Raw genomic sequence first — 55,538 nt, forward strand, 5'->3', positions numbered from 1 at the left:
GGCGAGGCGCCGCTTGCCCAGACCGTGGCGGCGGCCGCCGCCATGCGGCGCCTGAGTTCGCTGCTGGTATCCCTCGAGCACCCACACCGCGCGGTGGACGCCATGCTGGAGATGTTCGCCGAATGGGAAGTCGAGCTGGCGGCCGCGGCGCCGACGGACAACGCGCCGCGCATCGGCGAGCTGCCCGACGATCCCCGCCGTGTCTATCTCAACCACGCGACGGACATCGGGGCGTACAACCCGTGCTTTCCCGAGTACCGGTTCGACCGACTCGACGCCGAAACCGCCACGGGCAGTGTCGAATTCCCGCTGGTGTACGAAGGGCCGCCGGGACTGGTGCACGGCGGCTTCCTGGGCGTCTTCTTCGACTGCGTCATCCAGCACCACAATTGCGTCACCGGCCTGTCCGGCAAGACACGATCCTTGGTCGTGACCTTCCGACGGCCGACCCCGGTGTTGACCGAGCTGCGCTTCGACATTGCCCGCACCGAGGGCGAACGCGGCATCACGTCGACCGGGCGGCTGTCGCTCGACGACGAAGTCCTATGTACCGGCGAGGTCGACACGTTGGCGTCACGGCCGGAGAAGCTTGCCGGATCGCGATTCGGCAAGCGCCGAAAGGAGTCCGACACATGACCGCCACGAGCAGCTCTGACGATCGCGTGCTCTTCGACGTCGATCCCGATCGGCGCATCGCGACCATCACGCTGAACAATCCCAAGCAGCGCAACTCCTACGACGCGGCCATGCGTGAGGCCGTCGCCCGATGCCTGGATCGGGTGGCCGAGGACGACGACCTGACGGTGGTGCTGCTGCGCGGTGCCGAGGGTGTGTTTTCCACCGGGGCCGACATGAACAACGCCTACGGGTGGTACGGCTCGTCCACGGCACCGGGCCAGGCGGCCGAAGACGGCCGCGCCGCCAACCGTCGACCCAGTCAGCGGCGGCGACTTACGGTGGACCGCAAGTCGTTTGGCTTCTACCACAATTTCATGGGTTTCCCGAAGGTGACGGTGGGGGAGATCGCCGGTTACGCGCTCGGCGGCGGTTTCGAGATGGCGTTGATGACCGACATCTCGGTCATCGCGCGTGACACCAAGATCGGCATGCCGGCGACCCGATTCCTGGGCCCAGCGCTTGGCAGCTTGCACATGTTCTTTCACCGGCTCGGGCCGGTGCTGGCCCGGCGCCTGCTGTTGACCGGCGACATCATCGAGGCGGGCGAGGTCGAGCACCTGGGAATCTTCACCGACACCTGCGCACCCGGCGCGGTGACGGCCAGGGCGCGCTACTGGGCCGAGAAGGCGGCCAAGATGCCCGCCGACGGGGTCGTCATCGCCAAGGAGGCGTTCCGGCTTGTCGAGCAGAGCCAGGCCTACCAGGGCGAAGAGGTCGCCAGCTATCTGTTCCACGCGTTCGGCACCAACCTGCAGTTCGGGCCGGGCGAATTCAACTTCGTCAAGACCCGCGCGCAGCACGGCGCCAGGGAAGCGTTTCGGTTACGTGACGAGCACTTCCACGTACCGGAACCCGAGGGGTGACAATCCGTTTCGGGCGCAGCTAGCGGGCCGCCGCCGCCTTGGTGCGGCCCCGAGGGGTCGTCGATTTGGCCGGCTTGCGCGGGCGCGCCGGCGCCGCTTTGCTGCCCTTGGATTCGTTGCTCTCGTCGATCAACCGGCTGGCGTGATCGAGGATGCACGTGAGCCCGTACTCGAAATTTGTTTCGTCGGGCGCGCCGATGCGGTGGCCGATCCGGGTTACCTGCGCGAGCAGCGGGGTCTTTTCCGGGTCGATGGAAACGGCATCTTCGATGGCTCGCGGTCCGACGTCCGACGATTGGTTCTTTTCGTAGAGGCGTTGCAATACGACCGAACCGCGCACGTGTACCGAGATCGCCGAATAGGTGTCGAACGCATCCTCCGGTGACAGCCCGGCCTGCACCAGATTGGCGACCGCCTTTTCCATCTCCTGAGCTCCCATCCGCGCCGCCTTCGGAGAAAGCGCGGCGCGAATCAGAATCAGGTCGCACAGAATTGGGTTGCCCATGAACGTCTTCCGCATCAGCCGTGCGTGGTTGGCCAGTGTCTCGCGCCAGTCGCTGGCTTCCACATAGGGCGTGGCGAATACGTACTTGCTCAGCGCGCGGTCGGTCATCGCGTTGAGCAGGTCGTCCTTCTTGCGGAAGTACCAGTAGATGCTCGTCACACCGACGCCCAGATGTTTGCCGAGCAGCGGCATGCTCAGGTTGTCTATCGACACCTGCTCCGCGAGTCCGAATGCGCCGCTGATGATGTCATCGGGATTGATGGACCCGCGTTCGCGTCGTTGACGCTTATCGGCGGTTGCCTGTTTTGCCACTACGGGCACCTCCATCAAAGTCCGTTCCGTGCATGCGGTCTGCCAGCCGTGCTGCCGGTACGATTTAATTTACCGGCACTTCTCTTTTGACCTGCGTATACGCCTTCGTGTCGCATTATCCCTCTGCTACTGTAATACCTATCGTAGGCTTTTTGGTAAACCGGCTGGACAGGCGAAAATGACCGGACTGGGGCTACGGATTAGGCGATGGATCTAGGGCTGGAGAACGCCACGGCGGTGATAGTCGGTGGTAGTCGCGGCATGGGATTGGCGACCGCACGCTGCTTCGCCGACGAGGGAGCCCGCGTCGCGGTGGTCGGCCGCAGCCGCGACGCCCTGGACGCCGCGCTGAGCGATCTCACGCAACGCGGTAGCCCGGACGCGGTCGGATTGACCGCCGACATCGGGGACGACGGTGCGGTGGGCAGGGTGTTCGGCGAGCTCGCCCAGCGATGGGGCGGCGAACTCAACGCGTTGGTGGTCACGGTGGGCCCGGGCGCCGCCGGCACGTTCGAGCAGCTGAGTGACGACCAGTGGCGCCAAGCCGTCGAAGACGGCGTGCTGGGAATGGTGCGCTGCGTCCGTGCGGCGCTTCCGCTGTTGCGCAAGGCGCCGTGGGCTCGGATCGTGAACTTCTCCGCACACTCGACGCAGCGGCAAAGCGTCATGCTCCCTGCATACACCGCGGCGAAGTCGATGCTGACCAGCGTTTCGAAGAACCTGTCCCTGCTGCTGGCCAAGGACGAGATCCTGGTCAACGTGGTGTCACCGGGCAGTATCGCCTCGGAATCGCTGATCGGCTGGGCGAATTCGGTGGGGGTCGACGGCAACGACCCGTACGCCCTGATGGAGGCCATCGGCAAGCATTTCGGTCATCCCGCGCACATGCCGCGCGCGGGCTTGCCGGACGAAATCGGCCCGGTCGCCGCGTTCCTCGCCTCGAGGCGCAACTCCTACATGACCGGCGCCAACATCAACGTCGACGGCGGTTCGGACTTCACCTGACGGCGGTTGAAAAGAAATCGATTGGCAGACAAAAGGAGTCGATTGTGGCTACGGCAGCGGAGGCACGCGCGTGGGCGCCCGGCGCATTGCGGGGGATCGGCGACTCCCTCTACACCCCGTTCTGCGGCGACGACGGCGATGACATCGACTGGGACGCCTATCGAACGATGGTGCGCTATTGCGTCGGTGATCTCGGGCACCCGATGTTGTGGTGCACCAGCGGAATCGCGGAGTTCTGGTCGCTGACCCTCGATGAACGCAAGCGCCTGTTAGAGGTGGCCATCGAGGAAGCCCGCGGCATCAATCGCGACGTGGTGGTGCAGGCCTGCACCGCGGCCATGTCGGCGAAGGACTGCCTGGACCTGACGCTGCACGCGCAGGAGGCGGGGGCCGACATCGCCTACATCCAGACGCCGATGATGGAGGCGCACGGCGGTGACGGCGTGCTGCGCTTCTTCAAATACGTGGCGGCGCGGACGGATATCGCCCTGGGCATGTTCAACTCGCCGTCCTCGGGCTATGTCTTGACGCCCGCCGAGAGTGCCCGGATCTACGATGAGGTTCCCGCGGTGTGCGCCACGAAGGAGGGAGCCTTCCGCCCGGCGAGCAGCCGGATGCTGCATGAGCTGGCACCCGGCCTCGCGGTGTGGGAATGCGACAAGACCGTCTACCGGGCGGGCTGGCTGCGGGATGGGATCGTGTGTCCGGCGCAATTGGGCACTGCCGGATACCTTTTCGAGACGCCCACCCGGCGACTGTTCTCCGAATACTGGGATTTGATCCAGAGCGACAAACTCGTCGAGGCCATGGATTATGGCCGCGAGTCGGGTCTGGACCAGTTCGACCTCGACATCGGGTCCTGGTGGACGTGCTACCCGGGGCGCGCGGACTACTTCACCCACTGGGGCGGTGCATTCAAGTACGCCGCGTCGCTGCTGGGCCTGCCCATCGGGGCGTATCCGCATTCCCGCCCTCCGCAAGCCGAGCTGCCCGCCGAGGCGAAGGCCCAGATCGACGACGCCTACCGGCGGTTGGGGTTGCTGGAAACGGTATTGCAGTAGAAGGGTTTACGCAGCGAAGCGGGCCCGGTCAGTGACCGGGCCCGCTCGACTAGCTGAGCGTTACTTCTGCTCGGCCCGCTCGCGCTCCTCGTAGGCCTTGGCCTTGCCGCGGGCTTTCTCAGCGGCGGCTTCCTTCTTGCCGGCGTTGCGCTGTGCCTCCGCCTTGTCCTGCTGAGCCTTGCCCTCTTCGGCCAGGCTGTCGTTGCCGATGATGATCCCGATGACCTGCTTGGTCTTACCGAGGGCATCCTCGACGATGCCACGAACGAGTTCGATCGGGCCACTCTTGACGTCAACCATTACCTCTACCTCCCTTGTCGGCTGGCTTGTTCTGGGTTTCCCGGTCGCGCGGCCCGTGCAAACGTGACATCAACGTGTCCCACACCACAAGATCGAAGTCTTGCCACGTCGCCGACCTTTTGGCCGGGAAAAAATCAGTTCGCCGCGACGGCTTCCGCGGTTGCGCCAGCGTCAAAATCTCTGCCTGCCTGCCCCGATCCGCGGCCCGCACTGGGCGGCGCTACGGTGCGCGAAACCGCAGTTTAGTCGGGGTTTCGGGGCCAGGTCGCGGCGGTTGTGGAATGCGGTACCGATAGGTATACAGTATGGGTACAAACTCGCCAGTCGATCAGTATGAGGGGACGGTCTGATGAGCGCCGCCGACCGTGTGGTCACCGATGAGGCGGTGTTGTATGAGACCACTGAAACCGGTGTTGCGATTCTGACGTTCAATCGCCCCGATCGGCTCAACGCCTGGGGCCCCGACATCGCCGCCGGGTTCTACGCCGCGATCGATCGTGCCGAACAGGACCCGGCCGTCCGGGCCATCGTGGTGACCGGCCGGGGACGGGGGTTCTGCGCCGGCGCCTATCTGGGCGCGCCGAGTTCGGCACCCGGCTACGGCGAGACGATGGAGAAGGCCGGCCAGACGAATCTGGCCGACCTGGTTGGGGAGCGTCCGCCACACTTTGTGACGACGCTGCGCAAGCCCGTGATCGCGGCCATCAACGGCGCCTGTGTCGGCATCGGGTTGACCCAGGCGCTGATGTGCGATGTCCGGTTCGCTGCCGCCGGCGCGAAGTTCGGCGCGGTGTTCGCGCGCCGCGGCCTGATCGCGGAGTTCGGCATCTCCTGGATACTGCCGCGGTTGACCAGCTGGGGCGTCGCCCTCGATCTGTTGCTGAGCGGACGGACGTTCCTCGCCGAGGAGGCGGCCGACCTCGGTCTCGTCAAAGAGGTTGTGCCGCCGGACAATTTGATGAAGCGTGCCCTGGACTACGCCGAGGACATCGCCGCGAATTGCTCGCCGGCGTCGATGGCGGTGATCAAGAGGCAGGTATACGGCGACGCGACCCGCGACGTCGAGCAGGCCAATTCGCTCGCCGAGGTGTTGTTGCACGAGGCCATGCCGCGCCCCGACGTCATCGAGGGCATCACGAGTTTTCTCGAGAAGCGGCCGCCGCAGTTCCCGTCGCTCGATTGGACCGACGCATAGTGTTCGCCGGTAATGGCGGAAAGGATCATCATGGCTGAGTTGGGTTACCAGGCGATCGACGTCGACAATCACTACTACGAGCCGCTGGACTCGTTCACCCGCCACCTGGACAAGAAGTTCAAAGGGCGGGGCGTGCAGATGGTCAACGAGGGCAAGCGGACGTGGGCCGTGATCGGCGGCCGCATCAACCACTTCATCCCCAACCCCACCTTCGACCCGATCATCGTGCCGGGCTGCCTCGACCTGCTCTTCCGCGGCGAGATCCCCGAAGGGGTCGATCCGGCCTCGCTGATGAAGGTCGAGCGGCTGGCGGAGCACCCCGAGTATCAGAACCGCGATGCCCGCATCGCGGTGATGGACACCCAGGACATCGAGACGGTGTTCATGCTGCCGACGTTCGGATGCGGAGTGGAGGAGGCGCTCAAGCACGACATCGAGGCGACGATGGCGTCGGTGCACGCGTTCAATCTGTGGCTCGATGAGGACTGGGGTTTCGACCGGCCCGATCACCGAATCATTGCCGCGCCGATCATCTCGCTGGCCGACCCGGTCAAGGCCGTCGAAGAGGTGGAGTTCGTGCTGGCGCGCGGCGCCAAGCTGGTGCTGGTGCGTCCGGCGCCGGTGCCCGGCTTGGTCAAGCCCCGATCGCTGGGCGATCGCAGCCACGACCCGGTATGGGCGCGGCTGGCCGAGGCCGGGGTGCCGGTGGGATTCCACCTGTCCGACAGCGGATATCTGCACATCGCGGCGGCGTGGGGAGGCAAAGCGACGTTCGAGGGGTTCGGCGCCAAGGATCCGCTGGATCAGGTGCTGCTCGACGACCGCGCCATTCACGACACGATGGCCTCGATGATCGTGCACGGCGTGTTCACCCGTCACCCGAAACTCAAGGCGGTCAGCATCGAGAACGGCTCGTACTTCGTGCACCGGCTGATCAAGCGATTGAAGAAGGCGGCGAACACCCAGCCCCAATATTTCCCCGTGGACCCGGTGGAGCAGTTGCGCAACAACGTGTGGATCGCGCCCTACTACGAGGACGATCTGCCCGAGCTGGTCGGCGCTATCGGCGTCGACAAGATCCTGTTCGGTTCCGACTGGCCGCACGGGGAAGGCCTCGAATCGCCGGTATCGTTCGCCGAGGAGCTGAAGGGATTCAGCGAATCCGATGTTCGAAAGATCATGCGGGACAATGCGCTAGACCTGCTCGGCGTCCAAGTCGGCTCGACCGCTTGATCGGCGTGATTACTCAAGGCCGGCTACGCCCGTGAGCGAATGGACCATAGGGGCGGTTCTCGACGAAATCGCCCACGTCATCGGCGACCGGACGATGACCGTGTGCGGTGGCCGTCGCAGCACCTTTCGCGAGTCGGCCGAGCGCACCCGCCGGCTGGCGAATTTCTTGGCGGGCAACGGGTTAGGGGCGCACCGGGACCGCGCATCCCTGCAGAACTGGGAATGCGGCCAGGATCGGGTGGCGCTGGTCATGCACAACGACCTGTACCCGGACATGGTCATCGGCTGCCTCAAGGCCCGCACCGTACCGGTGAACATCAACTACTACTACACGCCCCGCGAGGTCGGCGAGCTGCTCGACTACGTCAAACCACGAGCGGTGATCTACCACCGCGGGCTGGGCGCAAAGTTCGCCGAGGTGTTGAAAGATGCCGGCGCCGAGCTGTTGGTGTCGGTCGACGACGCAAGCGGAGCACCCGAACTGACAGGCGCGGTGGCGTTGGATGACGCACTGGCGCAGGGGGATACCGATCGCGGCGTGACGGCGTCGCCGGACGATCTGCTAATGATCTGCACTGGCGGCACCACCGGGAGGCCCAAGGGTGTGCTGTGGCGACAGTCCGACATCTATGTGTCCTCGATGGTGGGGGCCGACCATGCCTGCGCGGAAGAGATCCACGACAAGGTGCGCGGTAACGCCGGTGCGCCCTGGTTCGCCGTCTCGCCGTTGATGCACGCGGCCGGCATGTGGACGGCCTTCTCGGCGATCATGGCGGGCACCACCGTGGTGATGTATGACACCGGCAAAAAGCTCGAACCGCGATCGGTGTGGCAGACCGCGCAGCGCGAAAAGGTCGGCCTGATGACCATGGTCGGGGACGCCTACGCCGCACCGCTGGTGGCCGAGCTGCAGCGCGGCTCCTACGAATTGTCCTCGCTGTACGCCATCGGCACCGGCGGTGCCGCAACGAATCCGAAGTACCAACAGGCGCTGCTGGAGCTGCTACCGCACATCACCCTCATCAACGGCTACGGCTCCTCAGAGACCGGGAACATGGGCTTCGGCCACAGCCGGCGCGGCTCCCAGGCCGACACCTTCACCATGCGTGAAGGCGGTCTGGTCCTTTCCGAGGACTACAGCCACTTCCTTTCCCCCGGGGAGCCGGAGGTGGGCTGGGTCGCCCGGGAAGGGCGAATTCCGTTGGGATACTTCAACGATCCCGAGGCCACCCGCAAGACCTTTCCGGTAATCGACGGCAAACGAGTGGTGATATCGGGTGACCGTGCCGCCCTGGAAGCCGACGGCGCGTTGCGGTTGTACGGCCGTGACTCGCTGGTGGTCAACACCGGAGGCGAGAAGGTCTTCGTCGAGGAAGTCGAAGAGGTGCTGCGCGCCCACCCGGCGGTCGCCGACGCGCTGGTGGTCGGCCGGCCCAGCGACCGCTGGGGCGAAGAGGTCGTCGCGCTCGTCGAACTGCGGGACCGAGCCACCGCCACCACGGAGAAGGCCGCCGAGGAGCTGCACGCGCTCTGCACGTCGCGACTGGCCCGGTTCAAGGCGCCCAAGGAGTTCCTCGTCGTCGAACGGGTTCAGCGCTTGGGCAACGGAAAGGCCGATTACCGTTGGGCGAAACGTCACGCAACAGCAAAGGCGCCGATGTCCACATGAAAGCTATCGATTGTCTGGTCAACGTGCACTTCGGCGAGACCGAGCAGCAGCCGACCTGGATGCTCAAGGTGCGAGACGATTACTTCAAGGGGCCGGAGTCCATGTTCGCGCCGGTCGAGTTGTCCACGCTGCTCGACGAGATGGACGCCCAGGGCGTGCGCAAGGCGATCTTGATGGACAACGTCGCCAAGCCGTCGGTGACCGCACGCAAATTCGTCGAGGAAAGGCCCGACCGTTTCGCCCTGGCGATGGGCGGGGTCAACCTGCTGCGCCCGATCCCGTCGCTGCGTGAACTGTCCGCCATCGTCAACGACCTGCCGGTCGCCTATGCCGCTGTGGGACCGAGCTTTTGGGGCGACGGTCAGTATCCGCCCAGCGACGCCGTCTATTACCCGTTGTACACCAAGTGCGCCGAGCTCGAGCTGCCGCTGTGCATCAACACCGGTATTCCCGGGCCGCCGATACCCGGCGAGGTGCAGAATCCGATCCATCTCGACCGGGTCTGCGTGCGATTCCCGGAGTTGAAGCTGTGCATGATTCACGGCGCCGACCCCTGGTGGGACGTCGCGATCAGGCTGTTGCTCAAGTACGCCAACCTGCGGCTGATGACATCGGCATGGTCGCCAAAGCGGTTGCCGGACAGCCTGTTGCACTACATGCGGACCCGCGGACCGGACAGGGTGATCTTCGCTTCGGATTGGCCGGTGCTGAAAATGCACCGCGTGGTTCCGGAAGCGGCGGGGTTGGACCTGCCGGCGGACGTGCTCGACAACTATCTCTACAACAACGCCCAAGAATTCTTCTTCGGTGGCCAGGAGGAAGGCTGAGGATGGACCGCTATGAATTGCGTAGGCTCGACTACAGCCTGACGTCGGATCACGAGGCGTTGCAGGCCGCCTACCGCGATTTCTTCAAGACGCATTGCTCGATCGAAACCGTGCGCGCCGCGGAGGAAACCGGGTTCGACAAGAACCTGTGGGAGCGGTTGTGCGCCATGGGGGCAACGACCATGGCGGTGCCGGAATCCGCGGGCGGAGACGGTGCGACGCTCGTCGACCTGACCCTGGTGGCCGAGGAGATCGGCCGATCTCTGGCGCCGGTACCGTGGATCGACCAGGTCTGTACCGCACGGCTGCTCGCGCGCCTCGGCGCGGCCGAACCCGACGTGGTTCACGGCAAGCGACTGGTCGCCTTCGATCCGCAGCACGACAGCGCCCCGGGGGCCCGGCTGTTGCCGACCGGGTCGATCGCCGACCAGATCATCGTCCGCGACGGCGACGACGTCGTCGCGCTGACGTTCGGCACGCGCCCGACCAAGGTGGACAACATCGGCCGGCTGCCGATGGCCTGGGTGGATCCCGCGTCCGCGGACACCCGCACCGTCCTGGCCGGCGGATCCGAGGCGCTGGCGGAATATCAACGGGCCCTGGATGAGTGGCGGGTGCTGAGCGCGGCGGCGTTGGTGGGCCTGGTCGAGGAGACGATGACGATCGCGGCCGAATTCGCCAAGACCCGCTACACCCTGGGGGTGCCGATCTCGACGCTGCAAGGCATCTCGCATCCACTGGCCAACATCGCGATCACCGTGCAGGGCGGCCGTAATCTGGCGCGGCGCGCGGCCTGGTTCCTGGACAACGAGCCGCACGAGCGCCCCGAGCTTGCACCCTCGGCGTTCGTGTTCATGGCGGAGGAGGCGGCCAAGGCCGCGACCATGGCGGTGCATATCCAAGGCGGACTTGGTGTCTCGGCGGAGGCCGCCGCGACGGCATATCTGGTGCGAGCCCGTGGTTGGTCATTGGCCGGCGGGGATCCCGGCGCCAGCGCCAAATACGTCGGCGAGCTGGTCGCCGCGCGCGAGAGTGGAAAGGGCGCCTAAGTGGATTTCTCACGGGTCACGCTGTCCGACGACGATCAGCGGTTCCTCGACGAAGCGCGCGACTTCCTGCGCACCCATGTGACGGAAGACGTCAAGCGCCGGGACCGGGAAACGGGTGACAACTTCGACGAAGGCGTGCACCTGGCGCTGGGCGCCGCCGGCTACCTTGAACGCGAATGGAAGTCGGAGGCCGACGGCGGGTTCAGCCGGTTGCGGCGGCGCATCTGGGAACTGGAGAAGCGGCGCGCGCACGTGCCGTGGGTGACCTGGGGCACCACCGCCATGGTGGCCCGCTCGGTCGCGAAGTTCGGCTCCGCCGAGTTGCGGGACGAGGTGCTGCCGGGCGTCTTCAGCGGGCATGTCCGGCTGTGCCTGGGCTACACCGAGCCCGAGGGCGGGTCCGACATCGCCACGTGCAAGACCCGGGCGGTGCGTGACGGTGACGGCTGGATTATCAACGGCTCCAAGATGTTCACCACCGGAGCGCACAACTGCCAGTACGTCTTCCTCATCACCAACACCGATCCGGGCGCCCAGAAGCACAAGAGTCTCACGATGTTCCTGGTTCCGCTGGACTCGCCGGGCATCGAGATCCAGGGCATCCGCACCGTCGACGGCGACCGCACCAACATCGTCTACTACAGCGACGTGCGCGTCGACGACAAGTATCGCCTGGGCGACGTGAACGCGGGCTGGACGGTGCTGCGCGAGCCCCTCAACACCGAGCACGGGGCGGTAGCGGCCGCGCCGGACGGGCTGCAGGACGTGTCGATCATGATGCACCAGGCCGGTTTCATGGCCGACGCCGTGGACAAGGCCGCGGCCAAAGTTGCGCAGCCAGACCCGAACGGGCGCAGGCTCATTGACGACGCCGCGGTGGCCTATCGTCTGGGGCGCAGCGTCGCGCGGATGGAAGCCTCCCTGAGCGCGCCCAGCATCTTCGGGCGCGTCGCGCTGGCCCAGACGATGCGTGACATCTCCCCGGATCTGATGGACATCCTGGGCACGGCGTCTTCGCTGCCCATCGGCACCGACGGCGCGGCCGACGACGGCGCCGCCGAGTACGTGTACCGGTTCGCCCCGCTGGTCGGGATTTACGGCGGCACCCTCGAGGTGTTCCGCAACATGATCGCTCAGTACGTGCTGGGTCTGGGCAAGCCGGCGTACGCGCCGGTCGCGCAGAAGGCCTCGTAGCCCGCGTCCAATGTGACCCGACGGTGACCGGCCTCGGCGTGTCGTCGCCGCCAGTTCACGCTCGGCGCAGGCGAACCCGTCAGGTCGTGAGGATGGTCGCCGCGGCGGTGCCCGGCGCGCCGTACAACTGCGTGAATCCCACTTTCGGGTTGCCGGGCACCTGACGATCGCCCGCCTCACCGCGGAGTTGGCGCACGACCTCGTGGATCTGCCGCAAACCGGAGGCGCCGATGGGCTCGCCGTTGGCGATCAACCCGCCGTCGGTGTTGACCGGCATCGCACCGTTGATCTCGGTGGCGCCGTCGGCCAGTAGCTTCTCCTGATCGCCGTGCTCGCAGAATCCGCACTCGGCCATGTGAATGATCTCGGCGCCGGCGTCGGTGTCCTGCAACTGGATCACGTCGACGTCGTCGGGGGAGATGCCCGCCTTCTCGAAAGCGGTGCGGGCGGCATAAACCGTTGGCGCCACGTCCTCTTCGACGGGCGCGCAGGTGGTGTTCACCTCGTAGGCGCCATAGCGGCGGGTGCGGACCTCCACCGCGCGCAGGTAGACGGGCTTGGAGGTGTACCGATGCGCGATGTCCGCGTGGCACATGACCACGGCGGCGGCGCCCTCGTCGGGCGCGCAGAACATGTACTGGGTTAGCGGGTAATTGAGCATGGTCGAGCCGAGGATGTCTTCTTCGGAGATGGGCTTGCGGCGAAAGGCGTTGGGGTTCATGGCCCCGTTGCGGAAGTTCTTGGCCGCCACCCTGGCCAAGGTCTGTTGGGAGATGCCGTGGTCGTGCAGGTAGCGGTTGGCCTTCATGCCGAAGAACTGGGTCGTCAGGTATTGCCCGTTCTCCGCGTACCAGCGCGGCATCCCGACCAGGGCGGGGTCCTCGGTGAACGCGCCGCGCGGGTGCTTGTCCAGGCCGATGGCGATCCCGATGTCGTAGTCGCCCAATCGGATTCCGTCAGCGCACGCCTTGGCGGCGCTCGCGGCGGTCGCGCAGGCGTTGAAGACGTTGGTGAACGGGATGCCGGTGAGCCCGACCATGCCGACTATCGCGTCCGGGTTGGCGACCGTCCAGCTGCCGCCGGTGGCGAACTGGACGTCCTGCCAAGCGATACCGGCGTCGGCGACGGCGGCGTGGATGGCGTCGACGCCCATCTGCATGGCCGACTTGCCCTCGAAGCGCCCGAACGGGTGTAAGCCCACGCCGATGATGGCGACATCATTCACGCGCGCCGCTCCTCACGCAATAGCTCCTGCATCCTTGAGTTCCTCGATCCGGTCCCAGTCCATGCCGAGCTCCATCAGGACCAGCTCGGTGTGCTCGCTGGCCTGCGGCGCCCGCGTCGTCGTCAGCGGCTCGTGGTTGAACTGAACGGGGCCGCGGACCACGCGGAAGGGCTTGCCGCCGCTGGCGAGCTCGACTTCAGAGATCATGTCGTTGGCGATCGCCTGCTCGTCGTCGACCAGGTCGATGAGGCTCTGGAATGGCGCCCATTGGCCCTTCATGGTCTTGAGGTGTTGCCGCCAATAGGCAAAGGGCTTGGCGGCGAAGGCCTTTGCGATCAGTTCAGCGGCGGCGTCGGCGTTTTGGATCAGCGGGAGCACGTCGGAGAACCGGGGGTCGTCGGCCGCCTCGGGGATGCCCAGGTGTTCGAACGTGTCGCGGATCAGCCCGGTCGGGCTGATGATGCACAGGTTGATGGTGCCACCGTCCGAGGTTTCGTAGTTGCCCATGAAGGGATTCACCGAGGGTGCGCCGGATCCCGGCATGGGCGTGCGCATGACCTCGCCGGTCTCCATGCCCTGCGTCACGCTTGCGCCGGCCGCCCACCAGGCCGTGCTGAGCAGTGACACGTCGAGCTCGACCGCCTCACCGGTGCGCTCGCGATGGAGCAGCGCGGCGGAGATGCCGCCGGCGATGAACATGCCGCCGATCGAATCACCGAATGCGGGAATGCCCTGTCCCAGAGCGCCGCCCAGCTCCTCGGGCGTCAGGGCATACCCGATGCCGCTGCGCGTCCAAAACGCCGTGCCGTCATAGCCGCCGGTGTCACGTTCGGCCCCTTTGTCGCCGTAGGCCGAGCCGCGGGCATACACGATGTTCGGGTTCACCGCGCGGATGTGCTCCACGTCGAATTTATGCTTCTGGCGCTGGGCGGGCATGTAGTTGGTGAGGAACACATCCGCGGTCTTGGCCAGCTCGTAGATGACCTCCTGACCGCCCGGCGTGGAGACGTCGATGCCGACGCTGCGTTTGCCGCGGTTGGGGTGTTCCATCAGCGGGTGGCGTTCCGGATCTATTTGAATGCCACCCATATTCAGGAAGCCGCGCTGGGTGTCGCCGCGTGCCGGATGTTCGACTTTGATGACGTCGGCTCCCCAGTCGGCCAGGATGGCTCCCGCCGCCGGAACGAAGGTGAACTGCGCAAGCTCCAAGACCCGAAAGCCCGTCATGACTTTGACCATTGTCGGACCCTACTTCGCGTCGAACGTGACCGGAAGCGCATTCGGTGACCGGAACGGTTGGCCGTGGATATGCGGGTCATCGTCGGTCAGCAGGGTGACGTTGGTCAGCCGGTTGAGCAGGCATTCCATCGCGACCCGTGTTTCCAGCCGCGCCAGATGCAGACCCAGGCAGGTGTGCTCACCGGCGGCGAACGAAATGTGTGGCACGTGCTTGCGGAAGATGTCGAACTCTTCGGAGCGTTCCCAGCGCCGTTCGTCGCGGTTGGCCGAACCGATGCACACCCCGATCACCGAACGGGCAGGGATCTTCACGCCTTCCACCTCGGTGTCTTCGGTCGTGAAGCGTTGCACGACGGTCAGCGGCGTCTCGTAGCGCAGGCCCTCCTCGATGGCCGGCGCCAGCAACTCGCGGTCGGCCTGCACCGCGGCGAACTGCTCGGGATGGGTGAGCAACAGATACAAGAGGTTTCCCGACGAGCGGTAGGTGGTCTCCAGACCGGCGGGCAGCAACAGCCGCAGGAACGAATAAATGGCTTCGTCGGTGAGCTTTTCGCCGTCGACCTCCGCGGTGACCAGGTCACCGATGATGTCCTCGGTGGGCGTGGACTTACGCTGCTCGATCTGTTCGAGGAAGTAGTCCTTGAGTGCGGCCGACGCCTCGAAGGCGCCTTCGTAGTTGACGTGGTAGCTGATCAACTGGACGGCGCGCTTGCGGAACATCGGCAGGTCGTCGGCCGGCAGTCCCAGCAGCTTGGCGATGACGCGGGTGGGGAATTCGAAGGTGAAGTTCCGAATCAGGTCGGCGCGACCGGTCTCGATGAACTCGTCGATCAGGGCGTTGCAGATCGGCCGCACGACGGTCGGCTCCCAGCGGGCCAGCGCCTTGGACTTGAATGCCGCGGATACCAGGCTGCGGTGTTCACGGTGCTTCTTGCCCTCCATCGCCAGAATCGTGGGTCCCATGAACAGGCCGATGGTCTTGTCGTACGGCTTGGAGCTGAACACCCGGCCGTCCCGGAACACGGTGTTGACCGCGTCGAACGACATCGCGGAGTACTCCTGCTTGGGCAGCAGGGACTCCGGCGTCTTGGAGTAGTCCATCACCGTGCCGACGAACACGCTGGCCGCCCGGCGCTTCCGGGCGAAGAACGGGTAGGGGTCGCGCAGGCTGACGGTTTCGTCGCCGGCACCGGCGGCGGTGTGCACGTTGGTCGTCACCTGATCTCCAGCATCTTGATCTCAGCACGATCGAACACTTCTTCGTAAGATCCTACTGTAATTATTACAGTAGGCAATATGGGCATGGCGGGCGAGGTCGCATGCCTTTCGGCGATGTCGGCAAGCGTGCGTCAGCTGCCCCGCCGGAGTCGATGCAGGTCGGAGAAACAGTTGGGCGCCAGCCACTTTGCGCAGACCAGGTTGACGCGGTGACGCCGTCAGCGCTGGTCCGTCTGCGGTAACGCCAGAAAATGCGAGGCGTTACCGGTCAGCCGTTGACCGCCTGCTCGCGCGCCCATCGGTAGTCGGCCTTGCCGGACGGGCTGCGCTCGATGGCGGCGCGAAAGACGATCGCTTTGGGAAGTTTGTAGCGCGCCAGCGTCTGCGCGGCGTGGGCCACCAGTTCGCCGGCTTCGGCGCTGGCACCTGGAGCGAGCGCCACCACCGCAACGACCTCCTGGCCCCACCGCTCGCTCGGCCGCCCGGCGACCACCACGTCGGCCACCGCGGGATGTGACGCGATGGCCGTCTCGACCTCCTCGACGAAGATCTTCTCGCCGCCGGAGTTGATGGTCACCGAATCGCGGCCCAGCAATTCGATGCGGCCATCGGTGCCGTGGCGCGCGCGGTCGCCGGGGACGGCGTACCGAACGCCGTCGATCACCGGGAAGGTCTTGGCCGTCTTGGCCGCGTCGCCTTTGTAGCCGAGCGGAACATAGCCCCGCTGCGCCAGCCAGCCCATCCCGTCGTGTCCGGGCGCCAGGATCGCCGAAAGATCCTCGGCGGCAACGAAAGTGTCCGGGCCGGCGTTGAACGTCCCCGTGGCCACCGCCCCCGACGTCGACATGTGGTGCATCTGCGCACCGGTCTCCGACGATCCGACGCCGTCGACCACGACGGCGTTGGGCAGCGTCTCGATCAAGCGCTGCTTGACGTATGGGGTCAGCAGGGCGCCGCCGTTGGCGACGACCGCGAGCGACGACACGTCGGCGATGCCCTTGTCGATGGCGGCGACCAGGGGGCGCGCCATCGCATCACCGACCACCGTGACCGCCATGACCTTTTCCCGCTCGATGGTGCGCACCACGTCCTCGGCGTCTAGGTGATCGACGACCGTGGGAAAGACGACGGACTGACCCGTGGTGATCGCGGTCATCACGCTCCACTGGGCCGCACCGTGGATCAGCGGGGGCAGGATCATCAGCCTGGTGCCCGGCCCGGCGGCGGCGCGTTCGACGATCTCGTCGAGGGAGCTCGACGGCTCGCCGGTCATCAGGTTCCGGCCGCCGAAGGACGTCATGAAAATGTCGTGCTGGCGCCACAACACGCCCTTCGGCATTCCCGTCGTGCCGCCGGTGTACAGGACGTACAGGTCGTCGCCGGAGTGCTGCACGGGCGGCGGTGTCGGGGAGACCGACGCCAGTGCGGCCTCGTAATCGACTGCGCCGTCGAGCAAGTCGTTGCCCGAGTCGTCGGCGATCTGGATCAGCACGCGCAGCTGTGGCAGATCCGACAGGATCTCGGCCACTCGAGGCGCGAACGCGGCGTGGTAGAGGAGCGCGGTCGCCCCGGCATCCGCCAGCAGGTATTGCAGCTCGCTCTTCACGTAGCGGAAGTTGACGTTGAACGGGGCGACGCGTGCCTCGAAGCTGCCGAGCAACGCCTCGACGAATTCGTTGCCGTTGTAGGCGTAGAGGCCCAGCAGGTCCTGGCCCACCTCGTGGCCGCCGAGCGCGGAGCGCTCGGTGTGGCAGCCCAACCCCCGCGAATGCAGGTATGCGGCCAGCCGGGTGGAGCGATCGATCACCTGCGCATAGGTGTAGCGCCGATCGCCCTGGATGATCAGTTCCCGATCGGGGATCGCGGCGGCGACGGCCTTCACGACGGCCGGAACCGTGAATGTCGTTGTGGTGTCGGACATCGTGCCTCTCACGGCTGGTGGGGGAGCAGTCGGACCATCAGGCCGTTGGCTTCGCTGAGCACGGTGCCATCGGCGGCTATCATAGTAGCGTCAATGAAAATCTTCCTCCCGTCGATGCCGGTGATGCGGCCGTGGGCCGTGAGCGGCTGGTCGATCGGGGTGATGCTGCGGAAGTCGACGTGCAGGTACGCGGTGCGCGTCGGGCGGATGTCGGCGGTGGTCACGACCATGCCGAACAGCCAGTCGTAGAACAGCGGGATCATGCCGCCGTGCACCGCCCGGTTTCCGCCGATGTGGGCGGTGCTGAAATGGCCGGCCATCCGCACGCCGTCGGGACCGGACTCCGTCACCATCCAGGGCGGTATCAGCGGATGGGCCAGCCCTGGCAGGCTCAGCACGCGGCCGGCCACCGCCTCGGTCTCGGGGACCTGGTGGCCGTCCAGCAGAGCGCAGGCGCTCTCCAGGTGCGCGGTCGCGGCGGCCCACAGCGCGGGGTCGGGCCGCGTGGACACCGTCAGGTCCTGCAGGCGGCGCAGCGCCGCGACGAACGGACCCAATTCCGCCGGGGCGTCCTCGACGGGCCTGACGTCGGGGAATCCGCCGCGAACTTCCGGCGCGGTATCGGTCATCGCGTTCCTTCGTCCCAGGCTCGCAGCAGTTCGTCGGTGCTGGTGATGGTGGCCAGCAGCGACAGGGTGTTGGCGACCATCGCTGCACCATAGTCGGCGGGGATGCCGGCGACCGCGTCGCGGGGGATGACCACTCGGTAGGCGGTGTTGACGGCGTCCATGACGAGGTTGGGGATGGCGATGTTCAGCGACACCCCCACGACGACGATGGTCGACACGCCGAGATTGCGCAGCACCGCGTCCAGGTCCGTGCCGCCCATCGGGCCCACGCCGTGCCAGCGACGCAACACCAAATCCGAAGGCTCCGGCCCCAATTCGGGTAACAATTCCGCGCCGGGCGTGCCGGGCGTGATGTCCACCCGGTTCCCGCCGCCCATCGCGAAGATCTTCGCGTTGTGGTTGGAGCCGAGCCCGTCGGGCCGGCGCTGCACGAGGCAGTGCACCACGCGTACCCCGGCCGCCCGGGCCGCGGGCAGCAGGCGCGCGATGTTGGGCAGCGCCTCGCGGCGGGCTTCGGAGGCCAGCATTGCCAGCCCGGCGTCGGGACCCATCACCGCGCCCTGGCACTCCTGGGTGACGATCGCGGTGTGCGCGGCAGCGGTCAGACCGGCCAGTCGATCCGTCATGCGGGGGTGTCCACCGGCGCGACGTCATAGAACTGCGTCGCCCATTTCCGCAGCGCCATATAGCCTTTCGCGTCGACCTTCGACAGGGCGGGGTGTTCCACGTACTTCTGGTACCGCCAGATCTGCAGGTCGTCGAAAACGGTGGACAGGAACTGCTTCTCGATGACCTCCCGCAGTTTGCCGTCGGGGACGTCCGCGGTGTCGCCGGGAAGCCGCGGCCACCAGATCGAGTAGAACAGGTCCGAGCATTCGTCGTCGACCGGCGTGCAGGTGAAGATCAGCCGATGGTTCTGCGCGCCCTCGAAGACGCTGATCGCGCCGCCGAGGCCGAACAGGTGGCTGTGGAACCGCAACGCGAGATCGTCGGCGTTGTCGCTGCGGGCGTCCGGCCAGCCGGCAACGAACTGCCATTCGTAGTCGACGATCTTCCAGTCCAGCACCCTTGGCGTCACGGTCGCGTGGTGAACGTACTCGAAATGCGCGCTGTCGGGCGCATTCTCGGCGACGATCTGCGGATGCACCGGTTCACGCTCGGCGCGCCGGGAGAACTCCGGGTACGCCCGGTAATACCGCGCCGGATCGGTCTCGAATTGCGGGAACTTACCGAAGATGTCGGGCATCTCCCACTGCGGCTCCTTGCCGTGCGGGTGGTGCCAGACGAAGACGCAGTCGTACTGCTCCCGGACGGGATACACCTTGAGCCGTAGCCCGCGGTTGGGCCGGTCCGGCTGGTAGGGGATGTACTTGTTGGTGCCGTCCGGGCCCCAGCGCCAGCCGTGGAACGGGCACTCGACGCAGTCGCCGCCCACCTTGCCGCCGTGGCCGAGGTGGGCGCCGAGGTGCTTGCAGTGCGCTTCCAAGACGTGCAGCACGCCCTGCTCATCCCGGTAGGCCACCAGGTCCTCGCCGAAATAGTGCAGCGGCCGGACCTCGCCGGCGGGAAACTCCGGGGACCAGCCGACCATGAACCAGCCGGTGACCTTCCAGGTGAATGGGACTTTCACGCGAAGCCTCTCAGTTCCGGATAGATACTAAGTCCGTTACAGTATAGATTTCAGCAGTCAGGTCCGTAAGCGGCAAGGGAGTGCGATGAGTGAGGCGGCTGACGAGCTGGAAGCCCTCCGGCAACTGAAGGCGCGCTACTGCCGTTTCCTGGACACCAAAGACCTCGCGTCCTGGCGCGCCGTGTTCACCACCGACCTGGTGGTGACGCTGGACATGGCGGTGTCCACCGCCGGTGCCGACCCCCAAACGGCCCCGCCGATCGAAGGCGTCGACAACTTCGCACCGATGGTGATGGGGGGTCTCGAGGGAGTCGCCACCAAGCATCACTGCCACACGCCCGAACTCACGCTCACCTCGGCCACCACCGCGACCGGCATCTGGGCGATGGAAGACCTGCTGATCTTCGGTGACGGCCGCGAGTTGTACGGCGCGGGCCACTACCACGAGACCTATGAGAAGCGGGACGGTGCATGGCAGATCAAGAGCCTGCACCTGACCCGAACCATCCTGAGAATGACCGGTGGTGACGATGGTAGGAGCTGACACGTCGTTCGACGTGCTGGTCATCGGCGCCGGGTTCTCCGGGTTGTACATGCTGCACCGGCTGCGGCAGCTCGGCATGCGCGCCCGGGCACTGGAGATGGCCGAAAACGTCGGTGGCACCTGGCTTTTCAACCGCTACCCGGGTGCGCGCTGCGATATCGAGAGCATCGAATACTCCTACAGCTTCTCCGATGAGATTCAGCAGGAGTGGGTCTGGACCGAGTCGATGCCGGCCCAGCCCGAGATCGAGGCCTATCTGAACTTCGTGGCCGACCGGCTCGACCTGCGCCGCGACATCCAATTCGGCACCAAGGTCGTCGCGATGGCGTTCGACGAAGGGGCCGGCCGGTGGCTGGTGCACACCGAGGCCGGCGACACCTTCCGGGTCCCGTTCGTCGTCGCCGCCTCCGGAATTCTGTCGGTGCCGCTGCAACCCGACATCCCGGGAATGGACACCTTCACCGGGACGTCAGTGTTCACCAGCCGCTGGCCAGACGGCGGCGTCGACCTCACCGGCAAGCGGGTCGGTGTGATCGGCACCGGTTCGACCGGCGTCCAGCTGATCCCCGTAGTGGCCCGAGAAGCGTTGCATCTGTCTGTGTTTCAGCGCTCACCCGCCTACACCCTGCCCTGGCGGGTGCATCGGTTCGAACCGGGCGAACTCGACGCGATGAAGGCCCGCTACGACGAAATCCGGGCGGCCCAACGCGCGCACCCGATCGGCGCGGCCCGGCTGAGCGCCTTCTCCGTCCTGCTCGAGATGCTCGGCAGGCCGCCGCTGAAATCGGCGACGCGCGAAGAACAACTGCGCGCCATCGAGGAGAACGGCGTCATGGGCGCACTGAACTGGGGCGACATCTTCTTCGACATCGACGCCAACCGGATGGCAGCCCAGCTGTACGGCGAGGCCGTGGCCCGCATCGTCAAGGACCCGGATACCGCCGCCTCCCTCGTACCGGTGCATCCCTTCGCCTGTAAGCGCCCGATCATCGACCAGGGCTACTACGAAACGTTCAACCGGGACAACGTGACCCTGGTCGACCTGCGGAAGTCACCGGTCCGCGAGATCACCCCGACCGGCATCCGCACCGAGGACCGGTTGCACGAACTCGACGTCGTCGTCTACGCCACCGGGTTCGACGCCATGACCGGCGCGCTCAGCCGCATCGACGTCCGCGGCCGCGGCGGTATCTCGCTCGGCGAATTCTGGGCCACCGAAGGTCCGTTGTCGTATCTGGGTCTCGCGGTCGCCTTCCCGAACCTGTTCACGGTTCAGGGGCCCGGCAGCCCGAGCGCCGCCACCAACTTCGTCGCGGCCCTCGAGCAGCACGTGGAGTGGATCGGCGACTGCATCGCGTATCTGCGCGCCAACGACATCCGCACCATCGAGGCGCTCGGCAGCGCACAGCAGGAATGGATCGACCACGCCACCGCGCTCGTCGCGCCGACGGTCCTGGTTCATCCGTCGTGCAACTCCTGGTACAACGGTGGCAACGTGCCCGGCAAGAAACGGATGTACATGGGTTATACCGGCGGAATACCCGAATACCGGCGTCGCTGCGACGAAGTCGCCGCCGGCGGATACACCGGGTTCAAACTGGTCTAGCTGGCGAAGGTGAGCGACATGGCGACGGCGTTGAGTGGGCTGGGCCTGGCCAAAGATGTGGCCCGCGAATTGGGAATGCTGATGCCGCGCACGGTAGCCGGCCTGCGGGAGTCGACCGGTTGGGCCCCGCTCTCACCGCGCGGTGCGCGCCAGTTCGGCGAGGCGATGCTCGATGAACTTGTGCTGAGCGGTTTTTCGCTGCTGGGCGGAACCCCCGCGGCGATGAGGCCGCCGGATGGATGTACCGCGGCGGCCGAGGAACTCTCATCCTTGGGCATCGACCGGGCGCACGCCGACCCGAAACCGTTGCGGGCGACCTCCATCCGCAAGCGCAGCATCGCCGGACTTGCCTATGAACGGATGGCCTTCGAGCACGACCCCGCGTTGCCGGCCGCGCTGGAGGCCGAGGGTCTGGGTGGTCCGGCGCGGGCGGTGGCGCACCTGTGCCGGCACGGCGACGGGCCTAGGCCGTGGTTGGTGTGGGTGCACGGCGCGGGCCAGGGTGGCACCGAAGACCTGCTGTTGTCCCGGATCGGACGCATACATCACAAGCTGGGGTACAACGTCGCCATGCCGGTGCAGCCCGGCCACGGTTGCCGGCGGCGCCAATGGCCGGTCTATCCCGACATGGATCCGCTGGGCAACGTGGCGGGGATGATGCGCGTGGTTTCCGAGGTGCGCGCCGTGCTGCGGTGGGTGCGGCCGCAGGCCACGGTCGTTGTGGTGGCAGGGATTTCGATGGGAAGCCCGGTGGCCGCGATGGTCTCCCACTTGGAGAAGCAGACCGACGCGGTCGCGCTCTACACGCCCATCCTGGGTCTCAACGCCATGATCGCGCGGCACCTACAGCGGTGGGGTGCATCGAGGGCGGGCTTCCGCGAGCTGCTGGAATCACCCGTGGTCACCAAGCTGACCTCGGTGATCGATCCCCTTGCGGTCGTTCCGTCCCCGCCGCCGGAGCGCCGGCTCATCGTCGGGGCGTGGCACGACCGGATGGCGATGCGCGAGCCCGCCGAGGAATTGCAGGAACGCTGGGGCGGCCAACTGTACTGGTACGACGGCAGCCACGTCGGGCATATCTTTTCCCGGCGCGTGCAGCGCATCACCGACCGATTCCTGGGCGAGGTGGCCGCGCTGGAAGCGGGCGACGCGGTGCCCGACTGATGGCAGCTACGTGGACCGCGCGAACCGTGGTCGAGCTCTACAACCTCGTCGTGTGGAACGAACGCAACATCGACCTGGCCGAGGAATTGTTGGCCGACACCGTGATTCGGCACGAGGTCGGTGGGGCACGCACGCTGACCCACGCCGAAGCCGTGCAGCGGGTGGTGGACATGTGGCAGCTGGCCGATTCGTTGCGCTTCGACCTCAACGTCGTCATCGAGGGCGACGACGGCGAGCACGTGGCGATCGTCTACGACTCGACGATCACCGCCAAGGACGGCACCGAGACCAACATCGCCAGCATCGAGGTGTTCCGTGTCGTCGATGGCAAGATAACCGAGGTTTGGAACTGCGGCTACCAGCAAGGGGTTTGGAATTGAGTGAGGCTGCGCTTGACGAATTGGGCTTCTACCTGCTGGCCGGGGCCGGCGGGGAGGGCCCGGCGACGTTGATGGACGAGGCCCGCCGCGGCGAGGAACTCGGTTTCGGCACCGCCTTCATCTCCGAACGCTGGAACGTCAAGGAGGCTTCCTCTCTGGTCGGGGCGGCCTGCGCGGTGACCAGCAGGATGCAAATCGCTACCGCCGCAACCAATCACAACACCCGTCATCCCTTGATCACCGGGTCGTGGGCGACCACCATGCATCGCCTGTCGGGCGGCCGGTTCACCCTAGGGGTTGGCCGCGGCATCGCCGCGATCTACGGGGCCTTCGGCATCCCCGCGGTCACGACGGCGCAGATGGAGGACTGGGCCCAGGTCATGCGGCGGCTATGGCACGGCGAGCTGATCTTCAATCACGACGGGCCGATGGGCAAGTACCCCATCTTGTTTCTCGATCCCGATTTCAACGAGGACATCCGGCTGGCGCTGGTGGCCTTCGGTCCCAACACCCTCGCGCTCGGCGGGCGCGCGTTCGACGACGTCATCCTGCACACCTATTTCACCCCGGAGACCGTGCAGCGCTGTGTCACCACCGTGAAGTCGGCCGCGGAGAAGGCCGGCCGTGACCCGGACAGCGTGCGGGTGTGGTCGTGCTTCGCCACCGTCGGCGACCATCTGCCCGAAGAACTGCGGCTGAAGAAGACCGTGGCGCGGCTGGCGACCTATCTGCAGGGCTACGGCGACCTGCTGGTCCAGACCGACGACTGGGATCCCGCTGTGCTGCAACGGTTTCGCGACGATCCGGTGGTCACGTCGGTCGCGGGCGGGATCGATCACAAAGCCACCGCCGAGCAGATCGAGCACATCGCCACGCTGATTCCCGATGAATGGCTCGAGCCCTCGGCCACCGGGTCGGCGCGGCAGTGTGTGGATCGCATCCGCAAGGAATTCGACTACGGGGCCGACGCGGTCATCATGCACGGGTCCACCCCCGACGAGCTCGAGCCGATCGTCGCCGCCTACCGCGCTTGACCGCGAAACCGTAACTGGCGACGCTCACACTCGGAAAACGCGCCGTCACTTGCAGTTTCGCGGCAGCCTCTCAAGGCATGATGACGGTCCGGGTGACCGGTTCGGCGGCGGCCTGCCTGCCGGACAGGCCGCGCTTCAACGACGCGAGCAGCGCGTCACGCGTCTCGCGGGGATCGATGAGCTCGTCGAAGCCCATGTGTTCGGCCGACCGAAACGACGCCTGCAACTCGGCCTCACGCAACTTCGCGGTGACGTCCTCGCCGGCGTGCGTCGCGCGGCCCAGCGCGGCCGCGCTCATGGCACCCATCGTCGCGCCGGGGTAGGCGAAGGTGGCGGATTGACTATCGAACCCCAGCAGGGACATGACCATGGAGCCGAACCCGTATGCCTTGCGCAGGGTCACGTGCAGCTTCACCGTGGTTGCCGTGGTTTGGGCGGCGAACATTCGTGCTCCGGCGCGCAGCACCCCGCTGCGCTCGGACCGGCTGCCGGGCAGCATGCCGGGATTGTCGGCCAGGAAGACCAGGGGCAGATGGAACGAATCGGCCACCATGATGAAGTGCGCCGCCTTGTCCGCGGCCGCGGCGTCGATGGAGCCGGCGAGCACCTGGGGCTGGTTGGCCACCACCGCGACCGGGTGGCCGCCGAGGTGTGCCAGCGCGCAGATGATCGCCTTGCCGTACTGCGGCTGCACCTCGAACCAGTCGGGCCGGTCGAAGACCACGTCGAGCACGGCGCGCATGTCGTAGACGCGGCGGTTGTCGCGGGAGACGATGTCGAGCAGTTCGGGCGTCGCCCGTGGCTCGGCGTCCTCGTCCTGCGGCAAGGAGGCCGGGTACGACCAGGCGCTCGATGGAAAGTAGGACAGGTAGCGCCGGACGTCGTCGAGGACGGCCTCGTCGTCCTCGGCGACGTTGTGGATCACCCCGCTTGGCACGGCGACATCCGGCCCACCGAGGTCCTCCTTCGAAATGTCTTCTCCGGTGGACTCTTTGACGACGGGTGGTCCGGCGGTGAAGATCGCGCCCTGCCTGCTCATGATCCGGAAGTCGCAGACCGGGGCCACCAGCGCGCCGTGACCGGCCGACGGGCCGAGCACGGCGCCGACGGTCGGGACGCGGCCCGAGCACTGCGCCTGGGCCAGTAGGTCGGTGGGCGTGCGGCCGTAGTGCCCGCCGCCGGGACGAAAGCCGGCGCCCTCGAGCAGCATCACCAGCGGGACCTTGTCCCGCAGTGCCAGTTCGGCGATGCGGTACCGCTTCGAATTGCCACCGGGGCCGATGCTGCCCGCCATGGTGGTGAAGTCCTCGGCGCCCAGCATCACCGGTGAGCCGTTGATCTCACCGGAGCCGACAACCAGGCCGTCGGCCGCGATCTCGCCACCGACCAGGGTGCCGAGCTCACGGAATGTGCCCGGGTCGAGCAGGTAGTCGATGCGGGCGCGCGCGTCGAGCTTTCCCTTGCCGCGATGCTTGTCGAGCCGCTCCGGCCCGCCCATGCCCCACGCCTGCTGACGGCGCCGCTCGAGATCGTCGAGCGTTTCTCCCCAGTCCTGGGCTTTCGCCATGCCTCTGTCCTACCTCATACGGATTCGTCGCGCGACAGTCCTATGGTGGCGACCCCCGGCGCTCGGCTACGCCGCGCTTGCGATCGCCACGCTTTGCAGGGTCACATACTGGATTGCTTACTGTAAAGTTACCCGCATGTCTGACGCCGCTCGCCGGGAGGTCGACGGGGCGTCCCAAATCGAGGAGTCTCATCAGTGAGCGCAACGACGATGGACGAGGCCGCGAAGCTGTTGGCGGACCCGCTGGCGTACACCGACGAGCGGCGGCTGCATGCGGCGCTGACGCACCTGCGCGCCAACGCCCCGGTGTCCTGGGTGGAGGTCCCGAACTACCGGCCGTTCTGGGCTATCACCAAGCACGCCGACATCATGGATATCGAACGCGAAAACATGCTCTTCACGAATTGGCCCCGGCCGGTGCTGACGACCGCCGAAGGCGACGAGATGCAGGCGGCCGCCGGTGTGCGCACGCTGATCCATCTGGACGATCCACAGCATCGCGTGGTGCGCGCCATCGGCTCAGACTGGTTTCGCCCAAAGGCGATGCGGGCGTTGAAGGTTCGGGTGGACGAGCTGGCCAAGATCTACGTCGACAAGATGATGGCGGCCGGGCCCGAATGTGATTTCGTTCAGGAGGTCGCGGTCAATTACCCGCTCTACGTCATCATGTCGTTGCTCGGACTGCCCGAGGCCGATTTCCCGAGGATGCTCAAGCTGACCCAGGAGCTGTTCGGCAGCGACGACTCCGAATTCAAGCGGGGCACCACGAACGAGGATCAGCTGCCCGCGCTGTTCGACATGTTTCAGTACTTCAACGGCGTGACGGCGGCGCGTCGCGAGCACCCGACCGAGGACCTGGCGTCGGCGATCGCGAACGCCCGCGTCGACGGCGAACCCTTGTCGGACATCGACACCGTGTCCTACTACCTGATCGTGGCCACCGCCGGCCACGACACCACCAGCGCGACCATTTCCGGCGGGCTGCACGCGCTCATCGAGAATCCCGACCAATGCCGCCGCCTGCGCGACAACCTGGACTTGATGCCGCTGGCCACCGAGGAGATGATCCGCTGGGTGACGCCGGTCAAGGAATTCATGCGGACCGCCGCCAAGGACACGACCGTGCGTGGGGTGCCCATCGCCGCGGGGGAGTCGGTACTGCTGTCCTATGTTTCTGCCAACCGTGACGAGGAGGTCTTCAGCGATCCGTTCCGCTTCGACGTCGGTCGCGACCCCAACAAGCACGTGGCCTTCGGTTATGGCGTGCACTTCTGCATGGGTGCGGCGCTGGCCCGCATGGAGGTCAACAGCTTCTTTTCCGAACTGCTGCCCAGGCTGAAATCCATTGAGCTGACGGGTGATCCAGAGCTGGTCGCCACCACGTTCGTCGGCGGCCTCAAGCACCTACCGGTGCGCTACTCGCTCGCCTGACCGCGGCCGCGCCGACTGTCGATACACTCCCCGGGGAGGTCTCGCAATGACGCGCAGGACGATCGTCATCACGGGTGCCAGCGACGGCATCGGCGCGGCGGCGGCGCGTCGGCTCAGCCGCACCGGCGACCAGATCGTCGTGGTGGGCCGCTCCCAAGCCAAGACCGCCGCGGTGGCCGCCGAATTGAACGCGGACTACTTCGTCGCCGATTACGCCGACCTGTCCCAGGTGCGGGCGCTGGCGGACAAGCTTCGTTCGCAATATCCGCGCATCGACGTGTTGCTCAACAATGCGGGCAGGATGGCCAGCAAGATCGAGCTGACCCCCGACGGCTACGAACGCACCTATCAGGTCAACTACCTGGCGCCGTTCCTGCTGACCACCCGATTGCTGGAGGTGCTGCTGGAGTCACGCGCCACGATCGTCAACACGACCAGCTCGTCGCACAAGTTGATCTTCCGGGCCACCGTCGACGACCTGGAGAACACCGCCCGCCGCCGGCCCGCCGCCGCGTACGCGTTCTCGAAGCTGGCAATCGTGTTGTTCACCAAGGAATTACACCGGCGCTACCACGCCGGCGGCCTTTCCGTCGCGACCGTGCATCCGGGCAACGTCAACTCCAACATCGGCGTCGCCTCGGGGTCGCAATTTCTGGTGTTCATGCAGCGCTACACCCCAGCGGTGCTGTTCATCTCGAGCCCGGACCAGGGCGCCGACCAGTTGGTGCGGCTCGCGTCGAGCACGCCCGTTGTGGAGTGGACGCCCGGCGCGTACTACGCCAAGCGCAAGATCGCCAAAACCAGTCGTCTGGCGGATAACCCGCGATTGGCCGCCGAACTGTGGGAGCGCACCGCCGCCACGCTCGGCTGACGGCTCCAGGGTGATCTTCGATACTTGCTAGTATCTAACCGATACTGGGCGGTATGCTGCTCCACATGTCGCCTGTCAAACCGCTTCGCACCCGCCCCACCCGGGGCGAGGTTCGTGACCGCATCCTGGATGCGGCGTCGAAGGTGTTCGCGGCCGAGGGTTTCGCCGGTGCCACCATCGACGCGATCGGTCAGGCCGCGGGCTTCACCAAGGGTGCCGTCTACTCGAACTTCGAGTCGAAGGACGAACTGTTTCTGGCCCTGCTCGACCGCGAGTTCGAGCTGCGCGGGGAGCAGATCGCGATAGCGCTGGACCGCAGCGACGGCGACACCGCCGCGGCCGCGCGTGAGGTGAGCCGGTCGGTGCTCGACTCGGTCCGCGATCATTCCGACTACTACGTGCTGCTCGTCGAGTACTGGCTGCGGGCCCAGCGCGATCCACAGCTTCGGGAACGCCTGATCGGGCGCCGTCGCGCCGCGGCCGACCAGGCACTGCACATCGTCGAATCGACCGACACCGTGCCGGGCGACCGGAGGCTGACCGACGTCGCCCAGCTCGTCGTCACCCTCAACCTGGGCGTCGCGATGGAAGAGGTGCTGCGTCCCGGAACCATCAACCCCGATCTGCTCGCACAACTGATCACCGCACTGCTGGAATCGATTCCGGTTTGAAGGCGATGAGGGAAAGCCACACCATGGATGCCAAAGACGAACCGGACGACGTCGCACCGGTGATCACCGCCACCGGACTGGGGGTCGACGGCGAGCACGGGCCGCTCTTCTCGGGGGTCGACCTGGCCCTCACACCGGGTTTCCACGCGATCCAGATGCCCGGCGGGCCGGGGCAGACCACGCTGCTGCTGACGCTCGCGGGACGTTTCAAACCGAGTCGCGGCACACTGACCGTCCTCGGCGAAACAACCCCGCGCGCGATCCGCCGGCAGTGCTCAATCGCGGCCTTCGACGACATCGACGAGCTGGAGGATTCGGTGACCGTGGGGACCGTGCTCGCCGAGCAGCGACGGTGGCTGGCGCCGTGGTATTCGTCGGTGCCGCTGCAATCGGGTCCGGCCGAGCTGACCGAGGTCTTCGGCGAGATGGTCCCGCCGACCGCCGACACCTACATCGTCGAATTGTCAGACCTCGAACTGTTTTTGCTGCGCATCACGCTGGCGCTGTTGTCGCATCGTCCGATCCTCGTGGTCGGCGACCTCGAACAGGTTCGTGACAATTCGCGGCGAACGATCGCGACCGACAGGCTCGGCGTGATCGCGAAGCAGCGCACTGTCGTCGTCGGGGTGACCAACCCGCTCGGCACGGACGCACCCGACCACGAACTACACGATCACCGGATCCTGACCGGAGAGGGCTGAAAGATGCTGGCTGGACTCGCCTTTGGCTCAGAGATCAAGCGTTTCGGCCGTAGCCGACTGACGCGCGTGGCCATCGTCGTCCTGATGCTGCTGCCCCTGGTGTACGGGGCCCTGTACCTGTGGGCGTTCTGGGATCCCTTCGGCCACACCAACAAGATGCCGGTGGCGCTGGTCAACTCCGACCGTGGCGCCGTGGTGTCCGGGCAGCAGTTCAACGCCGGCGCGGAGATCGCCAAGAGCCTGACCGCGGACGGCGGCCTCGACTGGCACGTCGTGGACTTACCGGAGGCACGCAACGGAGTCGACCACGGCAAGTACTACTTCATGGTGGAGTTACCGCCGGACTTCAGCGCGGCGATCGCGTCGCCGGTGACCGGGCAACCGAAGAAGGCCAACCTGATCGCCGTCTACAACGACGCCAACAACTACATCTCGACGAGTATCGGTCGTACCGCCATCGGCCAGGTGCTCAACGCCGTCTCCAGCAGGATCTCGGGACAGGCCGTCAATCAGATGCTCTCCGTGGTGGTTTCGTCGGGATCGGGCATCAAACAGGCGGCGGACGGGGCCGCGCAACTCGACGACGGCGCCGGGCAGCTGGTGTCCGGCCTGGACTCCGCGCGGTCCGGCTCGGCAACGCTCGCAGCTGGCGCCAAGCAACTGTCAGACGGAATCACCCAGGCCACCGACCCCCTGCTCGCGGTGACCAGGGCGGTGTCGCAGATCGGTGGCAGCACGCAGCAATTGCAACAGGGCGCAGCCGCGCTTGCGCAGGTCAACGACCAGCTCGGTGGCATCGCCGCGGCGCAGGATGCCGCCGCGAGCTCGCTGTCATCGGTGATCGATCAGCTCTCCGCACGCCAGGATCCGCTGGCGAACAACCTGCGCGGCATCCAGGATCAGCTCCGGGGCCACCAATTCACGCCCCAGATCCGCCAGCAGCTCACGGACGCGCAGAACGCGGCGATCGCCATGACATCGGGGTTGCGTAACCCGGGCAGCCCGCTCGGCTCGGCGCTCGACCAGGTCGGCAGCAAGGGGCAGGAACTGACCAACAAGCTCACCCAGCTGCGCGACGGAGCCCAGCAAGTCGCCACCGGCAACGCCGAATTGTCCGGTGGCATCGCGAAGCTCGACGACGGCGCACACCAACTCAAGGCGGGATCGGCCGAGCTGGCGACCAAACTCGCCGACGGGGCCAAGCAGGTACCCAACTGGACAAGCCAGCAAAAGGATGCGGTCGCCGACACCATCGGTGGTCCGGTGCAACTCGAGGCTTCACATGAGAACGCCGCGCCCAACTTCGGCACCGGGATGGCGCCGTTCTTCCTCACGCTCGCCTTGTTCTTCGGCGCGTTGGTGCTGTGGATGGTGCTGCGGCCCTTGCAGACTCGCGCCATCGCCGCTGAGGTGCTCGCATTCCGCGTGGTGCTCGCCAGCTACCTGCCCGCCGCCGCGATCGCGCTATTCCAAGCCGTCATTCTCTACTGCGTGGTCCGGTTCGCCCTCGGTATGCACGCCGTGCACCCGGTGGCCATGCTGGGCTTCATGGTGCTGATCTCCGGCGCGTTCGTGGCCGCGACTCAGGCGATCAATGCGCTGGTCGGTCCAGCGGTGGGCCGGGTGCTGATCATGGCTCTGCTCATGCTGCAACTCGTCAGCGCGGGCGGCATGTATCCGGTGGAAACCACGTCGCGGCCGTTCCAGATCCTGCATCGCTTCGACCCGATGACCTATGGCGTCAACGGGCTCCGGCAGCTCATTCTCGGCGGCATCGACGCCCGCCTATGGCAGGCGATCATCGTGCTGGCCGGGATAACCGCTGTCGCACTGGCGATCTCCTGCCTGTCGGCGCGACGAGACCGGCTCTGGAATCTGAGCAGGCTGATCCCCGCGATCAAGATGTAGGCACAGTCTCAGGCGATCCCGAAATCGATGATGCCCCGCACGATTCTGCCGCCCAGTAGATCGTCGTAGGCGTCGTTGACCTCGTCGAGGCGATAGCGCTTGGTGATCATCTCGTCGAGCTGGAGCTGACCGGTCTGATAGAGCCGGGCCAGCCGGGAGATGTCCGCCTTCGGGTTGCACGAGCCGAATATGGTGCCCGCCAACGTCTTGTTCATCAGGATGAAGTCCTGCAGGTCGATCTTGACCGAGCGGGTCAGCTGCGAGGTCATGCCGGTGAGCACGCAGGTGCCGCCCTTGCGGGTGAGCTTCACCGCGTCACGGACGTCCTCGGCGGTGATCAAGGACGGCGAGACCACCACCGCGTCGGCCATCACCCCGTATGTCAACTCCCGCACCACGTCCATCGCCTCGGCGATCGTCGCCACGCTGTGCGTCGCGCCGAATTGCAGCGCCGATTTCTGCTTGAAGTCCACCGGGTCGACGGCCACGATCTGCGCGGCGCCGTTGATCCGGGCACCCTGGATCGCGCCCGTCCCGATCCCGCCGACACCGATCACCGCGACGGTGTCCCCGGCGCGCATGTTCGACCGGTTGGCGACCGAGCCGTAACCGGTCGGGATGGCACAGGACAGCAGCGCGCTCGACGTCAGCGGCAGGTGTTCCTCGATCTTCACCAGTGAATTCGTCGATACCACAGTGTGTTCGGCGAATGCACCGATCTTGGCGATGTGGCCGAGGTTGTGACCGTCGGCGGTGTGGTGGCGGAACGTGCCGTCCGTGGGCATCCCGGGGATCATGGTGCCGATGCCGACGTCGCACAGGTACTCGATTCCGCTGGCGCACCAACGGCATTGGCCGCACACGGCGACGAACGACATCACCACGTGATCGCCCGGGACGAAATCGGTGACGCCGGGGCCGACCTCACGCACGATGCCGGAACCCTCGTGGCCGCCGATCGTCGGGAACATGGTCGGCAGCCCCATGGACCGCATCACCTCATTGGGCGCCGACATGTCACCTTTGAGGATGTGGTCGTCGGAGTGGCACAAGCCGGCGGCCGCCATCTGCACCAGGACCTCGCCGGCCTTGGGGGGATCGAGCTCGAATTCCTCGACGGACCACGGGCCGCCGACGTCATGCAGGATCGCTGCGCGGCTTCTCATGCGGCGGGGGCGAACGTGACCGGAAGCTTGTTGGGCGACCGGAAGGTGAGCCCGACGATCTTGGATTCCTCACCGGTTCCGTCGTCGGGCACGAACGCCAGCCGTTCGACGCGGTCGAACAGGCTGTTCAGCATGACTCGCGTTTCCAGGCGGGCCAGGTGCATGCCGAGGCACATGTGGATACCGCCTGCGAAGGCGATGTGGGCTTGGCGCGGCCGGCGGAGGTCGAACGTGTTCGGGTCGGTCCAGCGGCTTTCGTCGCGATTGGCCGACCCCATACACATGTCGATCTGGGCCTCGGCCGGGATCGTCTTGCCGCCGATTTCGACTTCTTCGGTCGTGGTCCGCATGACCATGGTCAGTGGCGTTTCGTACCGCAGGCCCTCCTCGATCGCCATCGGTATCAGGGAGCGATCCCGATACACCATCGCCAGCTGGTCGGGATGGGTCAGCAACAGGTACAACAGATTGCCCGAGGAGCGGTAGGTGGTCTCCAATCCGGCCGGCAACAACAACCGCAAGAAGGCGATGATGGCCTCGTCGGTGAGCTTTTCCCCGGCGATCTCGGCGGCGACCAGGTCGCCGATGATGTCGTCGGTCAGCTTGCGCCGGCGCTGCTCGACCTGTTTGAGGAAGTAGTCGTAGAGCTCGGTCGCGGCGTTCAATCCCGCCACGATGTCGGTAGGGATGGAGATCAGGTCCAGCGACAGGCGGCGGAACAGGTCTAGATCCTCGGCGGGCAGACCGAGCAGCGTCGAGATGATCCGGGTGGGAAATTCGAAGGTCACCGCCTTCACCAGATCGGCATGACCGTCGTTCTTGATTTCGTCGACCAGTTGATCGCAGACCGGCCCGATGACCTTCGGTTCCCAGCGTTCCAGCGCGGTCGCGCGGAACGCCTTGGCGACCAGGTTGCGGTGGTCGTGGTGCTCCCGGCCGCCCATCGCCAGGATGGTGTGTCCCATCACCAGCCCGATCGTCTTGTCGTAGGCGGCCGAGGTGAAGATGCGGTCGTCGCGAAAAGCTTGGGAGACACCGTCGTAGCCGAACAGGACCCATTCGTCGTTGGGCCGCAGCTCTTCCGGCAACTGGCTGTTATCGCTCAGGGAACCGTGCCACACCGGGTCGGTGAGACGCATGTGCTGGAAGAAGGGATAGGGACTGGTTTCGCCGGTGAAATCCAATGAAGGTACGACGGGCTGACCGTTCGGGCCAGTGCTGAGCGTCATCAGCGCTCCTCCTGAAACAACCGATAAGGCCGTTCACGCGGACCACAGCAAGTGCCCGCGAAATCCACGGCGGATGGGACCGAGCGGAAAATAGCTATCATAGTATAGATAGCAACGTAGCCCAACGGCCCGACGCTTTCCATCGCCCCCGCCGACCTCGTCGGGCGTCCCGCGGCGCCGAGCACCTCGTGTGTCAACTCCCAAAAGCGCAGGTCTACCTTGAAGGTGGGTTCCGGGCACGCCTACCCTCCGGGACCGCCGACGAGCCCGCACGACGAGCCCGAAAATGAGTGGACATGACACAGACGAATCTGGCCCGGCCCCACGGCCTCACTCGCATCGATCCGGTGTTGCGCGATGCCGCCGTGGCGTTGGGCGCCTTCGAATTCCGCGCCGAGACGCTGCCGGCCGAGCGTGAACACGCCAACCTGCTGGCCGCGCAGCGCGCCGCATCGGCGGACACCACCGGCGTCACCATCGATTCGCGATCCATCGCCGGACCGGATGGTCAGCAACTCGAGCTGCGGTTGTACCGCGGCCACACCGAATCCCCGGCGCCCCTGGTGATCTACGCCCATGGCGGCGGGTTCGTCACCGGAAACCTCGAGACCGACCACGCGCACTGCGCGGAGTTGGCCCGTGACGGCGCGTGCCTGGTGGTCTCGGTCGACTACCGGCTCGCGCCGGAGCATCCGTGCCCGGCGGCGCTCGACGATGTCGAAGCGGCCTTGCGTTACGCCGTCGACAACAGCGCGGAACTGGACGCCGACGCCGGCCGCATCGCGGTGATGGGCCGGGACGCCGGTGCCGCACTGGTCGCGGGGCTGACCCAGCGCATGTTCGACCAGGAAGGCCCGGCGATCCGGATGCAGATCCTGCACCAGCCGATGCTCGATTCCGACGCCACGCCCTCGCGTCGCGAATTCCAGCGGACCCCGGGCCTCAACGGTCCGGCGGTGAGCCGGGCATGGAACCACTACCTCGGCCACGCCAGCGCCAACGGTCAGCATGTCCCGGCGCACCGAGCCAACCTCGAAGGCCTGCCGCCGACGTTCGTCAGCTGCTCCGAGATCGATCCCTGCCGCGACGAGGCCATCGACTACGCGAACCGGTTGTTGCACGCCTACGTCCATACCGAATTGCATGTGATCGCCGCGACCTTCAACGGCTTCGACTCGATGGTGCCGGATTGGGTTGTTTCCCAGGAGAATCGGGCCCTGCACGCGCAGGCGGTGCGCCGCGTGTTCGCCATGTAGCGCTCGGCCCCGCTTTTACCGACTGAACTCCGGTATCTCTTACCGTATTGCGCGTTGCTAACATCGGAAACGCCAGCCAACCGAGGACCGATCGGGCGGATGATCAAACACTCAAACCGTTTCCGTTGCAGCCGCAACGATCGAATGTCAAGAAGGATCCCCTCGGCACCATGACCACCCTCGACTCTCCGGAGAAGATCCTCTTCACCTCGACCACCCAGGCCTTTCTGGAGAAGGAAGCGCCGCTGCGCCGGGTGCGCGAGCTGCACGCCGAGGGCACCTCGTTCGATCCCGCATGGTGGCGTCGCGCCGCCGAGCTCGGCTGGACCGCGCTGCTGGTCCCGGAGGAGTTGGGTGGCGGAAGCGTCTCGGGGAACGGTTTCGCCGACCTGGCCACGGTCGCCGAACAACTCGGCAAGACGGTGGCGCCCGGGCCGCTGTATCCGGTCAGCACCGTGCTCACCGGGCTTGTCGAGTGCGCGAATTCGGACGAGCACGCGGACACCATCGAGGCGTTGATCGCCGGTGAGGCCGTGGCGTCCTGGACCGTGTGTGAGCCGGGTCAGGGGTGGGCGCCGCTGAGTCCGTCGGTGACGGCAACCAAGACGGACTCGGGCTACCGCATCGACGGCATCAAGGACCGCGTCGAGGCGGGGGCCCAGAGTGCGGCGCTGCTGGTGGTGGCGCGCGGCGACGCGGACGCCGCGCGGGTCGGCCAGTTTCTGGTGCCGACGGACGCGCCGGGCGTCCGGATCGAACCCCAGCAATCGGTCGATCTGGTCAAGCAGTACGCCCGCGTGCACTTCGACGGAGTCGTGGTGCCACGATCCGCGGCCGTCGGCACCGCCGACGAGACGGCCGCGCTCATCGAGCGACAGAGCCAGATCGCCCAGGTGCTGCAGTGCGCCGAGGTGGTCGGCGCCCTGCAGACGGTGTTCGACCTCACCGTGCAGTGGGCGCTGGACCGGCACACGTTCGGTCGTCCGCTGGCGTCCTACCAGGCCCTCAAGCACAAGTTCGCCGACATGAAGCTCTGGCTGGAGGCCTGTCGCGCCACCACCGCAGCGGCGGTCGCCGACGTAGCGGCCCGCGCGCCGGAAGCGAACCTGTCGGCCAGCATCGCGAAGTCCTACGTGGGTGAGATGGCCGGCCAGATCGTCCAGGCCTGCGTGCAGATGCACGGGGGCATCGGTGTCACCTGGGAACACGACCTGCACCTGTATCTGCGTCGGATCACGTTGTACCGCGGCATGTTCGGGACGCCGGAGGAACACAATCTACGTGTCTACGAGTTCGAGAAGGCGGGTCGTTCGGCGAAATGAGGAAGACCCGATGACGTCGACCGAGTCCGTCGCGCAGTTCGCCGCCCGGGCCAGGGCATGGCTGGCGGAAAACATGCCCGCCATCGACCGGGAGGCCCCGCCGGCCGCGCCGCGCGACGACGAACGGTCGTGGTTGCGGGCCCGCGAACTGCAAAGGCGGTTGTACGACGGGGGATTCGCCGGCATCTGCTTTCCCCGCGAGTACGGCGGACTGGGGCTGGACTACGAATACCAGAAGGCATTCGACGCCGAGTCCCTCGACTACGAGATGCCCTTGATCCTCAACACCCCGACGTTCACCATCTGCTGCGCCACGCTGCTCGACACCGGCAGCGAAGAACAGAAGAAGCAGCACATCGCCGCCGCGCTGCGCGGCGATGAGGTGTTGGTGCAGTTGTTGAGCGAACCCAGCGGCGGATCGGATCTGGCCGGCGTCCTCACCCGGGCCGAGCGCCGTGACGATCGTTGGATCATCAACGGCGCCAAGACCTGGAGCACGAGCGCGTTCGCCGCCGATTACGGCCTGTGTCTGGCCCGCACCAACTGGGATGTGCCCAAGCACGAGGGCCTGACGATGTTCCTGGTGCCCATCGCGCATCCGGGAATCACGTTGCGGCACATCACGATGCTGAGCGGCTCCACCGAATTCTGCGAGGAGTTCCTCGACGGGGTCGACGTCGGAGACGACGCGGTCGTCGGGGAGGTCAACGACGGCTGGGCGGTGGCGTCGCGGCAGCTCTACCACGAACGCCGAGCGGTGGGGCAGGGGTCCGAGTTCGCCAGCGGCAGCGGCAGCGAGGGCGGCAACGCGATCCCGGTGGACTACGTGGCCCTTGCGGAGAAGACCGGGCAGGCCGATAACGAACGCGTGCAGGAGATGGCCGGTCGCGCCCTGGTGCACCGCGCGGTGGCCGAGCAACTGATCGGTCACGTGTATCGCAGCGTCAGGGACGGCGCGCTGCCGCCGGCGGCCGGGACGCTCATCCGCCTTTTTCACTCCGAGACCACGACGACGGATGTCGACACGGCACTGGCAATCGCGGGAAGCGCCGGTGTGGTGGGAGAACCGGGCGGCGGACTCGAAACGGGCCTGCGCTACTTGTCCCGGCAGACCGTCGCGATCGGCGGCGGCACCACCGAGATGGCCCGTAACGTCATCGGCGAGCGGGTGCTGGGCTTTCCCCGGGAATACGCGGCCGACCGCGGCGTGCCATTCAACCAGGTGCGGCACGGCGAAAGGGCCGACCGGGCTTAGCCTTCGGCGACGACGTTTTCGGCGAGGCCGCTTACCACGGGGATCTGAACCAGCGACAACACATGGTGCGCCGGGCTTCCCGGCGGAGCCACCAACACGTATTCACTGCCCTGTCGCTGCGCCCGTTCGCGGGCGGCGGCCAGCGCGCTGACTCCGGCCGACCCGAGGTGGGTGACGGCGCTCAGGTCGACCGTCAATGGTGCTATGCCGGAACGGCTTTCGACGGCGATCTGACGGTCCAGGGTGGACGCGGTGTTGGAGTCGACGTCGCCACTGACCACGATGCGGCCCGGTTCGCTGATCTCGGATACGAATTCCACGCTGACCGTTCGACGCTCGGCCACCCGGCTGATCACGGAATCGGTGACGAAACTCGCCGGCCGCGAGAGCCGGTGTGTCACACTGGCCGTCGTTCCCTCGGAGCCGTGGCTGACGTGCGCCTCCGACACCAGAGCCTCGGCCATGGCGAGGCCGCGACCACGCCCGGTCTCGCCCTCGCGGTGATCCTTCCACCGGCCGCGGTCGGTCACCGAGGCGTGCAGGTTGCCCTCACCGGACAGCGTCGCCTCGACGACAACGCCGTCGGCGACCTCGGTGGCATACCCGTGCTCGACCGCGTTTTCGACGAACTCCGAGATCGCGTGCACCACGTCGGAGATGTCGTCCGCGTCGGCGCCGGCTTCCGACAGCCATTGGCGCAGGCGGGTGCGCACCATGCGCGCCGCACGGATCGTCGCATCCAGTGTCAGGTGCAGCGGTGCGGGCGGCGTCCGGCGTTGTGCCGCAAGGAGTGTCACGTCGTCGCTGTAGCCGGTCGAGCGCAGCAGTAATTCCAGTGTCTCCGAACAGATGCGGTCGATCGCCCGCACCGAGGACTCGATGACGAAGCCCCGGTGTCCGCCCGCGATGTTCGCGGCCAGCTCGGCGAATTCGGCGGTGCTGGCGCCCAGCGGCCGGCCCGGTCTTTCGATGAGGCCGTCGGTGTACAGCAGGATCGAGTCGCCTATCTCGAGGAATTCGTTGCGCACCGGAAAACCGGTGCCGCTGCCGAGGGGTCCGGCGCCGGAAGGCTCCAGATAGCGTGCGGTGGCGTCCGCCGTCACCAGCAGCGGCGGCGGGTGTCCCGCCGTGCAGTACCGGAATTCGCCCGTGGCGAAGTCCAGCGATCCGACGCAGATCGTGGCCGTGTTCGACCCGGGGACGTGCTTGCGGAAGCGGTCGACCGCCTCGAGCGCTTCGGCGATCGGGTATCCCGCCACGACCTGCATCCGCAGCGCGGTACGCAGTTGCGACATCACCGCGGCCGCTTCGACGCCATGGCCCACGACGTCACCGACGACGAGCACCAGCCGATCGCCAAGGGGTATCGCGTCGAACCAGTCGCCGCCGGCCGCGGTGTCCTCCGCGGCGACGAGATACTGCGCGGTCACGTCCGCGCCGGGGATGACGGGCACCGAGGGTGCCAGCAGCGCCTGCTGCATCACGGTGGCGGAATCGCGGACGTTGCGGTACCGCTCGGAGAGCTCCTCGAGGCGAGCTTCGGCGGCCATCCGCGTCTGCACCCGGCTTGTGACGTCGACGAAGGCAAGCTGCACGCCTTCGATCGAGCCGTCCCCCGCGCGGCGCGGGGTGACGATGAAGTCGAAGAAGTGTTCCTGGGCCTGTCCCGTGCCGTCGAAGTCGGCCTGGACCCGCCATTCTGTGCCCGACTGTTGTTCGCCCGTTTGATATACCTGGTCGAACATGTGGAGGATTTCTTGGCTCTCCAGCTCGGGATAGATGTCGCGCACAAAAAGCCCGATGGAGTCAATTGGCGGACTGAGTGTGCGGTACGCGGCGTTGACCGCGACAAATCGGTGGTCGGGCCCCTCGAGGCCGACCAGCAGCGCGGGGACGTTCTCGAAGACGCGGCGCACGTCCTCGGCCGCACCGACGGTTCTGTCCCAGTCCTTCTCGGCCACCATCTGGCCGTTCCTCCTAGCAGCCCCGAGCGGCCCGCAGCGAAGGGCCGAGTCGAAAACCGGGTCAATGGGTGGACCTAATTTGCACACGTAGTTGTTCAGATTAGCAATGGTTCTTGGATGCGTATTGCAACGGTTTGGTTACCGCTGTGAATTGTGTCGGCTAATTTGCTTGGCAAATGCAATTGACGCCTACGAAAATCGCGGCCGTCGAAGGCAAAACGGCGCCCGTTTGCGGCCCGTACGGGCGGGTACCTCGCTGTCGTGGTCGATCTCGTGGCTCGACGCGCGTCGGCGCTGTGGCGGCGCCTGCTGACGTCACCGGTGCTGACCTTGAACGGTTGGGTGGCATTCAACTTGCCCCGTGCGGTGACCGCGCTGGGCGGGGCGCTGCTGACGGGTCTGGTTGCGGTGCACGTCTACGTGCTGGGCACTCGGCCCGACCTGCCGGGGTATTTCGCCGCCTACGTGCTTGTGTTGGCAGCCGCCTGCCTGATCGCGGCGAGCGCCATGGTGATCGGCATCAAACCCTCAGTGCCCCAAGCCGGTTGGTATCTCGGCAGCCTGATCTGCTCGGCCTTCCTGGTCGTGTACCTGGTCACCCGTTGGGCCGGCCTGCCCGGATTGGGAGCGGTGACCGCCCGATGGGACTTCGCGCCGGGAACATTGGCAATGGTGTGCGCGGCGGCTTTCATCGCCGTACACACGACCGTGTTATCGGGCATCAACGTGGCCTATCCGCAAAGGCAGCAGTGGTATGACTGACGGGGGCCAGGCATGACGACGTTGGACTATCCGGCATGGCTGCGCATCGATCATTGGCTGAACGTGCTCTTCGTGACGCTCATTTTGCGCAGTGGTCTCGAGATTTTGGCCACCCACCCGAAGTTGTATTGGCACGACGACAGCAAGCCGGGCACGGAGTGGGCCCGCTTTACCCGAAAGGTCATGCCGCGCGACAGGATCTACGACACCCTTGACGAGGAAGAGGACTACAGCCCGTTCATCTCGCTGCCCGGTCGCGCGCAGCTGGGCGTGGGCCGGCACTGGCACTTCTTCGTGGTGATCGGCTGGATTCTGCTGGGCCTGTCGTACTACATCCTGTTGTTCGCCACCGGTCAATGGCACCGCTACTGGCCCGCCTCATGGTCGATTTTTCCCGAAGCGTGGGACGACGTCGTCACGTACCTGTCGTTCAACCTGCCGCCGGTGCTGCCCGGTGAACCGCTGGACGCCATGCAGAAGCTGACGTACGCGGGAGTCATCTTCGTCCTTGCGCCGTTTCAGATCCTGACCGGCGCCGCTCAGTCGCCGGCGATCGAGGCGCGGTTCCCGTGGTACGTGCAGATGTGGGGCGGTCGGCAATGGGCGCGCAGCTTGCACTTCCTGGGCCTGGTCGCCTTCCTGGTGTTCATCGCGATTCACCTGTCGATGATTTTCTTCTGGGGCTGGGGCCGGCTCACGGCGGCAATGATTTTCGGCGCCGTTCGCAATACGTACTGGGCGACCGCGATCTCGCTGTCGATCATCGCGGCGATCATCGGCGTCCATGTCGCGGCCACGATCTGGAGCCTGCGCAACCCGCGCTCGGTGCAGCGCGTGCTGGGCGCGGTGGTCACCGCGGCTCGTCGTCTGCTGTTGCGGCCGTTGAACTCACGCCAGAACTATCCGCAGCACAAGATCTCCAAGCAGCACCGTGTCAACGGAAAGCCGCCCACCAGCACGGAATACAAGGTGATGGCGGTGCACAACTTCGTGGACTGGCGACTCCGGGTGGGCGGCCTGGTGGAAAACCCGGTGACCCTGGACCTGAGCGCACTACGCGCACTCGCCGAGGCGGAAACCCAATGCGTGATGCACAACTGCGTCCAGGGCTGGACCAGCATCGGCGAGTGGACCGGCGTCCACCTGCGTCAGCTTGTGGACCTGGTGCGGCCGCTGCCCCAGGCGCGCTACGTGTGCTTCCTGACCATGCAGGACAACAGCACCGACGAGCCGGCGTCGCACGGCGGCGGCCAGTTCTACGAGGTGCTCGACCTCGAGTTCGCCGACAAGCCACAGACCCTGCTGGCGTACGAAATGAACGGCACGCCGTTGCCGATCCAGCACGGCGCCCCCCTGCGTCTGCGGGTGGAAACCCAAGTGGGATTCAAAATGGCCAAGTGGATCAACCAGATCGAGTTCGTCGAGGACTACGCCGGGATCGGCATGGGTACCGGAGGGTGGCGGGAGGACCGCGTGTACTACGACAAGGACGTGGAAATCTGAGATGACCGACATGGCGACCGAGGGGATCGGGGTACGCCCCGAGCTGATCAGCCTGGATTCGGTGGCGCGACATCGCGTCCTCGAGCAGGTCACCGCCAAGGGCGGACATTGTGAGACTTGCGGCGCAACCGATTTCGCCGTCGGCGACGCCCTGTATCTGGGTTTTCTGTTTCTCGATGAGGACACCGACGCCTACATGATCGCCCTGACCTGCCGCAATCCGGACTGCGCGAAGCCGCGGACCGCGATCAGGCTGTCCGACAAGGACTTTCTCACCTACGCGCCAGGCGCCACGGACGCTTCCGGACACGACTCCGATCGCTAGCCTGACCGTCGGTGGATCCGGGCAGCTTCGGCCGAGTCAGGTCGAATCGCTCGATGAGAGGCGATAACTCGCGTAGCCGATCGCACAGCGATTCAAACCGCCGCTGATCGTCGTCGCCGAGTCGGCCCAGCGAACTGTAGTGCGCCACCCGGGGGAGCCGTCCCGCGAGTGCGGTGCCCCACCGGATGTTCAGGTCGTAGACCGCTTCGTCGTCGACGTCGTCGCGCTGCCCGAGTCGTTCGAGCGCTTCGATCTGCTCGGTGAGAAACGCGACGTCGTCATCGATGCTGACCGGCGTCCCGTCGTTCGGTGCCGCGCTCATCTGCAATCCATCCGCCGTCGGCCGCGACTCGTCAAAACTCATGCCGACGAGTACCCCACGGCGGTCCGGCTACACCGAACCGCCGTGGGGCAGCGATCAGACGATCAGGCCGAGACCGGCTTTTTGGCCGGCGCGGAGACCTTCATGAGCTTCATCAGGTTGCCACCCATGATCTTCGCCTTGTCCTCGTCGCTGAAGTCGCCGAGTTCGTCGACGAACGAAATGGGGTCCTTCAGGCCCTCCGGGTGTGGCCAGTCGGACCCGAACAGCACCCGGTCGGTGCCCACCATCTTGACGATCTCGGTGAAGCGGTCCTCCCAGAACGGCGTGATGTAGACGCAGCGCTTGAACGCCTCGACGGGGTCCTCACTGAACGACTGCGGCATCTTCTTGTAGACGCCCTTGAGGCCCTTAAAGAGGTCCGGCACCCAGTCGGCGCCGTTCTCGATCGACAGGATCCGCAGTTCGGGGTTGCGGGACAGCGCGCCGTGACACACCAGCGCACCCATCGCGTCCAGGATCGGCCGGTGGCCCATCGCGAAGCTGCGGAAAGGGGTCGGCTTGAACGGCAGGAATTCGTCGCCGGGTTCCCACACATTCGCGAACTCGGAGTAGCCGCTGTCCGAGGCGTGCATCGAGACGGGCAGCTCGGCTTTGATGCAGGCCTGCCAGAACGGGTCGAATTCCTCAAGCCCGAACGACCGGCTGCCCTTGTAGCCGGGCACCGGCGCCGGGCGGACCAGCACGGTGCGTGCACCACGCTCCAGGCACCACTGAAGTTCCTCGAGCGCGCGGTCGACGATCGGCAGCGTGATCACGGGGGTGGCGAAGATGCGGTCGGAGTAGTTGAACGACCACTGCTCATACATCCATTCGTTGAGCGCGTGGATGACGTCGTGGGTCATCTCCGGGTCGTCCTTCATGCGCTCTTCGACCAGGCTGGCCAGGGTCGGGAACATCAGGGCGTAGTCGATGCCGAGCTCGTCCATGACCTCCAGCCGGGCGCCCGGTTCGCGGAAGGCGGGGATGGCCTTCATCGGCTCGCCGAGGATCTCGCGGTAGCTCTTGCCCTGCGCGCCGTTGCGGAAGTAGTCCTCCTGTGCGCCCGGCTTGGCGACCACCTCGAACGTCGGGTTCGGGATGTATTCGCTGATGTGGCCGCGGACCACGATCTTGGTGCGGCCGCGCACCTGCACGTAGTCGATGACCCGTTTGCGGTTCTCCGGCAGGAACTTGGTCAGCGCTTCCTGCGGCTCGTACATGTGGTTGTCCGCGTCGAAGACGGGGAAGGGCAGTTCCCGAGACGGCATGGCGATCTCCTAGCAGAAGTCTCGATTCGCATTTGTGGTAACGACGTTACCACTTTCGCGCAACCCGGTATAGCGGTTCAGGCGTCGGCCCGCAGCCCAGCCGTCGGGGTATCGCCGTTGATGACGGCGAAATTCACCGTGGCCGTGGCGAGCAGCTCGTCGTCGCCGTCGCCGTAGATGTCCACCTGCATCACCATCGCGCGTCGTCCCGATCGCAACATCGTGGGGACCGCGAACGCCGCGCCCTGCCGGACCGGCCGCAGGTAACGGATGAACAGATCGGAGGTGGTCATCGTGGTGCCCGGCTGCAGGTAGTCCAGCCCGAATTGTCCGCCCGCCACGTCCACCAGCGTGGCGATCAGGCCGCCCTGCAGCGCGCCCGAGGTGTTGACGACCGCGGGGCTGACCGGCATCGTCATGGCGAATTGGCCGTTGCGGGTGCTGGGCCGCATGCCGATCTGGGCGAACAGCTCGGCCAGCGACGGCGCGCCGGCCGACTCTTTGTCGGTGTCGCGGATGCCCAGGGCGCGGCTGCAGAAGTCGTAGAGCTGGCCCGCATCGACCGGTGTTCCGTTCAATTCCGAACTGAGCCAATGCAATCGCTGCGCACCCATCATCGTCTGCATGACGATGGCGGCCGCCGCCCCGACGTCCAATCCGGGGTTGAACACCCCCTCGGTGATGCCCTGCCCGACGATGTCGCGAATGAGGCCGTGCAGGGGAGAGAGCACCCGGGCGTATTCGCGGGGCCGGGTCTCGGCCAGGTGTTGGTTGTAGAGCGTCAACGCGCGGTTGAGGCTGTCCTGGGTGCTCGATTCCGGCTGCTGGCTGACTCGGTCGATCAACAGTTTCAGCGCCGAGGTGCTGTCCAGCCCCGTCGTCTCGGCGCGCCACGTCTTCACCGATTGGGCGATGGTTCGGTCGAACAACGCCAGCAGCAGCTCGTCCTTGCTGCTGAAGTGTTGGTAGAAGGCGCGCAACGACGTCTTGGACCGCGCGACCACCTCTTGCACCGTGAAATCGGTGCGGCCCGTTTCGCCCAGTATGGCCACGGCCGTCTTGATGAAGCGGTCGCCGCGCGTTACCTCGACGTCCTCGCCGGAGTCGGCCATGAGCGATTGGTCCCTTCCCTCGCGCGCCGCTCGCGCTATGAGAACGAGGTTACCGCTCACCGCGGCCTATTCGCGAAGGTGTTGTCATTCGATTCGGTGTCGGTGTTTATCGAAGGCAAGGTTCTACAGAGAACTCTCAGGAACCCGGTACCGCTAGTACGAATAGCCGGCCGCCGGTACGGGTACGCGCTTAGTGAACGGTTGTACGCGCGAAGCGCGGCTCCACGTTGGGCACGGCGAGTACGACGAAGGCCGGCGTTCGGCCGGCAGGTCGACCGGTCCTCGAAACGGCGACCGGTCCGCAAAACGGAATCGACCGACGCAGCGCGATTGGCCGAGGGAGGAAAAGAGTTCCTGATGCCAGAGGTTCAACTTCATCACGACGGACACCCGAAGTACCGCCGCATGGTCCGGTTCGACTGGTCGGACACGCCGTTGCACTGGGTTCCCGACGACCCCTTCTCGACCCACATGATGAACGTCTTGCACCTGTTGCTACCCGAGGGCGAACGGCACTTCATCAAGGCCGTTCTCGAGGCCTCGTCGTTGGTCGACGACCCGGAGTTGGAGGCGGCGATCAAGCCGTTCATCCAGCAGGAGTCCTGGCATGCCTGGGCGCACCAGGTGGTGCTCGACCATCTGGCCGAACAGGGCATCGACACCAAGCCGTACACCGAGCGCCTCCGCAAAACGTTGTCGGTGACGCTGGGCGATCCGCCCAAGTTGTTCCCACCTGGTTTGCAGCGGTGGTGGCTCTATCGCCGCCTGGCCGATGTGGCCGCCCTGGAACATTTCACGGCGATGTTAGGGCAATGGGTGCTGCAGAATCGCGGCTTGGATTACGCGGGCACCGACCCGATGATGCTCGATCTGCTGCGCTGGCACGCCGCCGAGGAGGTCGAGCACCGCTCACTCGTGTTCGACGTCTACCAGCATGTGTGCGGAAGTTACTGGATCCGAGCGGCCTCGATGTTCATCACGGCCCCGCTGTTCATCGGCTGGTGGATCGCCGGAGCTCGTTACCTGATGAACCATGACCCGACGAGCGACGAGAAGTGGCGATGGCGGGACTGGCTGCGGGCCGCCCGCCAGTACCGGCTGCCGGGCCCCTGGTGGCTCATGGTGACCATGCCCGTGCGGTATCTGCGGCCCAGTCACCATCCGGGCCCCGAGGCGGTGACGGAGATGGCGACCGACTATCTGGAGTATTCGCCCGTCGCAAAGGCCGCCCGCGAGCGGGCGCGGTCACAGGCCAACTCCGGTGGACCCGACCACACAAAAATTGACGAAGGCCCAGCCCCGGGCGTGGAAAGGGCGAAGGCGCGATGAAGGTTTCGGTGGATCTCGACACCTGCGACGGCAACGGAGTCTGCATGAGCCTGTGCCATGCGGTATTCGAAGTGCGCGAAGACGGACTCCATCTGCTCCAAGATGAGCCGCCGTCCGAACTGCGCAGAGAGTTGAAAGCCGCAGAGGTGTCCTGCCCCACTCAGGCGATCTCGGTGGAGGACTGAACCGATGACGGCAGGTCGTCAGCTAAAGCAGGTAGTCGTCGTCGGTGCCGGCGTCGCGGGGACCCGTGCCGCCGAAACCCTAAGGCAGGACGGCTACGACGGTGAGCTCACCATCGTGGGAGCGGAACGGCACGCCCCGTACCATCGGCCGCCGCTGTCGAAGAAGCTGCTCACCGGGCGAGTGCACCGGGCGGGCGTCGACCTTGCCCCTCAATTCGGCATCGAGGCCCGCGTGCTGCGGGGAGCCACGGCGCTCGGGTTGGACATGGCTGCACGGACCATCCACCTGCGCGACGGCGATGACGATCTCAAGCTGCAGTTCGACGGCCTCGTGATCGCCACCGGCGCAGCCCCGCGCCAATGGCCGGGTGGCTCTGTTCCCGATGGGGTGCTGGTGCTTCGCACGGTCGACGACTGCCTGGCCATCCGCGAACGGTTAGATCATCGTCCGCGCGTCGTCGTGGTCGGAGGGGGTTTCATCGGTGCGGAGGTCGCCGCCAGCTGCCGGTCGATAGGGCTCGACGTGGCGCTGATCGAGAAGACCGCCGGCCCGCTGTTGGCCGCCTTGGGCCAGGAGCTGGCGCCTCGCTGGGCGGATCTGCATCGTCAGCATGGCGTGGACGTACGGGTTGGCGTGGGTGTCGACGCATTCGCTGGTAACGGCCGCGTTGAGGCGGTTCGGCTCACCGATGGTTCGCAGGTTCCGGCCGATCTCGTCGTCGTCGGCCTGGGCGTGACTCCCGCCACCGATTGGCTCGACGGCTCGGGGTTGCGGGTGGACGACGGCGTGGTCTGTGATGCCACGGGTACGGCCGAGGGTGGCACCGATGTCGTCGCGGCCGGTGATGTCGCGCGCTGGTGGCATCCGCTGTACGAACGGCATCTGCGGATCGAGCATTGGGATCACGCCGGACGTCAGGGCGCCGCTGCGGCCCGCACTCTGCTGGGGGGCAGGGACCGCGCGGAGAGCTACGACGAGGTTCCGTACTTCTGGTCCGATCAGTATGACGTCAAAGTCCAGATGCTCGGCGTGCCAACGGATTACGATGCGCTGGAATTCGTCGAAGGAGATCCCGACTCGTGGGAGTTCGTTGCCGCCTACGGCCGCAACGGCCACACCATAGCGGTGCTTGGAACGACGACGGATCGGGTGTACGCCTACCGCGATGCCATCGCGAAGCGGGCCGAATTTCCGCCGCCGCGGCCGGATTAGCCGCCCCGTGCCTCGATCATCGCCGAGCGGTTGACCTTGGTCGCCGCGGTCCGAGGAATGGAATCGACGAACTCGACGCTCTTGGGCGCCTTATAGGGGGCCAGGCGGTTCTTCGCGTATTCGATCACCTGCTGTTCGGTCAGTGCGGCGGCCCCATCGGAGTCGGCGCGCTGAACCACCGCGTGTACCCGGCGCCCCCATTGCGGGTCGGCAAGCCCGATCACGACGACGTCGGCGATGGCGGGGTGGCCGGCGAGCGCGGACTCGACCTCGGCCGGAAAGACATTGGCGCCGCCGGTGACGATCATGTCGACGCGGCGGTCGACGATGTAGAGGAAGCCGTCCTCGTCGAGGTGGCCGATGTCGCCGGCGGAGCGGAAGCCGTCCTCGGTCGACGGCAGCGGGGGCGCCCCGCCGAGATACCGGTATCCCGCGCTCATCGGCGCCCGCAGGTACACGTCACCGTCCTCGCCGGGACCCAGCGGCCGCTTGTCGGCGTCCAGAATTCGGATCTCGGTGTCCCGGAACCCGCGGCCCACACTGCCCGGGTGGGCCAGCCACTCGTCGCCGCGCAGCGCGGTGAGCCCGAGGTTTTCGGTCATGCCGTATGCCATCACGATCTGCTCGGGGCTGAGCAGTTCGAACCAGGTGCGCAGCAGTGACGGCGGCATCACCGCGGCGCCCTGCAGGATGAAGACGATGCTGGACAGGTCTCGCTGCCGCACGTCGGGCCGGGCGGCGATGCGCGCCAGCATGGTGGGCGTGGCGGTGAAGTTGGTGATCCGGAAGCGTTCGATGACATCGAGAACCAGTGCGGCATCGAACTTTTCGAGTATGACCAGGTGGTCGCCGGCCAGCATCATCAGGAAGGTGGCGAAGCCGTTGGTGTGATACATCGGCGCGGGCACCATGATGGTCTGCGGCTGGGCCACCGGCGTCCAGTTGGACAGGAACGGTTCGCCCTGCTGCGGGATCCACAGCGACGGCGCCAGGTTGAGGATCACCTTGGGCACACCGGTGGATCCGCTGCTGCAGATCCCGTTGGCGGTGGGGGAGACGGCGACCGGCAGGGCCTCCGCGGATTCGCCGGCCGCGGCGGCGTCGAGCTCCCAGCGGCTTCGTTCGTCGACGACCACGACGGGGTTGATCACCTCGCGCACCCGGTCTCGCTCCCATTCGGGAAGATCCCAGTGCATGGGGACGGGGACGGCGCCGATCTTCCAGCACCCCAGGGTCGCCAGTACCAGATGTTGGGAGTTCGGAATGGCCAGTGCCACAAGTGAACCCGTTTGTGCACCCCGGCCGGCCAGCGCCCGGCCCCACTGGTTGGCGCGGGCATCGAGTTCACCGAAGGTCAGCGAGGTGGCGCTGCCGTCCAGCGCGACGATCGTCGCGGCCGCATCGTCGCGCCGCTCATCGGCGAGCTGCTGCAGCTTTACCCCGAAAGGGATTCCCTCGTCGAACGGATTCGGCGCTGCATCGTCACCAGCGTCGGTCATGCCGATACCGGCTCGCTGAACAGCGTCTCGAATGACCCGTCCGGTACGCAGGGAATCAGGCGCAAGGCCAGTTCCTCGGTGCCCAGCGGCAACCGGATCAGCGGCTGGGTGTGCCGGTCGAGCACGCTGACGTCGGACTCGTCGCAGAACCCCAGGGCCCCGAGTAACTGGTGCGACGTGCGCATCACCTGTCGTGCCGTGTCCGCGGCCTTGAGCCGAAGGATCAGGGCGTCGGCCGAATGAATCTGCGCGGGGAGCGATTCGGGGCGGCAGATGGTGAACTTCGCGAGTTCGTGTAGCCCGCGGACCGCGACGGCGGCGTCGGCGACGGCGAACCTGACGGCCTGAAAGTCCGCGAGCGGCTTGCCGAACTGGATCCGGGCGCGCACATGCTCGGTGACCACCCGCAGCGACTGCTGCACCGATCCCAGAATCCGCCATGATCCCAGCACGAGATGAAGGTTAACGTCGGCGGCGGGCACGCTTCCCTCGGGTGCGCCCAACGTGGCCGGAACCAGGAAGGGTCCCAGCTTGGCGCCGGTCCGCGAGCCCGGCCGGGGCCGGTAGCGAGTGCCGTCCAGGTCCGCGGCGACCCAGTCACCGGCCAGGTCGCCGTGGTCGATGCGCGGCGCTTTCGGATTGACCAGGGTCAGGCGGGCGCCGTCGAGCGCCAGCAGCTCCTCCACCAATGGATAGGGGAGCACGGTGGCGCCGGCGGCCTGGCACAGCACCGCCGCGGCCAGCAGGTCGTCGGGCTCCGAACGCACGTCGAGGTCGAAGGCGCCGACCTCGTTGAGCGCGGTGCGCGCCGCATCCCGGATGGTGTCGTCGGTCTCCGCGCGCAACGCGGCCGGCGGTCCGCCCAATCGGGCCAAACGTTTACCCGCGACGGCGGCGAAGTCGCTGATGTCTTGCGGCAGATCGGTTTTCACCTGTGTTCTCCCAATACATCTCGTGCCACGAGCATGCGCTGCACCTCGATGGTGCCCGATGCCACCGTGGCCGCCTGCGCGTAACGCCAATGGTCTTCGACCGCTCCGTGCAGCGCCGCGGAGGTCCCGCTGTCCAGCGCCGTCGGCCCCAGCACGTCGAACAGCAGCTCGGCGACGAGCTGATCGCACGTGGTGGTGATGATGCGCGCGGCGCTCGCCGCCGCCCCCGCCGCCGCATCGTCCTGCAGTGACACGGCGCGATAGGCCAGCAGCCGGGCGACCCGCAGGTCGACGAGGGCCCGCACCCACCGGGTGCGGATGGTTTCGGGCAGCCGATCCCAGTCGTCGCCGAGTTGGGCGCGCATCCGTTCGAGCAGCGACTCACAGCGCGCGTAGCGTGCGATGCCCACCCGTTCGAAAGCCAGGGCTTCGCGCATCACCCGCCAGCCGTCGCCGACCTCCCCGAGCACGTCACCGGGATACGCCCGCACGTCGTCGAGGAACATCTCGTTGAGGTGGTGGGGTCCCAGCATCGACGGGATTGGCCGGACGGTGAAGCCCGCTCGGTCCATCGGAATGAGAAAGAGGGTGAGCCGCTTGTGTTTTGGGGCTTCGGGATCGGTGCAGGCCGCCAGTACGCACCAGGACGCCATCAGCGCGTACGACGTCCACACCTTCTGGCCGCTGATGCGCCACCCGTCGCCGTCGGCAACGGCGCGGGTGCGCAACGACACCAGGTCGGTTCCGGCCTCCGGTTCCGAAAAACCCTGACACCAGATCACGTCTCCCGAGGCGATGGCCGCCAGGTGCTTGGCCTTCTGCTCGGCCGTCCCGTATCGCATGAGCGCGGGCCCGACCCAATTGATCCCCATGTACTGCGGACCGCGCGGCTCGTGCTGGGCCCACATCTCCTCGCGCAGCACCGTCTGCTGCCAGACCGAACCACCGCCGCCGCCATGCTCTTTCGGCCACGCCAGCGCCAGCAGCCCTTCGGTGGCCAGCAGCTTGCAGAACGTCTCGGTGGTGGCGAGGTCCTGCGGGTTCTCGGTGCAGGCGCCCAGAAAGTCGGCGGGGATGTGGTTGGCAACCAGCTCGCGCAGGTGGCTGCGCAGTTGCCCGGCGTCGTCGCCGAGGTCGTAATCCATGGTCGTCATCCCTTCGGCAGCCCGAGCAGGCGCTCGGCGATGATGTTGCGCTGGACCTCCGACGTCCCGCCGTAGATGGTCGCGGCCAGCGCGTCCTGGCGTTCGAACAGCAGATCCGGGTCGGTGGCCGAATCGGGGCCCGCGACGGCCGCGCCGAGCTCCCAAACCCGCTGCAAGGTAAGCGATCCAAGCAGTTTCATGGTGTCGGCTTCCGGGCTGGGTTGCCCCGCGAGCTCGTTGCCCAAGGCGCGGTATCCGGTGGCGCGCAACGCTTCGGCGTCCGCGAGCAGTGAACCGAGTTCGGCGTACACGTCGTGGCTCGAGTCCGTGGCCTCGCGCACCGCGTCGAGCCCGCGTTTGATCTCGACCCAGTTCATGATCCAGATCATCTGGCGTTCGTGGTGCAGGGACGACAGGGCGACGTTCCAGCCGCCGTTGAGCGGTCCCAGCAGGTTCTCCGCCGGCACTTCGACGTCGTCGAGGAAGACCTCGCAGAACGTCTCATCGGAGATCGACGACATCCGGATGGGCTCGATCCTGACCCCGGGCGACCGCAGGTCGAGGATGAGGCACGAGATGCCATGGTGTTTCGGCGCTTCGGGATCCGTGCGGGCGTACAGGGTGCACCACCGCGACACGTGCGCCTGGGTGGTCCAGATCTTGTGGCCGTTGACCCGGAACACGTCGCCGTCGCGCACCGCGCGGGTGCGCAGGCCGGCGAAATCCGAGCCCGCCTCGGGCTCGGACATGCCCAGCGCCCACCACTCGTCGCCGCGCAGCAGCGGAACGAGCAGACGCTCGATCTGGGCGGGCGTGCCGAATTGCCGGATGCCCGGCGCGGCGACGCCGGGCCCCTGGATGTTGGGGAGCTTGGGCGCCGAGCGCAGCGCCGCCTCGATGCGGACTTCCATGGCGTCGCGCAGGCCCAGCGACCGGCCGCCGTGCTCGCGGGGCCAGGTCGGCTGCAGCCAGCCGGCCTCGAACGAGGCCCGCTGGTAATCGCGCCGCAAACTCAAGTCCCAGCGGTATCGGCGATAGTTCGCGTAGTAGTCGTCGGGCAGAAACTCCGCCAGCCACGCGCCGAATTCCGCCACCACGGCGCTCATAGGCACCGCTCCTTCTCATCGCTGCGCTCTGCATCGTCGCCGGTGCGGCTCATGCGGCACCCCCGCAGAATCGGCGGCCGACCTCGTAATACAGCGAGCGGCTGTCACCCAGCATGGCGGCGCCCTGCCAGGCGCGCCTGACGTAGAGGTGGGCGTCGTGCTCCCAGGTCTGGCCCAGCGCGCCGTGCACCTGGACCGACGTGCGCGCGCAACTGGCCGCCGCATCGTTGGCCGCCGCCTTGGCCAGCGCCGCGGCGGTGAACACCTCCGCCGCCGGTGAGGCCGGGTCGGCGAGCCGCGCCGCCGCGGCGTAGGTCAGGCTGCGGGCGCGTTCGACGCTGACGTAGTTGTCGGCCAGCGCGTGTTTGATGCCCTGGAACGCGCCGATCGGCTGGCCGAACTGGCGCCGCGACTTCGCGTATTCGACCGATCGGTGCAGCGCGGCGCCCGCCACGCCGAGAAGGTCGGCGGCCGCGGCCACCCAGGGGGCCGTCAGTGCCGAGTCGACGTCGACCGGCGCCACCGCGACGGGCTCGGCGTCGATCTCGACGCCGGCCAGGGGCTGAGCGGGATCGGTGGATTCGGCCGCCGGCACCAGGGTGACGCCGTCGCCGCAGCGCACGACCGCGGCTACGGTGTCACCGTCGTCGGAACGGGCCAGCGTGACGACGAGCTCCGCGCGCGACAGATGGGGGACGGCGACCGCGGTGCCGCGCAGGCGGCCCTGGCGCAGTGTCATCGGCGCCCCGGGCAGTCGAGTCCCCTGGGCGTGGACGGCCAGCGTGGCCACCACACCGCCGGCGATGTCGGTCAGCACCGAGTCGAGCCCGGTGTTGCGCAGCAGACCGCCGGCCAGACCGACGCTGCCCAGCAACGGAATTGGAGCGAGCGCCGCACCGCATTCCTCGAGAACCACGGCCAGTTCGACCGGTCCGTAGTCGCCGCCCGGGGCGGCGAGCTCGGTCCAACCGAGGTCGACGACCGTCTTCCACAGGGTGCGCCAGCGCTCGGGATCGGTGATCGCTTGACGCGCGGCGTCGGGTGGACACTCCGTACGTAATATGTCGCGTACGGTGTCGCGCAGCGACAGCTGCTCAGAATTCAGCCCGACATCCATAAGACCTCTAACATAGTAAAGATAATAAACTAGCCGTGCCGTCGCAATCGCACGGATCCGACGTAGAGGTGGCGCATGGCCCAGTGGTATCTGTTCCTGCCGCAGGTGAGATTGTCGGCGGCCGACATCGCGGACCGGGCGCGTCACGCCGAGGCCAGCGGGTTCGACGGGATCGCTTTCATCGATCACCTCGAGGCGCCCGGGCTCCCCGACGAAAGCATCTGGGAGGCAATGGGCATTGCCACCTGGGTGGCGGCCAAGACCGAGCGCCTGCGGATCGGGCATCTGGTGCTGTGCGACGCGTTTCGCCATCCCGCCGTGCTTGCCAAGCAGGCGGTCACGCTGTCGGAGGCCTCGGAGGGCAGGTTCGAGTTGGGCCTCGGCGCGGGATCGTGGCCCTCGGAATTCACCAGATTCGATGTCGGGCAACAGGATCCGCGGGCCAGGGTTGAACAACTGGGCGGGCATCTCGAGCTGATCAGGCAGTACTGGGGCGATGCGCCGGGGGAGGCCGCGCAGATGCCGCGCAGGTCCCACCCAATACCCCTGGTGCTGGGCGGAACCGGGCCACGGATGATGAAACTCGTTCGCGAACATGCGGATTGGTGGAATGTGCCGGCCAACCACCTCGACAGGCTGGCCGAGCTCGCCCCCGAATCGGGATCGGCCCGGGTATCGATCCAGCAGATGGTGGGATTTGTCCGGACGGGCAGCGACCCCACCGCCGTGCGCGAAGTGAGCACCAAGCGGTTCGGCAACCTGGGGCCGGGGCTGGTCTGCGGCGACGCCGAGGAGCTGAGCGGACACTTCGCCGGCCTGGCGGCTCAAGGCGTCGAACGCTTCTATGTCTGGTTCGCCGATTTCGCCGTCCCGGACTCGCTGCACGAGTTCGGCGAATCGGTGATCAAGGCGTTTGTTGGCGGCGCCGGCGGGCCTCGGTAGGCACCACCGGCGGGCGCGCGAACGGGCCGCGCTCCACGGCGGACAGCCGGATCTCAGGTAGATCGACCGACGGGTCGACGGTGTCCAGCCAGGCAACCGCCTCGGCGACATCCGCCACCTGAATCGCATACATCTCGAAGGGAACGTCCTGCAGCATCTCGGTGGCCACCGGGCCCGGCGTGACGATGTGCACGCTGATGCCGTCGCGGTCGACTTCGAGCGCAAGGGCTCGCGCGAACGCGTTCATTCCGGCCTTCGATGCGGAGTAGGCGGTGCGGGCCGGCATCGGCTCGTGTGCCGCCGACGACGAGATGAACACCAGCCGCGAGCCCGCCGACATCTTCGGCAGGACCGCGGACGTCACCACGAAGCACGAATCCAGGTTGGCCGACATGATGGCCCGCCACTGCTCGAAGGTCTGCTTGCGTGCGTAGGTTCCCCCGAGCGCACCCGCCGCGTGCACCACGAGGTCGATCGCCTCCAATGTGCTTAGTGCAGCGGGGAATCCGATCGGATCGGACGCGTCGGCGACGAGGTGGCGTGCTCCGATCTCCTCGGCGGCGGCCCGCAGCGGGGCCTCGCGGCGCGCAGAGAGGACCACATCGTAGCCGCGCTCGACCAGCTTGCGGGCGCACCCCTTTCCGATCCCGCCGCTACCGCCGGTGACCAATGCGGTTCGCATGACCGTTCCAGGCCGCCCTTCAGGAGTGTCGAATGTCCCGCGGCCGCGACAACGCCTGCGGAGAGAGCGCGTAGATGCGTTGGTCGTGCTGACCGGACAGGACGTAGGTTTGGGTGTCGGCCAGGTGCCGGCCCGCGATGCGGCGAGCCCGGTCGACGTTGCCCTCGGCGATGGTCTCGGTGAGCTTGACGTGCGTGTTGAGCACCGCGCGGCGTTGAGTGAGCGACGGGTA

The 55,538-nt window shown here is 66.6% G+C and carries 53 protein-coding genes (2 of these 53 running past the window's edge); 30 read left to right on the forward strand and 23 right to left on the reverse strand.

Annotated features, from left to right (window positions below):
• On the forward strand, positions 1 to 636 hold the 3' portion of the coding sequence (locus AC5Y5B_RS06710; RefSeq protein WP_112631825.1) for a hotdog family protein. It extends 60 nt beyond the left edge of the window; the window shows 636 of its 696 coding nt (coding positions 61-696); its start codon lies off the left edge, out of view; the stop codon is at positions 634 to 636.
• Positions 633 to 1,541: an enoyl-CoA hydratase/isomerase family protein gene (locus AC5Y5B_RS06715; protein WP_112631824.1), complete on the forward strand. Its 909-nt coding sequence runs from the start codon at positions 633 to 635 to the stop codon at positions 1,539 to 1,541. Before AC5Y5B_RS06710 ends, AC5Y5B_RS06715 begins: the two co-directional genes overlap by 4 nt.
• Positions 1,542 to 1,560: 19 nt before the next feature.
• On the opposite strand, the gene AC5Y5B_RS06720 is transcribed toward AC5Y5B_RS06715, so the two are convergent.
• Positions 1,561 to 2,373 (reverse strand): TetR/AcrR family transcriptional regulator, encoded by an 813-nt coding sequence (locus AC5Y5B_RS06720; RefSeq protein WP_500004485.1) that lies wholly within the window; start codon positions 2,371 to 2,373, stop codon positions 1,561 to 1,563.
• A gap of 192 nt (positions 2,374 to 2,565) precedes the next feature.
• On the opposite strand from AC5Y5B_RS06720, the gene AC5Y5B_RS06725 reads away from it, so the two are divergent.
• Together AC5Y5B_RS06725 and AC5Y5B_RS06730 are read left to right on the forward strand one after the other, a co-directional pair.
• Positions 2,566 to 3,363 (forward strand): SDR family NAD(P)-dependent oxidoreductase, encoded by a 798-nt coding sequence (locus tag AC5Y5B_RS06725; protein ID WP_112631822.1) that lies wholly within the window; start codon positions 2,566 to 2,568, stop codon positions 3,361 to 3,363.
• Positions 3,364 to 3,407: 44 nt separating this feature from the next.
• Complete coding sequence (locus AC5Y5B_RS06730) at positions 3,408 to 4,424, forward strand: dihydrodipicolinate synthase family protein (RefSeq protein ID WP_500004487.1); 1,017 nt, start codon at positions 3,408 to 3,410, stop codon at positions 4,422 to 4,424.
• A gap of 60 nt (positions 4,425 to 4,484) precedes the next feature.
• Here the strand turns inward: AC5Y5B_RS06730 and mbp1 are convergent, their stop codons facing one another.
• Positions 4,485 to 4,724, reverse strand: coding sequence for a microaggregate-binding protein 1 (gene mbp1 / locus AC5Y5B_RS06735; RefSeq protein ID WP_112631820.1), 240 nt, complete (start codon positions 4,722 to 4,724; stop codon positions 4,485 to 4,487).
• A 349-nt stretch (positions 4,725 to 5,073) separates the two neighbouring features.
• Between mbp1 and AC5Y5B_RS06740 the strand changes: the two genes are divergently transcribed.
• Genes AC5Y5B_RS06740 through AC5Y5B_RS06765 form a run of 6 tightly spaced genes read left to right on the forward strand, consistent with a single transcriptional unit; the run spans position 5,074 to position 11,891 of the window.
• Positions 5,074 to 5,919, forward strand: a complete 846-nt coding sequence (locus tag AC5Y5B_RS06740) for an enoyl-CoA hydratase (protein ID WP_112631819.1) — start codon at positions 5,074 to 5,076, stop codon at positions 5,917 to 5,919.
• A 30-nt stretch (positions 5,920 to 5,949) separates the two neighbouring features.
• Positions 5,950 to 7,152: an amidohydrolase family protein gene (locus tag AC5Y5B_RS06745; RefSeq protein WP_500004490.1), complete on the forward strand. Its 1,203-nt coding sequence runs from the start codon at positions 5,950 to 5,952 to the stop codon at positions 7,150 to 7,152.
• Between the two features lie 31 nt (positions 7,153 to 7,183).
• Positions 7,184 to 8,821: an acyl-CoA synthetase gene (locus AC5Y5B_RS06750; protein ID WP_500004493.1), complete on the forward strand. Its 1,638-nt coding sequence runs from the start codon at positions 7,184 to 7,186 to the stop codon at positions 8,819 to 8,821.
• Positions 8,818 to 9,648: an amidohydrolase family protein gene (locus AC5Y5B_RS06755; RefSeq protein ID WP_500004495.1), complete on the forward strand. Its 831-nt coding sequence runs from the start codon at positions 8,818 to 8,820 to the stop codon at positions 9,646 to 9,648. Before AC5Y5B_RS06750 ends, AC5Y5B_RS06755 begins: the two co-directional genes overlap by 4 nt.
• 2 nt (positions 9,649 to 9,650) lie before the next feature.
• On the forward strand, positions 9,651 to 10,697 hold the full coding sequence (locus AC5Y5B_RS06760) for an acyl-CoA dehydrogenase family protein (protein WP_500004497.1): 1,047 nt from the start codon (positions 9,651 to 9,653) through the stop codon (positions 10,695 to 10,697).
• Positions 10,698 to 11,891 (forward strand): acyl-CoA dehydrogenase family protein, encoded by a 1,194-nt coding sequence (locus AC5Y5B_RS06765; RefSeq protein WP_500004499.1) that lies wholly within the window; start codon positions 10,698 to 10,700, stop codon positions 11,889 to 11,891. It begins immediately after the preceding gene.
• 79 nt (positions 11,892 to 11,970) lie between these two features.
• Here AC5Y5B_RS06765 and AC5Y5B_RS06770 read toward each other — a convergent pair whose 3' ends face one another.
• The 7 genes from AC5Y5B_RS06770 to AC5Y5B_RS06800 form a co-directional block, all read right to left on the reverse strand.
• Positions 11,971 to 13,116: a thiolase family protein gene (locus tag AC5Y5B_RS06770; RefSeq protein ID WP_112631814.1), complete on the reverse strand. Its 1,146-nt coding sequence runs from the start codon at positions 13,114 to 13,116 to the stop codon at positions 11,971 to 11,973.
• Between the two features lie 12 nt (positions 13,117 to 13,128).
• Complete coding sequence (locus AC5Y5B_RS06775) at positions 13,129 to 14,343, reverse strand: CaiB/BaiF CoA transferase family protein (RefSeq protein WP_112631873.1); 1,215 nt, start codon at positions 14,341 to 14,343, stop codon at positions 13,129 to 13,131.
• 21 nt (positions 14,344 to 14,364) lie between these two features.
• On the reverse strand, positions 14,365 to 15,573 hold the full coding sequence (locus AC5Y5B_RS06780; protein ID WP_500004502.1) for a cytochrome P450: 1,209 nt from the start codon (positions 15,571 to 15,573) through the stop codon (positions 14,365 to 14,367).
• Between the two features lie 268 nt (positions 15,574 to 15,841).
• Entirely contained in the window at positions 15,842 to 17,494 is a 1,653-nt protein-coding gene (locus AC5Y5B_RS06785; RefSeq protein WP_500004504.1) for an acyl-CoA synthetase, read from the reverse strand.
• Positions 17,495 to 17,502: 8 nt separating this feature from the next.
• Positions 17,503 to 18,123 carry a PaaI family thioesterase gene (locus AC5Y5B_RS06790; RefSeq protein ID WP_500004506.1) on the reverse strand — a complete coding sequence of 207 codons (621 nt, stop codon included), beginning with the start codon at positions 18,121 to 18,123 and terminating at the stop codon, positions 17,503 to 17,505.
• The gene (locus AC5Y5B_RS06795; RefSeq protein WP_500004508.1) at positions 18,120 to 18,749 is read right to left on the reverse strand and encodes a cysteine hydrolase family protein; all 630 of its coding nucleotides are present in this window, start codon (positions 18,747 to 18,749) and stop codon (positions 18,120 to 18,122) included. Before AC5Y5B_RS06795 ends, AC5Y5B_RS06790 begins: the two co-directional genes overlap by 4 nt.
• Complete coding sequence (locus AC5Y5B_RS06800; protein ID WP_500004509.1) at positions 18,746 to 19,753, reverse strand: Rieske 2Fe-2S domain-containing protein; 1,008 nt, start codon at positions 19,751 to 19,753, stop codon at positions 18,746 to 18,748. The genes AC5Y5B_RS06795 and AC5Y5B_RS06800 overlap by 4 nt, the downstream gene beginning before the upstream one ends.
• A gap of 85 nt (positions 19,754 to 19,838) precedes the next feature.
• Here AC5Y5B_RS06800 and AC5Y5B_RS06805 point away from each other — a divergent pair, with 85 nt between their 5' ends.
• From AC5Y5B_RS06805 to AC5Y5B_RS06825, 5 genes are read left to right on the forward strand one after another with little or no spacing between them, the layout of a single operon-like run.
• Positions 19,839 to 20,297, forward strand: coding sequence for a nuclear transport factor 2 family protein (locus AC5Y5B_RS06805; protein WP_500004511.1), 459 nt, complete (start codon positions 19,839 to 19,841; stop codon positions 20,295 to 20,297).
• Positions 20,284 to 21,903, forward strand: coding sequence for a flavin-containing monooxygenase (locus AC5Y5B_RS06810; protein WP_500004513.1), 1,620 nt, complete (start codon positions 20,284 to 20,286; stop codon positions 21,901 to 21,903). The genes AC5Y5B_RS06805 and AC5Y5B_RS06810 overlap by 14 nt, the downstream gene beginning before the upstream one ends.
• An 18-nt stretch (positions 21,904 to 21,921) precedes the next feature.
• Positions 21,922 to 23,067, forward strand: a complete 1,146-nt coding sequence (locus tag AC5Y5B_RS06815) for a PHB depolymerase family esterase (protein ID WP_112631807.1) — start codon at positions 21,922 to 21,924, stop codon at positions 23,065 to 23,067.
• Positions 23,067 to 23,447, forward strand: coding sequence for a nuclear transport factor 2 family protein (locus tag AC5Y5B_RS06820; protein WP_112631806.1), 381 nt, complete (start codon positions 23,067 to 23,069; stop codon positions 23,445 to 23,447). Before AC5Y5B_RS06815 ends, AC5Y5B_RS06820 begins: the two co-directional genes overlap by 1 nt.
• On the forward strand, positions 23,444 to 24,481 hold the full coding sequence (locus tag AC5Y5B_RS06825; RefSeq protein ID WP_500004516.1) for a TIGR03857 family LLM class F420-dependent oxidoreductase: 1,038 nt from the start codon (positions 23,444 to 23,446) through the stop codon (positions 24,479 to 24,481). Before AC5Y5B_RS06820 ends, AC5Y5B_RS06825 begins: the two co-directional genes overlap by 4 nt.
• A gap of 70 nt (positions 24,482 to 24,551) precedes the next feature.
• Here AC5Y5B_RS06825 and AC5Y5B_RS06830 read toward each other — a convergent pair whose 3' ends face one another.
• A complete protein-coding gene (locus AC5Y5B_RS06830; protein WP_112631804.1) occupies positions 24,552 to 26,048 on the reverse strand; it encodes an acyl-CoA carboxylase subunit beta in 1,497 nt (498 codons plus the stop codon).
• A 210-nt stretch (positions 26,049 to 26,258) separates the two neighbouring features.
• Between AC5Y5B_RS06830 and AC5Y5B_RS06835 the strand changes: the two genes are divergently transcribed.
• The 5 genes from AC5Y5B_RS06835 to AC5Y5B_RS06855 are packed head-to-tail and all read left to right on the forward strand — an operon-like array spanning position 26,259 to position 31,630.
• On the forward strand, positions 26,259 to 27,479 hold the full coding sequence (locus AC5Y5B_RS06835) for a cytochrome P450 (RefSeq protein ID WP_112631802.1): 1,221 nt from the start codon (positions 26,259 to 26,261) through the stop codon (positions 27,477 to 27,479).
• 46 nt (positions 27,480 to 27,525) lie between these two features.
• Positions 27,526 to 28,350 (forward strand): SDR family NAD(P)-dependent oxidoreductase, encoded by an 825-nt coding sequence (locus AC5Y5B_RS06840; RefSeq protein WP_112631801.1) that lies wholly within the window; start codon positions 27,526 to 27,528, stop codon positions 28,348 to 28,350.
• 53 nt (positions 28,351 to 28,403) lie between these two features.
• A complete protein-coding gene (locus tag AC5Y5B_RS06845) occupies positions 28,404 to 29,021 on the forward strand; it encodes a TetR/AcrR family transcriptional regulator (RefSeq protein WP_112631800.1) in 618 nt (205 codons plus the stop codon).
• A 23-nt stretch (positions 29,022 to 29,044) separates the two neighbouring features.
• On the forward strand, positions 29,045 to 29,722 hold the full coding sequence (locus AC5Y5B_RS06850; RefSeq protein WP_500004521.1) for a hypothetical protein: 678 nt from the start codon (positions 29,045 to 29,047) through the stop codon (positions 29,720 to 29,722).
• A 3-nt stretch (positions 29,723 to 29,725) separates the two neighbouring features.
• Complete coding sequence (locus tag AC5Y5B_RS06855; RefSeq protein WP_500004523.1) at positions 29,726 to 31,630, forward strand: YhgE/Pip family protein; 1,905 nt, start codon at positions 29,726 to 29,728, stop codon at positions 31,628 to 31,630.
• Between the two features lie 8 nt (positions 31,631 to 31,638).
• On the opposite strand, the gene AC5Y5B_RS06860 is transcribed toward AC5Y5B_RS06855, so the two are convergent.
• Positions 31,639 to 32,796, reverse strand: coding sequence for a Zn-dependent alcohol dehydrogenase (locus AC5Y5B_RS06860; protein WP_112631797.1), 1,158 nt, complete (start codon positions 32,794 to 32,796; stop codon positions 31,639 to 31,641).
• On the reverse strand, positions 32,793 to 34,025 hold the full coding sequence (locus AC5Y5B_RS06865) for a cytochrome P450 (protein ID WP_500004526.1): 1,233 nt from the start codon (positions 34,023 to 34,025) through the stop codon (positions 32,793 to 32,795). Before AC5Y5B_RS06865 ends, AC5Y5B_RS06860 begins: the two co-directional genes overlap by 4 nt.
• Before the next feature lie 296 nt (positions 34,026 to 34,321).
• Between AC5Y5B_RS06865 and AC5Y5B_RS06870 the strand changes: the two genes are divergently transcribed.
• The 3 genes from AC5Y5B_RS06870 (at position 34,322) to AC5Y5B_RS06880 (ending at position 37,858) form a co-directional block, all read left to right on the forward strand.
• The gene (locus tag AC5Y5B_RS06870) at positions 34,322 to 35,281 is read left to right on the forward strand and encodes an alpha/beta hydrolase (protein ID WP_112631871.1); all 960 of its coding nucleotides are present in this window, start codon (positions 34,322 to 34,324) and stop codon (positions 35,279 to 35,281) included.
• 170 nt (positions 35,282 to 35,451) lie between these two features.
• Entirely contained in the window at positions 35,452 to 36,603 is a 1,152-nt protein-coding gene (locus tag AC5Y5B_RS06875; RefSeq protein ID WP_289176291.1) for an acyl-CoA dehydrogenase family protein, read from the forward strand.
• Positions 36,604 to 36,613: 10 nt separating this feature from the next.
• Positions 36,614 to 37,858, forward strand: a complete 1,245-nt coding sequence (locus AC5Y5B_RS06880; protein WP_500004529.1) for an acyl-CoA dehydrogenase family protein — start codon at positions 36,614 to 36,616, stop codon at positions 37,856 to 37,858.
• Here AC5Y5B_RS06880 and AC5Y5B_RS06885 read toward each other — a convergent pair.
• On the reverse strand, positions 37,855 to 39,822 hold the full coding sequence (locus AC5Y5B_RS06885; protein WP_500004532.1) for a SpoIIE family protein phosphatase: 1,968 nt from the start codon (positions 39,820 to 39,822) through the stop codon (positions 37,855 to 37,857). The genes AC5Y5B_RS06880 and AC5Y5B_RS06885 overlap by 4 nt on opposite strands.
• 261 nt (positions 39,823 to 40,083) lie before the next feature.
• Here AC5Y5B_RS06885 and AC5Y5B_RS06890 point away from each other — a divergent pair, with 261 nt between their 5' ends.
• From AC5Y5B_RS06890 to AC5Y5B_RS06900, 3 genes are read left to right on the forward strand one after another with little or no spacing between them, the layout of a single operon-like run.
• Positions 40,084 to 40,584 (forward strand): oxidoreductase, encoded by a 501-nt coding sequence (locus tag AC5Y5B_RS06890; protein WP_500004534.1) that lies wholly within the window; start codon positions 40,084 to 40,086, stop codon positions 40,582 to 40,584.
• Positions 40,585 to 40,596: 12 nt separating this feature from the next.
• Entirely contained in the window at positions 40,597 to 42,087 is a 1,491-nt protein-coding gene (locus AC5Y5B_RS06895; RefSeq protein ID WP_500004536.1) for a molybdopterin-dependent oxidoreductase, read from the forward strand.
• 1 nt (position 42,088) lies between these two features.
• Positions 42,089 to 42,412 (forward strand): hypothetical protein, encoded by a 324-nt coding sequence (locus AC5Y5B_RS06900; RefSeq protein WP_500004538.1) that lies wholly within the window; start codon positions 42,089 to 42,091, stop codon positions 42,410 to 42,412.
• On the opposite strand, the gene AC5Y5B_RS06905 is transcribed toward AC5Y5B_RS06900, so the two are convergent.
• From AC5Y5B_RS06905 to AC5Y5B_RS06915, 3 genes are all read right to left on the reverse strand, one after another.
• Entirely contained in the window at positions 42,360 to 42,734 is a 375-nt protein-coding gene (locus tag AC5Y5B_RS06905) for a hypothetical protein (RefSeq protein ID WP_112631870.1), read from the reverse strand. The genes AC5Y5B_RS06900 and AC5Y5B_RS06905 overlap by 53 nt on opposite strands.
• Positions 42,735 to 42,838: 104 nt before the next feature.
• Positions 42,839 to 44,044, reverse strand: coding sequence for an amidohydrolase family protein (locus AC5Y5B_RS06910; protein WP_112631789.1), 1,206 nt, complete (start codon positions 44,042 to 44,044; stop codon positions 42,839 to 42,841).
• Positions 44,045 to 44,121: 77 nt separating this feature from the next.
• Positions 44,122 to 45,156 carry a hotdog fold thioesterase gene (locus tag AC5Y5B_RS06915; protein WP_112631788.1) on the reverse strand — a complete coding sequence of 345 codons (1,035 nt, stop codon included), beginning with the start codon at positions 45,154 to 45,156 and terminating at the stop codon, positions 44,122 to 44,124.
• A 357-nt stretch (positions 45,157 to 45,513) separates the two neighbouring features.
• On the opposite strand from AC5Y5B_RS06915, the gene AC5Y5B_RS06920 reads away from it, so the two are divergent.
• Genes AC5Y5B_RS06920 through AC5Y5B_RS06930 form a run of 3 tightly spaced genes read left to right on the forward strand, consistent with a single transcriptional unit; the run spans position 45,514 to position 47,883 of the window.
• A complete protein-coding gene (locus tag AC5Y5B_RS06920; RefSeq protein WP_500004541.1) occupies positions 45,514 to 46,485 on the forward strand; it encodes a metal-dependent hydrolase in 972 nt (323 codons plus the stop codon).
• 8 nt (positions 46,486 to 46,493) lie between these two features.
• Positions 46,494 to 46,670, forward strand: a complete 177-nt coding sequence (locus tag AC5Y5B_RS06925; protein ID WP_500004544.1) for a ferredoxin — start codon at positions 46,494 to 46,496, stop codon at positions 46,668 to 46,670.
• A 4-nt stretch (positions 46,671 to 46,674) separates the two neighbouring features.
• Positions 46,675 to 47,883, forward strand: a complete 1,209-nt coding sequence (locus AC5Y5B_RS06930) for an NAD(P)/FAD-dependent oxidoreductase (protein ID WP_500004546.1) — start codon at positions 46,675 to 46,677, stop codon at positions 47,881 to 47,883.
• Here AC5Y5B_RS06930 and AC5Y5B_RS06935 read toward each other — a convergent pair.
• The 5 genes from AC5Y5B_RS06935 to AC5Y5B_RS06955 are packed head-to-tail and all read right to left on the reverse strand — an operon-like array spanning position 47,880 to position 53,682.
• Positions 47,880 to 49,382 carry a class I adenylate-forming enzyme family protein gene (locus AC5Y5B_RS06935; protein WP_112631784.1) on the reverse strand — a complete coding sequence of 501 codons (1,503 nt, stop codon included), beginning with the start codon at positions 49,380 to 49,382 and terminating at the stop codon, positions 47,880 to 47,882. The two genes, AC5Y5B_RS06930 and AC5Y5B_RS06935, sit on opposite strands and share 4 nt — an antisense overlap.
• Positions 49,379 to 50,314, reverse strand: coding sequence for an acyl-CoA dehydrogenase family protein (locus tag AC5Y5B_RS06940; RefSeq protein WP_112631783.1), 936 nt, complete (start codon positions 50,312 to 50,314; stop codon positions 49,379 to 49,381). Before AC5Y5B_RS06940 ends, AC5Y5B_RS06935 begins: the two co-directional genes overlap by 4 nt.
• Positions 50,311 to 51,468: an acyl-CoA dehydrogenase family protein gene (locus tag AC5Y5B_RS06945; protein ID WP_500004549.1), complete on the reverse strand. Its 1,158-nt coding sequence runs from the start codon at positions 51,466 to 51,468 to the stop codon at positions 50,311 to 50,313. The genes AC5Y5B_RS06940 and AC5Y5B_RS06945 overlap by 4 nt, the downstream gene beginning before the upstream one ends.
• Entirely contained in the window at positions 51,465 to 52,565 is a 1,101-nt protein-coding gene (locus AC5Y5B_RS06950; protein WP_112631782.1) for an acyl-CoA dehydrogenase family protein, read from the reverse strand. Before AC5Y5B_RS06950 ends, AC5Y5B_RS06945 begins: the two co-directional genes overlap by 4 nt.
• Positions 52,566 to 52,614: 49 nt before the next feature.
• Complete coding sequence (locus tag AC5Y5B_RS06955) at positions 52,615 to 53,682, reverse strand: acyl-CoA dehydrogenase family protein (protein ID WP_500004552.1); 1,068 nt, start codon at positions 53,680 to 53,682, stop codon at positions 52,615 to 52,617.
• A 75-nt stretch (positions 53,683 to 53,757) separates the two neighbouring features.
• Here AC5Y5B_RS06955 and AC5Y5B_RS06960 point away from each other — a divergent pair, with 75 nt between their 5' ends.
• Positions 53,758 to 54,624 carry an LLM class flavin-dependent oxidoreductase gene (locus AC5Y5B_RS06960; RefSeq protein ID WP_500004556.1) on the forward strand — a complete coding sequence of 289 codons (867 nt, stop codon included), beginning with the start codon at positions 53,758 to 53,760 and terminating at the stop codon, positions 54,622 to 54,624.
• Here AC5Y5B_RS06960 and AC5Y5B_RS06965 read toward each other — a convergent pair.
• A complete protein-coding gene (locus tag AC5Y5B_RS06965; RefSeq protein ID WP_112631779.1) occupies positions 54,587 to 55,306 on the reverse strand; it encodes an SDR family oxidoreductase in 720 nt (239 codons plus the stop codon). The genes AC5Y5B_RS06960 and AC5Y5B_RS06965 overlap by 38 nt on opposite strands.
• 19 nt (positions 55,307 to 55,325) lie before the next feature.
• Positions 55,326 to 55,538, reverse strand: partial view of a FadR/GntR family transcriptional regulator gene (locus AC5Y5B_RS06970; RefSeq protein WP_066866638.1) — the 3' end only. It continues 609 nt past the right edge of the window; 213 of the gene's 822 nt are visible here — the last part of the coding sequence; its start codon lies off the right edge, out of view; it ends in the stop codon at positions 55,326 to 55,328.

It is taken from the genome of Mycobacterium sp. NGS33, assembly GCF_059812885.1.

What these genes read in the sequence shown, in the direction of transcription:
- AC5Y5B_RS06715 (WP_112631824.1), top strand. Translation starts at nt 633, where the DNA reads ATGACCGCCACGAGCAGCTCTGACGATCGCGTGCTCTTCGACGTCGAT.
- AC5Y5B_RS06720 (WP_500004485.1), bottom strand. Translation starts at nt 2,373, where the DNA reads ATGGAGGTGCCCGTAGTGGCAAAACAGGCAACCGCCGATAAGCGTCAA.
- AC5Y5B_RS06725 (WP_112631822.1), top strand. Translation starts at nt 2,566, where the DNA reads ATGGATCTAGGGCTGGAGAACGCCACGGCGGTGATAGTCGGTGGTAGT.
- mbp1 (WP_112631820.1), bottom strand. Translation starts at nt 4,724, where the DNA reads ATGGTTGACGTCAAGAGTGGCCCGATCGAACTCGTTCGTGGCATCGTC.
- AC5Y5B_RS06740 (WP_112631819.1), top strand. Translation starts at nt 5,074, where the DNA reads ATGAGCGCCGCCGACCGTGTGGTCACCGATGAGGCGGTGTTGTATGAG.
- AC5Y5B_RS06745 (WP_500004490.1), top strand. Translation starts at nt 5,950, where the DNA reads ATGGCTGAGTTGGGTTACCAGGCGATCGACGTCGACAATCACTACTAC.
- AC5Y5B_RS06755 (WP_500004495.1), top strand. Translation starts at nt 8,818, where the DNA reads ATGAAAGCTATCGATTGTCTGGTCAACGTGCACTTCGGCGAGACCGAG.
- AC5Y5B_RS06760 (WP_500004497.1), top strand. Translation starts at nt 9,651, where the DNA reads ATGGACCGCTATGAATTGCGTAGGCTCGACTACAGCCTGACGTCGGAT.
- AC5Y5B_RS06775 (WP_112631873.1), bottom strand. Translation starts at nt 14,343, where the DNA reads ATGACGGGCTTTCGGGTCTTGGAGCTTGCGCAGTTCACCTTCGTTCCG.
- AC5Y5B_RS06785 (WP_500004504.1), bottom strand. Translation starts at nt 17,494, where the DNA reads ATGTCCGACACCACAACGACATTCACGGTTCCGGCCGTCGTGAAGGCC.
- AC5Y5B_RS06790 (WP_500004506.1), bottom strand. Translation starts at nt 18,123, where the DNA reads ATGACCGATACCGCGCCGGAAGTTCGCGGCGGATTCCCCGACGTCAGG.
- AC5Y5B_RS06795 (WP_500004508.1), bottom strand. Translation starts at nt 18,749, where the DNA reads ATGACGGATCGACTGGCCGGTCTGACCGCTGCCGCGCACACCGCGATC.
- AC5Y5B_RS06805 (WP_500004511.1), top strand. Translation starts at nt 19,839, where the DNA reads ATGAGTGAGGCGGCTGACGAGCTGGAAGCCCTCCGGCAACTGAAGGCG.
- AC5Y5B_RS06810 (WP_500004513.1), top strand. Translation starts at nt 20,284, where the DNA reads ATGGTAGGAGCTGACACGTCGTTCGACGTGCTGGTCATCGGCGCCGGG.
- AC5Y5B_RS06815 (WP_112631807.1), top strand. Translation starts at nt 21,922, where the DNA reads ATGGCGACGGCGTTGAGTGGGCTGGGCCTGGCCAAAGATGTGGCCCGC.
- AC5Y5B_RS06820 (WP_112631806.1), top strand. Translation starts at nt 23,067, where the DNA reads ATGGCAGCTACGTGGACCGCGCGAACCGTGGTCGAGCTCTACAACCTC.
- AC5Y5B_RS06830 (WP_112631804.1), bottom strand. Translation starts at nt 26,048, where the DNA reads ATGGCGAAAGCCCAGGACTGGGGAGAAACGCTCGACGATCTCGAGCGG.
- AC5Y5B_RS06835 (WP_112631802.1), top strand. Translation starts at nt 26,259, where the DNA reads ATGGACGAGGCCGCGAAGCTGTTGGCGGACCCGCTGGCGTACACCGAC.
- AC5Y5B_RS06840 (WP_112631801.1), top strand. Translation starts at nt 27,526, where the DNA reads ATGACGCGCAGGACGATCGTCATCACGGGTGCCAGCGACGGCATCGGC.
- AC5Y5B_RS06845 (WP_112631800.1), top strand. Translation starts at nt 28,404, where the DNA reads ATGCTGCTCCACATGTCGCCTGTCAAACCGCTTCGCACCCGCCCCACC.
- AC5Y5B_RS06850 (WP_500004521.1), top strand. Translation starts at nt 29,045, where the DNA reads ATGGATGCCAAAGACGAACCGGACGACGTCGCACCGGTGATCACCGCC.
- AC5Y5B_RS06855 (WP_500004523.1), top strand. Translation starts at nt 29,726, where the DNA reads ATGCTGGCTGGACTCGCCTTTGGCTCAGAGATCAAGCGTTTCGGCCGT.
- AC5Y5B_RS06860 (WP_112631797.1), bottom strand. Translation starts at nt 32,796, where the DNA reads ATGAGAAGCCGCGCAGCGATCCTGCATGACGTCGGCGGCCCGTGGTCC.
- AC5Y5B_RS06865 (WP_500004526.1), bottom strand. Translation starts at nt 34,025, where the DNA reads ATGACGCTCAGCACTGGCCCGAACGGTCAGCCCGTCGTACCTTCATTG.
- AC5Y5B_RS06870 (WP_112631871.1), top strand. Translation starts at nt 34,322, where the DNA reads ATGACACAGACGAATCTGGCCCGGCCCCACGGCCTCACTCGCATCGAT.
- AC5Y5B_RS06875 (WP_289176291.1), top strand. Translation starts at nt 35,452, where the DNA reads ATGACCACCCTCGACTCTCCGGAGAAGATCCTCTTCACCTCGACCACC.
- AC5Y5B_RS06880 (WP_500004529.1), top strand. Translation starts at nt 36,614, where the DNA reads ATGACGTCGACCGAGTCCGTCGCGCAGTTCGCCGCCCGGGCCAGGGCA.
- AC5Y5B_RS06885 (WP_500004532.1), bottom strand. Translation starts at nt 39,822, where the DNA reads ATGGTGGCCGAGAAGGACTGGGACAGAACCGTCGGTGCGGCCGAGGAC.
- AC5Y5B_RS06895 (WP_500004536.1), top strand. Translation starts at nt 40,597, where the DNA reads ATGACGACGTTGGACTATCCGGCATGGCTGCGCATCGATCATTGGCTG.
- AC5Y5B_RS06900 (WP_500004538.1), top strand. Translation starts at nt 42,089, where the DNA reads ATGACCGACATGGCGACCGAGGGGATCGGGGTACGCCCCGAGCTGATC.
- AC5Y5B_RS06905 (WP_112631870.1), bottom strand. Translation starts at nt 42,734, where the DNA reads ATGAGCGCGGCACCGAACGACGGGACGCCGGTCAGCATCGATGACGAC.
- AC5Y5B_RS06910 (WP_112631789.1), bottom strand. Translation starts at nt 44,044, where the DNA reads ATGCCGTCTCGGGAACTGCCCTTCCCCGTCTTCGACGCGGACAACCAC.
- AC5Y5B_RS06915 (WP_112631788.1), bottom strand. Translation starts at nt 45,156, where the DNA reads ATGGCCGACTCCGGCGAGGACGTCGAGGTAACGCGCGGCGACCGCTTC.
- AC5Y5B_RS06920 (WP_500004541.1), top strand. Translation starts at nt 45,514, where the DNA reads ATGCCAGAGGTTCAACTTCATCACGACGGACACCCGAAGTACCGCCGC.
- AC5Y5B_RS06930 (WP_500004546.1), top strand. Translation starts at nt 46,675, where the DNA reads ATGACGGCAGGTCGTCAGCTAAAGCAGGTAGTCGTCGTCGGTGCCGGC.
- AC5Y5B_RS06935 (WP_112631784.1), bottom strand. Translation starts at nt 49,382, where the DNA reads ATGACCGACGCTGGTGACGATGCAGCGCCGAATCCGTTCGACGAGGGA.
- AC5Y5B_RS06945 (WP_500004549.1), bottom strand. Translation starts at nt 51,468, where the DNA reads ATGACGACCATGGATTACGACCTCGGCGACGACGCCGGGCAACTGCGC.
- AC5Y5B_RS06950 (WP_112631782.1), bottom strand. Translation starts at nt 52,565, where the DNA reads ATGAGCGCCGTGGTGGCGGAATTCGGCGCGTGGCTGGCGGAGTTTCTG.
- AC5Y5B_RS06955 (WP_500004552.1), bottom strand. Translation starts at nt 53,682, where the DNA reads ATGGATGTCGGGCTGAATTCTGAGCAGCTGTCGCTGCGCGACACCGTA.
- AC5Y5B_RS06960 (WP_500004556.1), top strand. Translation starts at nt 53,758, where the DNA reads ATGGCCCAGTGGTATCTGTTCCTGCCGCAGGTGAGATTGTCGGCGGCC.
- AC5Y5B_RS06965 (WP_112631779.1), bottom strand. Translation starts at nt 55,306, where the DNA reads ATGCGAACCGCATTGGTCACCGGCGGTAGCGGCGGGATCGGAAAGGGG.